Annotated in this window: 52 protein-coding genes (1 of these 52 cut by a window edge); 28 read left to right on the top strand and 24 right to left on the bottom strand. The window is 71.7% G+C overall.

Going from position 1 to position 56,011, the window contains the following annotated elements:
* The coding region (locus ACLQ29_RS13480; RefSeq protein WP_425771915.1) for a hypothetical protein at positions 1 to 281 on the bottom strand (281 nt) is incomplete at its 3' end.
* Between the two features lie 92 nt (positions 282 to 373).
* On the opposite strand from ACLQ29_RS13480, the gene ACLQ29_RS13485 reads away from it, so the two are divergent.
* A complete protein-coding gene (locus tag ACLQ29_RS13485; protein WP_425771916.1) occupies positions 374 to 952 on the top strand; it encodes a TetR/AcrR family transcriptional regulator in 579 nt (192 codons plus the stop codon).
* Positions 953 to 1,018: 66 nt separating this feature from the next.
* Here the strand turns inward: ACLQ29_RS13485 and ACLQ29_RS13490 are convergent, their stop codons facing one another.
* Positions 1,019 to 1,816: a hypothetical protein gene (locus ACLQ29_RS13490; RefSeq protein WP_425772042.1), complete on the bottom strand. Its 798-nt coding sequence runs from the start codon at positions 1,814 to 1,816 to the stop codon at positions 1,019 to 1,021.
* Between the two features lie 80 nt (positions 1,817 to 1,896).
* On the opposite strand from ACLQ29_RS13490, the gene ACLQ29_RS13495 reads away from it, so the two are divergent.
* Both ACLQ29_RS13495 and ACLQ29_RS13500 read left to right on the top strand, forming a co-directional pair.
* Entirely contained in the window at positions 1,897 to 2,841 is a 945-nt protein-coding gene (locus ACLQ29_RS13495) for a Ppx/GppA phosphatase family protein (RefSeq protein WP_425771917.1), read from the top strand.
* 75 nt (positions 2,842 to 2,916) lie between these two features.
* Positions 2,917 to 3,723: a sugar phosphate isomerase/epimerase family protein gene (locus tag ACLQ29_RS13500; protein WP_425771918.1), complete on the top strand. Its 807-nt coding sequence runs from the start codon at positions 2,917 to 2,919 to the stop codon at positions 3,721 to 3,723.
* A gap of 28 nt (positions 3,724 to 3,751) precedes the next feature.
* On the opposite strand, the gene ACLQ29_RS13505 is transcribed toward ACLQ29_RS13500, so the two are convergent.
* The 3 genes from ACLQ29_RS13505 to ACLQ29_RS13515 are packed head-to-tail and all read right to left on the bottom strand — an operon-like array spanning position 3,752 to position 5,798.
* Positions 3,752 to 4,339, bottom strand: coding sequence for a CGNR zinc finger domain-containing protein (locus ACLQ29_RS13505; RefSeq protein WP_425771919.1), 588 nt, complete (start codon positions 4,337 to 4,339; stop codon positions 3,752 to 3,754).
* An 18-nt stretch (positions 4,340 to 4,357) separates the two neighbouring features.
* A complete protein-coding gene (locus ACLQ29_RS13510) occupies positions 4,358 to 5,524 on the bottom strand; it encodes a glutathionylspermidine synthase family protein (RefSeq protein ID WP_425771920.1) in 1,167 nt (388 codons plus the stop codon).
* Between the two features lies 1 nt (position 5,525).
* Positions 5,526 to 5,798, bottom strand: coding sequence for a hypothetical protein (locus ACLQ29_RS13515; protein WP_425771921.1), 273 nt, complete (start codon positions 5,796 to 5,798; stop codon positions 5,526 to 5,528).
* Between the two features lie 107 nt (positions 5,799 to 5,905).
* Here ACLQ29_RS13515 and ACLQ29_RS13520 point away from each other — a divergent pair, with 107 nt between their 5' ends.
* From ACLQ29_RS13520 to ACLQ29_RS13560, 9 genes are all read left to right on the top strand, one after another.
* Complete coding sequence (locus ACLQ29_RS13520) at positions 5,906 to 6,826, top strand: proline dehydrogenase family protein (protein ID WP_425771922.1); 921 nt, start codon at positions 5,906 to 5,908, stop codon at positions 6,824 to 6,826.
* Positions 6,827 to 6,908: 82 nt separating this feature from the next.
* On the top strand, positions 6,909 to 8,198 hold the full coding sequence (locus ACLQ29_RS13525; protein WP_425771923.1) for a hypothetical protein: 1,290 nt from the start codon (positions 6,909 to 6,911) through the stop codon (positions 8,196 to 8,198).
* A gap of 42 nt (positions 8,199 to 8,240) precedes the next feature.
* Positions 8,241 to 9,632, top strand: coding sequence for an efflux RND transporter periplasmic adaptor subunit (locus ACLQ29_RS13530; RefSeq protein ID WP_425771924.1), 1,392 nt, complete (start codon positions 8,241 to 8,243; stop codon positions 9,630 to 9,632).
* A complete protein-coding gene (locus ACLQ29_RS13535) occupies positions 9,629 to 10,555 on the top strand; it encodes an ABC transporter ATP-binding protein (RefSeq protein ID WP_425771925.1) in 927 nt (308 codons plus the stop codon). Before ACLQ29_RS13530 ends, ACLQ29_RS13535 begins: the two co-directional genes overlap by 4 nt.
* Positions 10,552 to 11,736: an ABC transporter permease gene (locus ACLQ29_RS13540; RefSeq protein WP_393369913.1), complete on the top strand. Its 1,185-nt coding sequence runs from the start codon at positions 10,552 to 10,554 to the stop codon at positions 11,734 to 11,736. The genes ACLQ29_RS13535 and ACLQ29_RS13540 overlap by 4 nt, the downstream gene beginning before the upstream one ends.
* A 228-nt stretch (positions 11,737 to 11,964) precedes the next feature.
* A complete protein-coding gene (locus ACLQ29_RS13545) occupies positions 11,965 to 12,174 on the top strand; it encodes a helix-turn-helix domain-containing protein (protein ID WP_425771926.1) in 210 nt (69 codons plus the stop codon).
* 214 nt (positions 12,175 to 12,388) lie between these two features.
* Positions 12,389 to 12,490: a 30S ribosomal protein bS22 gene (locus ACLQ29_RS13550; RefSeq protein ID WP_007465623.1), complete on the top strand. Its 102-nt coding sequence runs from the start codon at positions 12,389 to 12,391 to the stop codon at positions 12,488 to 12,490.
* 122 nt (positions 12,491 to 12,612) lie between these two features.
* Positions 12,613 to 13,689 (top strand): NAD-dependent epimerase/dehydratase family protein, encoded by a 1,077-nt coding sequence (locus ACLQ29_RS13555; RefSeq protein ID WP_425771927.1) that lies wholly within the window; start codon positions 12,613 to 12,615, stop codon positions 13,687 to 13,689.
* A 244-nt stretch (positions 13,690 to 13,933) separates the two neighbouring features.
* Positions 13,934 to 14,791 (top strand): lysophospholipid acyltransferase family protein, encoded by an 858-nt coding sequence (locus ACLQ29_RS13560; RefSeq protein ID WP_425772043.1) that lies wholly within the window; start codon positions 13,934 to 13,936, stop codon positions 14,789 to 14,791.
* Between the two features lie 6 nt (positions 14,792 to 14,797).
* Here ACLQ29_RS13560 and ACLQ29_RS13565 read toward each other — a convergent pair whose 3' ends face one another.
* From ACLQ29_RS13565 to ACLQ29_RS13575, 3 genes are all read right to left on the bottom strand, one after another.
* Positions 14,798 to 15,673: an HAD family hydrolase gene (locus tag ACLQ29_RS13565; protein WP_425771928.1), complete on the bottom strand. Its 876-nt coding sequence runs from the start codon at positions 15,671 to 15,673 to the stop codon at positions 14,798 to 14,800.
* A gap of 172 nt (positions 15,674 to 15,845) precedes the next feature.
* Positions 15,846 to 16,733 (bottom strand): DUF5667 domain-containing protein, encoded by an 888-nt coding sequence (locus ACLQ29_RS13570; RefSeq protein ID WP_425771929.1) that lies wholly within the window; start codon positions 16,731 to 16,733, stop codon positions 15,846 to 15,848.
* Positions 16,734 to 17,012: 279 nt separating this feature from the next.
* Positions 17,013 to 17,969, bottom strand: a complete 957-nt coding sequence (locus tag ACLQ29_RS13575; RefSeq protein WP_425771930.1) for an ECF subfamily RNA polymerase sigma factor, BldN family — start codon at positions 17,967 to 17,969, stop codon at positions 17,013 to 17,015.
* A 732-nt stretch (positions 17,970 to 18,701) separates the two neighbouring features.
* On the opposite strand from ACLQ29_RS13575, the gene ACLQ29_RS13580 reads away from it, so the two are divergent.
* Both ACLQ29_RS13580 and ACLQ29_RS13585 read left to right on the top strand, forming a co-directional pair.
* Positions 18,702 to 18,956: a glutaredoxin family protein gene (locus ACLQ29_RS13580; protein ID WP_357253871.1), complete on the top strand. Its 255-nt coding sequence runs from the start codon at positions 18,702 to 18,704 to the stop codon at positions 18,954 to 18,956.
* A 20-nt stretch (positions 18,957 to 18,976) separates the two neighbouring features.
* On the top strand, positions 18,977 to 19,639 hold the full coding sequence (locus tag ACLQ29_RS13585) for an HAD family hydrolase (protein WP_425771931.1): 663 nt from the start codon (positions 18,977 to 18,979) through the stop codon (positions 19,637 to 19,639).
* Here ACLQ29_RS13585 and ACLQ29_RS13590 read toward each other — a convergent pair.
* Both ACLQ29_RS13590 and ACLQ29_RS13595 read right to left on the bottom strand, forming a co-directional pair.
* Positions 19,620 to 20,273, bottom strand: a complete 654-nt coding sequence (locus ACLQ29_RS13590) for a response regulator transcription factor (RefSeq protein WP_425771932.1) — start codon at positions 20,271 to 20,273, stop codon at positions 19,620 to 19,622. The two genes, ACLQ29_RS13585 and ACLQ29_RS13590, sit on opposite strands and share 20 nt — an antisense overlap.
* 53 nt (positions 20,274 to 20,326) lie before the next feature.
* On the bottom strand, positions 20,327 to 21,628 hold the full coding sequence (locus tag ACLQ29_RS13595; protein WP_425771933.1) for a sensor histidine kinase: 1,302 nt from the start codon (positions 21,626 to 21,628) through the stop codon (positions 20,327 to 20,329).
* Positions 21,629 to 21,996: 368 nt separating this feature from the next.
* Between ACLQ29_RS13595 and ACLQ29_RS13600 the strand changes: the two genes are divergently transcribed.
* Genes ACLQ29_RS13600 through hemB form a run of 5 tightly spaced genes read left to right on the top strand, consistent with a single transcriptional unit; the run spans position 21,997 to position 27,707 of the window.
* Positions 21,997 to 22,767, top strand: a complete 771-nt coding sequence (locus ACLQ29_RS13600; protein ID WP_425771934.1) for a redox-sensing transcriptional repressor Rex — start codon at positions 21,997 to 21,999, stop codon at positions 22,765 to 22,767.
* A complete protein-coding gene (locus ACLQ29_RS13605; RefSeq protein ID WP_425771935.1) occupies positions 22,764 to 24,161 on the top strand; it encodes a glutamyl-tRNA reductase in 1,398 nt (465 codons plus the stop codon). The genes ACLQ29_RS13600 and ACLQ29_RS13605 overlap by 4 nt, the downstream gene beginning before the upstream one ends.
* Positions 24,158 to 25,126: a hydroxymethylbilane synthase gene (gene hemC, locus ACLQ29_RS13610; protein WP_425771936.1), complete on the top strand. Its 969-nt coding sequence runs from the start codon at positions 24,158 to 24,160 to the stop codon at positions 25,124 to 25,126. Before ACLQ29_RS13605 ends, hemC begins: the two co-directional genes overlap by 4 nt.
* A complete protein-coding gene (locus ACLQ29_RS13615; RefSeq protein ID WP_393369944.1) occupies positions 25,123 to 26,703 on the top strand; it encodes a uroporphyrinogen-III synthase in 1,581 nt (526 codons plus the stop codon). The genes hemC and ACLQ29_RS13615 overlap by 4 nt, the downstream gene beginning before the upstream one ends.
* Before the next feature lie 20 nt (positions 26,704 to 26,723).
* Positions 26,724 to 27,707 carry a porphobilinogen synthase gene (hemB, locus tag ACLQ29_RS13620; RefSeq protein WP_393369947.1) on the top strand — a complete coding sequence of 328 codons (984 nt, stop codon included), beginning with the start codon at positions 26,724 to 26,726 and terminating at the stop codon, positions 27,705 to 27,707.
* 282 nt (positions 27,708 to 27,989) lie between these two features.
* On the opposite strand, the gene ACLQ29_RS13625 is transcribed toward hemB, so the two are convergent.
* Positions 27,990 to 28,565, bottom strand: coding sequence for an NADPH-dependent FMN reductase (locus tag ACLQ29_RS13625; protein ID WP_425771937.1), 576 nt, complete (start codon positions 28,563 to 28,565; stop codon positions 27,990 to 27,992).
* A gap of 57 nt (positions 28,566 to 28,622) precedes the next feature.
* Between ACLQ29_RS13625 and ACLQ29_RS13630 the strand changes: the two genes are divergently transcribed.
* The gene (locus ACLQ29_RS13630) at positions 28,623 to 28,970 is read left to right on the top strand and encodes a MerR family transcriptional regulator (RefSeq protein WP_425771938.1); all 348 of its coding nucleotides are present in this window, start codon (positions 28,623 to 28,625) and stop codon (positions 28,968 to 28,970) included.
* 343 nt (positions 28,971 to 29,313) lie between these two features.
* On the top strand, positions 29,314 to 29,853 hold the full coding sequence (locus tag ACLQ29_RS13635; protein ID WP_425771939.1) for a helix-turn-helix transcriptional regulator: 540 nt from the start codon (positions 29,314 to 29,316) through the stop codon (positions 29,851 to 29,853).
* A gap of 68 nt (positions 29,854 to 29,921) precedes the next feature.
* On the opposite strand, the gene ACLQ29_RS13640 is transcribed toward ACLQ29_RS13635, so the two are convergent.
* From ACLQ29_RS13640 to ACLQ29_RS13650, 3 genes are all read right to left on the bottom strand, one after another.
* Positions 29,922 to 33,224 carry a lamin tail domain-containing protein gene (locus tag ACLQ29_RS13640; protein ID WP_425771940.1) on the bottom strand — a complete coding sequence of 1,101 codons (3,303 nt, stop codon included), beginning with the start codon at positions 33,222 to 33,224 and terminating at the stop codon, positions 29,922 to 29,924.
* A 93-nt stretch (positions 33,225 to 33,317) separates the two neighbouring features.
* Entirely contained in the window at positions 33,318 to 34,334 is a 1,017-nt protein-coding gene (locus ACLQ29_RS13645; protein ID WP_393370458.1) for a GNAT family N-acetyltransferase, read from the bottom strand.
* Between the two features lie 72 nt (positions 34,335 to 34,406).
* Entirely contained in the window at positions 34,407 to 36,050 is a 1,644-nt protein-coding gene (locus ACLQ29_RS13650) for a lytic murein transglycosylase (RefSeq protein WP_425771941.1), read from the bottom strand.
* A 54-nt stretch (positions 36,051 to 36,104) separates the two neighbouring features.
* Here ACLQ29_RS13650 and ACLQ29_RS13655 point away from each other — a divergent pair, with 54 nt between their 5' ends.
* From ACLQ29_RS13655 to ACLQ29_RS13665, 3 genes are all read left to right on the top strand, one after another.
* Positions 36,105 to 36,320, top strand: a complete 216-nt coding sequence (locus ACLQ29_RS13655; RefSeq protein ID WP_425760316.1) for an FmdB family zinc ribbon protein — start codon at positions 36,105 to 36,107, stop codon at positions 36,318 to 36,320.
* A gap of 152 nt (positions 36,321 to 36,472) precedes the next feature.
* On the top strand, positions 36,473 to 39,313 hold the full coding sequence (locus ACLQ29_RS13660; RefSeq protein ID WP_425771942.1) for an ATP-binding protein: 2,841 nt from the start codon (positions 36,473 to 36,475) through the stop codon (positions 39,311 to 39,313).
* A gap of 200 nt (positions 39,314 to 39,513) precedes the next feature.
* A complete protein-coding gene (locus tag ACLQ29_RS13665; protein WP_425771943.1) occupies positions 39,514 to 40,800 on the top strand; it encodes an IS256 family transposase in 1,287 nt (428 codons plus the stop codon).
* Between the two features lie 108 nt (positions 40,801 to 40,908).
* Here ACLQ29_RS13665 and ACLQ29_RS13670 read toward each other — a convergent pair whose 3' ends face one another.
* On the bottom strand, positions 40,909 to 41,445 hold the full coding sequence (locus tag ACLQ29_RS13670; RefSeq protein WP_425771944.1) for a phospholipase: 537 nt from the start codon (positions 41,443 to 41,445) through the stop codon (positions 40,909 to 40,911).
* A gap of 180 nt (positions 41,446 to 41,625) precedes the next feature.
* Positions 41,626 to 43,278, bottom strand: coding sequence for a glycoside hydrolase family 10 protein (locus ACLQ29_RS13675; protein ID WP_425771945.1), 1,653 nt, complete (start codon positions 43,276 to 43,278; stop codon positions 41,626 to 41,628).
* Between the two features lie 233 nt (positions 43,279 to 43,511).
* Between ACLQ29_RS13675 and ACLQ29_RS13680 the strand changes: the two genes are divergently transcribed.
* Positions 43,512 to 44,960, top strand: coding sequence for an amino acid permease (locus ACLQ29_RS13680; RefSeq protein ID WP_425771946.1), 1,449 nt, complete (start codon positions 43,512 to 43,514; stop codon positions 44,958 to 44,960).
* 49 nt (positions 44,961 to 45,009) lie between these two features.
* Here the strand turns inward: ACLQ29_RS13680 and ACLQ29_RS13685 are convergent, their stop codons facing one another.
* From ACLQ29_RS13685 to ACLQ29_RS13705, 5 genes are read right to left on the bottom strand one after another with little or no spacing between them, the layout of a single operon-like run.
* The gene (locus tag ACLQ29_RS13685; protein WP_425771947.1) at positions 45,010 to 46,038 is read right to left on the bottom strand and encodes a glycoside hydrolase family 43 protein; all 1,029 of its coding nucleotides are present in this window, start codon (positions 46,036 to 46,038) and stop codon (positions 45,010 to 45,012) included.
* Positions 46,035 to 46,892, bottom strand: a complete 858-nt coding sequence (locus tag ACLQ29_RS13690) for a carbohydrate ABC transporter permease (protein ID WP_425771948.1) — start codon at positions 46,890 to 46,892, stop codon at positions 46,035 to 46,037. Before ACLQ29_RS13690 ends, ACLQ29_RS13685 begins: the two co-directional genes overlap by 4 nt.
* A 10-nt stretch (positions 46,893 to 46,902) precedes the next feature.
* Complete coding sequence (locus ACLQ29_RS13695) at positions 46,903 to 47,868, bottom strand: carbohydrate ABC transporter permease (protein ID WP_425771949.1); 966 nt, start codon at positions 47,866 to 47,868, stop codon at positions 46,903 to 46,905.
* Between the two features lie 6 nt (positions 47,869 to 47,874).
* Positions 47,875 to 49,206 (bottom strand): ABC transporter substrate-binding protein, encoded by a 1,332-nt coding sequence (locus ACLQ29_RS13700; protein ID WP_425771950.1) that lies wholly within the window; start codon positions 49,204 to 49,206, stop codon positions 47,875 to 47,877.
* 60 nt (positions 49,207 to 49,266) lie between these two features.
* Positions 49,267 to 50,781, bottom strand: a complete 1,515-nt coding sequence (locus ACLQ29_RS13705; RefSeq protein ID WP_425771951.1) for an alpha-N-arabinofuranosidase — start codon at positions 50,779 to 50,781, stop codon at positions 49,267 to 49,269.
* A gap of 147 nt (positions 50,782 to 50,928) precedes the next feature.
* Here ACLQ29_RS13705 and ACLQ29_RS13710 point away from each other — a divergent pair, with 147 nt between their 5' ends.
* On the top strand, positions 50,929 to 51,936 hold the full coding sequence (locus ACLQ29_RS13710) for a LacI family DNA-binding transcriptional regulator (RefSeq protein WP_425771952.1): 1,008 nt from the start codon (positions 50,929 to 50,931) through the stop codon (positions 51,934 to 51,936).
* 161 nt (positions 51,937 to 52,097) lie between these two features.
* Here the strand turns inward: ACLQ29_RS13710 and ACLQ29_RS13715 are convergent, their stop codons facing one another.
* The 3 genes from ACLQ29_RS13715 to ACLQ29_RS13725 form a co-directional block, all read right to left on the bottom strand.
* The gene (locus ACLQ29_RS13715) at positions 52,098 to 52,823 is read right to left on the bottom strand and encodes a methyltransferase domain-containing protein (RefSeq protein WP_425771953.1); all 726 of its coding nucleotides are present in this window, start codon (positions 52,821 to 52,823) and stop codon (positions 52,098 to 52,100) included.
* Between the two features lie 136 nt (positions 52,824 to 52,959).
* A complete protein-coding gene (locus ACLQ29_RS13720) occupies positions 52,960 to 53,268 on the bottom strand; it encodes a hypothetical protein (protein ID WP_347664392.1) in 309 nt (102 codons plus the stop codon).
* 38 nt (positions 53,269 to 53,306) lie between these two features.
* Complete coding sequence (locus ACLQ29_RS13725; protein ID WP_425771954.1) at positions 53,307 to 54,944, bottom strand: ABC-F family ATP-binding cassette domain-containing protein; 1,638 nt, start codon at positions 54,942 to 54,944, stop codon at positions 53,307 to 53,309.
* Between the two features lie 62 nt (positions 54,945 to 55,006).
* Here ACLQ29_RS13725 and ACLQ29_RS13730 point away from each other — a divergent pair, with 62 nt between their 5' ends.
* Both ACLQ29_RS13730 and ACLQ29_RS13735 read left to right on the top strand, forming a co-directional pair.
* Entirely contained in the window at positions 55,007 to 55,777 is a 771-nt protein-coding gene (locus tag ACLQ29_RS13730) for an ROK family protein (protein ID WP_425771955.1), read from the top strand.
* Positions 55,778 to 55,908: 131 nt separating this feature from the next.
* On the top strand, positions 55,909 to 56,011 hold the start of the coding sequence (locus tag ACLQ29_RS13735) for a tetratricopeptide repeat protein (RefSeq protein ID WP_425771956.1). Its footprint extends 266 nt past the window's final position; the window shows 103 of its 369 coding nt (coding positions 1-103); its start codon is at positions 55,909 to 55,911; its stop codon lies beyond the right edge, outside the window.

Raw genomic sequence — 56,011 nt, forward strand, 5'->3', positions numbered from 1 at the left:
CTGCCCGCGCTGCCCGCGCTGCCGGTGCTGCCGGTGCTGCCCGCGCTGCCGGTGCTGCCCGCGCTGCCGGTGCTGCCGGTGCTGCCGGTGCTGCCCGCGCTGCCGGTGCTGCCCGCGCTGCCGGTGCTGCCCGCGCTGCCCGCGCTGCCCGCGCTGCCTGCCCGCCCGCCTGCTTTGAAGGGTCCGCCCCATATCTGGGGCAGCTCTACAGGTGTCGCGGGGGGTGCACCCAGGACCGGACAGTGGACGCGCCAGAGGCGGTGGGACGCCAGGCGGGCCATGCCCAGGCGGTGCCGGCCGTTGACGCGGTGGGATTTGCAGACGGAACTGTCTGTAGGATCTGTGCCGCCACCAGCAGATCGAGGGAGTGTCGATGCCCGCGCCCCGCACCCCGGCCGGCTCGGCCCGGGACCGGATCCTGGACACCGCGTTCCGGCTGTTCTACGCGCACGGGCCGCGCGGCGTCGGCGTGGACACGGTGATCGCCGAGTCCGGCGTGGCGAAAGCGACGCTCTACAAGCACTTCCCGCGCAAGGACGATCTCGTGCTGGCGTACCTCGATCGGGTTGACCAGGCATGGTTCGGCGCGTTGCGGGCGGCGGCCCGGGACGCCGGCGACGAGCCGCGCGACCAGTTGGTCGGAATGTTCGACGCCCTGGTCGGTGCCTGTCGCCGGGACGGTTACCACGGCTGCGCGTTTCTCAACACCGCCGCCGAGTCACCTGCGGGCGGGCCGGTGCACGCCCGGACGGTCGAGCACAAGACAGTGGTTCGCGCCTGGGTGACCGAGCTGGCCCGGCAGGCCGGCGTAGCCGAACCGGAACTGCTCGCCCGGCAGCTCACCCTGTTGCTCGACGGCGGGCTCGCCAGCGGTGTGCTGGACGGCGACCCGGCGATCGCCGAGGCGGCTCGGCGCAGCGCCCGCACCCTGGTCGACGACGCCCTACGCTGACCCGCCGCCGAGCGCTCGACGAGGCCGGCGTCCCTGATCCCCACGCCGACTCTGCTACCAGATCTGCTAAATCTGGTCAGCGGGGTGTGGGGCGACCATGCCCTGCTTCGTCCGGGCCGCGCACAGCTCGGCCAGCCGCTCGTACGCGGCAGCGCCGACGAGCGCGGTCAACTCCGGGGCGTACGACAGGTACATCGGCTCGGCGCCGACGTGCGCGTCCGTCGAGGAGGTGCACCACCAGTCCAGGTCGTGCCCACCGGCGCCCCAACCGCGCCGATCGAACTCGGAGAGGGTGGAAACCAGCACCTTGGAGTTGTCCGGCCGCTTGACCCAGTCCTGATCCCGGCGGATCGGCAGCTGCCAGCAGACATCCGGCTTGTATTCCAACGGGTGCACGCCGTCGCGCAACGCCTGGCCGTGCAGAGCGCAGCCACCGCCGCCGGCGAAGTCGGCGTCGTTGAGGAACACGCAGGGACCGTCGGCGCCCTGGGTGGCGGTGCGGCGGGCCGGGTTCTTGCCGTCGATGGTGTCCTCGTCGGTCCAGTTCTTGAACCCGCGCCGAAAGTGCTGCCACGTCGCCGGGGTGAGCCGCTTGACGGCGTTGCGGACCCGCTTCTCGTCGTCCGAGTCGGTGAAGAACGCCCCGTGCGAGCAGCAGCCGTCGGCGGCCCGGCCGGCGATGATGCCGTGACAGCCCTTGCCGAAGATGCAGGTCCAGCGGGAGAGCAGCCAGGTCAGGTCGGCGCGGATCAGGTGCGTCTCGTCAGCGGGGTCGGTGAACTCGATCCACTCCCGCGGGAAGTCCAGTGGCACCTCACGGCTGCGCGGGTCGCCTGGGTCGTCCACCAGCACACGGAGCTCCATCGTCACCCGGCCCAGCGTACGCGCGGTGACGTCCGCAGGCCGGCGAGCCGCGCAAACCAGTTGCACCTAGGGTCTTCACCATGCGACTGGGTGTCCTCGACGTCGGATCCAACACGGTGCACCTCCTCGTGGTGGACGCGCACCACGGCGCGCACCCGTGGCCGGCGCACTCCGAGAAGGTGGTGCTCCGGCTGGCCGAGCAGATCGGCCCCGACGGCGCGCTGACCGAGGCGGGTGCGGACGGCCTGGTCAAGGCCGTGGGCATGGCCAAGGCGGCGGCCACCGGCCTGGCGGCGGACGACCTGATCGCCTTCGCCACGTCCGCGGTGCGCGACGCCACCAACGCCGCCGAGGTGCTGGCCCGGGTCCGGGACGAGACCGGCGTACGGCTCGCGGTGCTCTCCGGCGCGGACGAGGCGCGGTCGACGTTCCTGGCCGTCCGGCGGTGGTTCGGCTGGTCGGCGGGGCGGCTGCTGGTGCTGGACATCGGTGGCGGCTCGTTGGAGATCGCCGCCGGCATCGACGAGGACCCGGGCGTCGCGATCTCCCTGCCGCTCGGGGCCGGCCGGCTGACCCGGGAGCGGCTGGGGGTCGACCCGGCCAGCGCGGCCCCGCCGTCGGCGGAGGCCGTCGAGAAGCTCCGGGAGTACGTGGACGGCCGGCTGGACAAGGTGGTCGACCAGATCACCCAGGTCGGTTGGGACCGCGTGGTGGCCACCTCGAAGACGTTCCGGACCCTGGCCCGACTGGCCGGGGCGGCCCCCTCCGGCGCCGGGCTGTGGGTGCGGCGCAGCCTGACCCGGGCGGGCCTGCGGCAGGTCATCGGGTTCATCCGGCACATCCCGCCGGCCCAGTTGATGGAGCTGGAAGGGGTCAGCGCGGGTCGGGCGCACCAACTCCTGGCGGGTGCCGTGGTCGCCGAGGCGGTGATGCGTCGCCTGGATCTGGACTCGCTGGACATCTGTCCGTGGGCGCTGCGCGAGGGCGTCATCCTCCGTCGACTCGATCAACTCGAACCGATCTGACCCGGCGGCCGGTTTCGGGTGGTTTGCCGGTGCTCGTCGCAATGACGACAGCGCTGCCGGGCTACGCTGGCTGATGTGACTTCCCGCGTTCCCGTGCTCCTGTCCAGCTCGTCGGTCTTTCCCGAGCCGACCGCGGCGGCCTTCCAACTGGCCGCGGCACTCGGCTACGACGGGGTCGAGGTGATGGTCTGGACCGACGTGGTCAGCCAGGACGCGGGCGCGCTGCGCGGCCTCTCCGCGCACTACGGCACGCCCGTGCTCTCGGTGCACGCGCCCTGCCTGCTCGTCACCCAGCGGGTGTGGAGCCCGGACCCGTGGGAGCGGCTGCGCCGGGCCGCCGAGCTGGCCGAGACGCTCGAGGCGCCGACGGTGGTGGTGCACCCGCCGTTCACCTGGCAGCGGGACTACGCGCGCAACTTCACCGAGGGGTTGGCCACGGTCGCGGACCGGTTCAGTGGGCTGCGGTTCGCGGTGGAGAACATGTACCCGGTGCGGATGGCGGGTCGGCAGTTCGTCCCGTACGTGCCCGGATGGGATCCCACCGACACCGGCTACCCGTCGTACACCCTGGATCTGTCGCACTGCGCGGCCTCGCACAGCGACCCCCTGGAGATGGCCGACCGGATGGGCGCCGGGCTGGCGCACGTGCACCTGGGCGACGGCACCGGCGAGGGCCGCGACGAGCACCTGGTGCCCGGGCGCGGCACCCAGCCCTGCGGTGAGCTGCTCTCCTCGCTGGCCGGGCGTGGCTTCACCGGGGCCGTGGCGGTGGAGGTCGCCACCCGGGGCGCGAAGAGCCGCGCGGTACGCGAGGCGGACCTGCGTGCCGCGCTGGAGTTCGCCCGTCAGCACCTGACCGCGGCGTCCCCGGTCGACGCCTGACCACGTCCGCCCGCGACGGGCGGCGGTGTCAGCTGACCGGTGAGAGCGAGTCCACGGCGCTCGTCGGCTGCGCGGCGACCGGCACCTGTTCACCGACCGCCGCCCGTTTGCGGGCCCGGTGCGCCGCCACGTGCGAGCGGGTGGCGCAGCGCTCCGAGCAGAACCGCCGGCAGCAGTTGGACGACGTGTCCAGGTAGACGTTGCCGCACCGCTCGTCGGCGCAGACCCCGAACCGGGCACTGCCGTACTCGCAGAGCCAGACCGACAACCCCCAGACCGCGCCGGCCAGGTATTCGGCACTGACCGAGGCGCCCCGGCTGGTCACGTGCATGTGCCAGTCGCTGGAGTCGTGCCCGGAGATGCGCGGCTGCACCGGGAAGGCCTCGAGCAGCGCGTTCAGCTCGGTGACAGCCTGGCCGTCCCGCCCCGAGGTGCCGTACTCGAAGACGTCGCGCAACCGTTTCTGGGCTCGCCGGAAGATCGCGACGTCCCGGTCCGCGACCTCGTCGCGCATCCAGGCGTTCTCGTCGGGGAAGAGGGCCCGCAGGTCGTCGAGGTCGTCCAGGCGGGCGTTGACCAGGTCAACGCCGGTCCGGGCGTACGCGTCGAAGTTCACGCCCCAACGGTAGACGACTCATGGGGTGCGTGCCGCGTCGATGTAGTGCGGCAGGAACCTCGCGTAGCCGTCGGTGATCAGACTCGCGCTCTCCCGCACGCCCACGCCGGCCGACTCACCGTCGACGATCCAGCTGCCCAGCACCATCCGGTTGCCGTCGAACTGCGGCAACGCCCGGAACTCCTGGTAGCACCAGCCCTCGTCCCCGTAGATCCCCGGATTGGTGATCTCCTCGTCGGCGGTGACGATGCGTACCGAGCCGCCCTCCCGGCCGAGCAGCGGCTTGGCCACGTACTCCGTCATGCCGCGCGGCGAGTCGAGGTAGGCCGGAAGGAGCAGTTCGTGGTCGGGGTACAGCTCCCAGAGGACCGCGAGCAGTGCCTTGTTGGACAGCAGTAGCTTCCACGCCGGCTCGATCCAGGTGGTCGGGGTGCCCGGGGCCAGCGCCGCCGGCCCGTACGGCTCGGCCAGCATCCACTCCCACGGGTAGAGCTTGAAGCACGTGGTCACCGGACGGTCGTCGGCGTCGACGAAACGCCTGCCGTCCCAGCCGATCTTCTGGATCGGGAGCAGCTCGACGTCCAGGCCGGCCTGGCGGGCGGTCTCGGCGAGGTAGCCGGCGGTCACCTGGTCCTCGCCCGACTCCTCCTCGTTCGACCAGAGCACGTGCACCCGTCGGTCGTGCAGCCCGGCCCCGATCTTGGCCCAGGCGCCGACCAGTCGTTCGTGCAGGCTGTTCCACTGGTCCAGCTCCGGCCGGGTCTGCTCCAGCCAGAACCACTGGATGATGCTCGCCTCGACGAGCGCGGTGGGGGTGTCCGCGTTGTATTCCAGCATCTTCGGTGGCCAGGTGCCGTCGTACGCCAGGTCGAAGCGCCCGTAGAGGGTGGGTGGGGCCTCCCGCAGCGACCGGGCCACGGCGTCGGCCGCCCACTCCGGGATGCCGAACTCGGCGTACCGGCGGGTGGCCACCACGTGCTCGGCGGCGGCCACCGACATCCGGTGCAGCTCCTCGGTGGCCTCCTCCAGCCGCAGCACCTCGTCGAGGTCGAAGGCGTACGCGCCGGTCTCGTCCCAGTACGACATGATCCCGCCGTCGGGCAGCTCGGTGTCGACGTAGACCAGACCCTGCGCCCGGATGGTGGCGTCCCAGTCGGGTCGGGGCGTGACCTTCTCGCGGCGCACCTCAGCCGCCGCAGGACGCGAGGTGGGTGCCGAACCCACCACGATCGGGCAGGGTCGCCGTGGTCGGCTCCGGGGTGGCGCGGCCGGCGGCCGGGTCGGGGACCCGCATCGCCAACGCGACCGTGTCGCCGCCGCCGACCGGCCCGAGGGCGCAGTCGTCGTCATCGTCGTCGTCAGAGGTCATGTTGCAGCCGGAGAGGGCGAGCGCGAGAGCGGTGAGCGCGCCGAGCTGCACGGAGGCCGACCGTAGCCGGCGGCGGGGGCGTTGGTCCACTGCATCGTTGTAGCCGATGGGCGCCACCGCCGCCGCCCCGCCCCCGGGTCCGGGCGACCCTCCCCGCCCCTCGGCGGGGGTCCTGGCAGGGGCGATACGCTCGGTTCATGCTCCGTTCCGTCATCCTCGCCGCCTCCCGGTCATCCCAGGTCGAGCGGCTCGTCGCGACCGCCCCGTACACCCGGGACGTCGTTCGCCGGTTCGTCGCCGGCGCCACCACCGACGACGCGTTGCGTGCGACCCGCGAGCTCGTCGACAACGGTCTCGCGGTCACCCTCGACCACCTCGGTGAGGACACCGTCACCCCCGAGCAGGCCATCGCCACCCGGGACGAATACCTGAAGTTGCTGAAGATGCTCGGCGACGCCGGGCTCACCCCGCCCGCCGAGGTGAGCGTGAAGCTCTCCGCTCTCGGACAGATGTTCGACGAGCAGTTGGCGTACGACAACGCGCGGGCGATCTGCACGGCGGCGGACGCGGCGGGCACCACCGTCACCCTGGACATGGAGGACCACACCACCACCGACTCGACGCTTGAGGTCCTCAGCCGGCTGCGCAAGGACTTCCCGTCGACCGGGGCCGTGCTCCAGGCGTACCTGCGCCGGACCGAGTCGGACTGCCGGGAGCTGTCCTCGGCCGGGTCGCGGGTGCGGTTGTGCAAGGGCGCGTACAAGGAGCCGGAGTCGGTGGCGTACCAGTCGGCCCGGGAGGTCGACAAGTCGTACGTCCGCTGCCTGAACATCCTGATGTCCGGCGACGGCTACCCGATGCTCGCCACCCACGACCCTCGGATGATCGCGATCGGCGAGGACCGGGCCCGCTGGTTCGACCGGGGCCCGGAGCGCTTCGAGTTCCAGATGCTCTACGGCATCCGCCCGGAGGAGCAGACCCGCCTGGCCGGCGAGGGCTACACGGTGCGCACCTACGTCCCGTACGGCGACGAGTGGTACGGCTACCTGATGCGCCGGCTCGCCGAGCGCCCCGCCAACCTGGTCTTCTTCGGCCGCGCCCTGATCTCCAAGAAGTAGTCCCCCCGGTTCGGCCGACGGACCGGACCGATCGGCCGGGGCGGCTTCGCCCCGGCCGGCGGATGGTCGTACCCTTCGGCGGGTGACTGACGGGGTGCAGCAGCCAGCACCACGGCGGCTCTGGCCGCTGTGGACGGTGCTCGTGGTGGTCGTCCTGCTGCTGGGCTGCGGCCTGCCGGCGCTGCTCGTCGTCGGCGTGATCCGAGAGGGTGGCGCCCGGTCCACGATCAGCCGGGCCGGGGCCTCGACGGCCGACGACCCCGCCACCGCCGCGGCCCGCGAGCTGACCGACCGGATGACCGCCCAGCTCGACAGGCAGTCCGCGGCGCTGCTCGGCGGCGACCGCGCCGGCTTCCTCGCGATCGCCGAGCCCGCCGTGCACACCGAGCTGCGCCGACGCTTCTCAGCACTCCGCGAGCTGAAGGTGACCGTCTGGCGGGCCGAACCGAGCGGCCTGCCCGCGCCGATCGTCGGCAAGCCGGGGGAGTGGCGGCTCCTGGTGCGCTTCCAGTACTGCTTCGTCGCGCCGAACTGCCGGCCCAGCCCGGTGCTGATCGGCACCCGCTGGCGGGAGAACGGCGACCAGCCCCGGTTGGTGGCCATGGAGGAATCCAAGTCGGTGGAGACCGGCACCCGGCCGTGGGAGGTCAGCGACCTGGCCGTGGCGATCGGCACGCGGACCATCGTCGCCACCACTCCGGCGCTGCGCGGCAAGCTGCCCGGCCTGCTGGCCCAGGCCGAGGCGGCGGCCAAGGTCGCCGACGGGTACGTGGTCGCCGGCCCGCCGCCGGACCGCTACCGGATCTTCTACGCCGGCCGCGCCGAGTGGAAGCGCTGGTACGGCGGTGACCGGCCGGGGTGGACCGGCGGTTACGCGGTGACCGTGGGCGGCGGTCACCACGAGGTGGTGCTCAACGCCGACGGGCTTCCCAGCAGCGGCACCGACGACCTGCTCCGACACGAGTTGACTCACGCGGCCTCACTGCCGGAACGCGGCTACCCCGGCAAGACCACCTGGTGGCTGGTGGAGGGGCTGGCCGAGTTCGCCGGTGCCGGGGGCCAGGCGGTCGACAGGTACGAAGGGCTCGCCGAGGTGCGCAAACTGGTCCGGGCCAGGTGGGACGGCAAGTTGGCGGGCGTCAACCCCGCCGACGACGCCTCCGCCGAGCAGGTCGCCGGCAGCTACGGTGTCGGCTACCTGGCCGTCCGGCACCTCGTCGACAGGTACGGGCCGCAGCGGTTGCTCGCCTTCTTCAAGGCTGTGGTGCACGAGCGCAAGACCCTCGACGTGGCCGCCGAGGAGGCGTTCGGCGAGCAGTGGTCGACGCTGCACGACGAGTGCGTCGCCTATGTCCGCGCCGCCACCGCCTGACGTGCTCGCGGGTGGCGCGACGGTGCGCCGTACCATCGATGGGTGCGCCGCCCTCAGTCACCTCGGCCGGGCAGCACCATCCGGCCTCGCCTGCTCGTCGCCCTGACCGCCGTCGCCGTCCTCACCTTCACCACCGCCGCCTCGTGCGGCGACGACGACCACGACCTCGCGCTGGCGTCGGCGGCCCGCAACCCGGTCAGCGAGCTGATCGATGCCCCGGCGACGGTGACCGCCCGCGCCGCCGCGACCCTCACCGCTCCCGCCGACGGCACGCTGAGGAGCCTGCGCGTCCAACCCGGACAGCGGGTGAAGAGTGGTCAGGTCCTCGCCGTCGTCGACTCGCCCACGGCCCAGCAGCGGCTGCGTCAGGCGAAGGAGGCGTTGGACGCGGCGAAGCGCGCCGGTCGGGGTGTCTCCACCGGCAACCTGACCAGCAGTCGACGTGGCACCGACAGGGCGGCGGACGAGGCGTTCGACGCCACCCGCAAGGCCGCCGAGAAGATCGCCGACCCGCAGGTGCGGGACGCCCTGCTGACCCAGGTGACGTCCGCGCAGCGGCAGTACGCCGCCGCGGCGCGCAGCGCCGACCAGGCCGTCCGCGCGGTGCAGCGGGGGATCAACGGGCTGAGCTCGGCCGTCGGGGCGCTCTCCGCGGCGCAACGGCTACAGGCCCAGCAGGCGTACGACCTGGCGAAGGCGACAGTCGACGCGCTGACCCTGCGCGCGCCGATCGCCGGCATCGTGCAACCGGGCGGCACCCGGGCCGGCGGTGGCCCGAGCGGTGGCCTCGCGGGGCTGTTGGAGCAGGCCGGTGGCGCCCAGGCGGGCGGCATCGACCCGTCCGTGTTGACGCCCGGCCAGGGCGGGCCGCCCGCCGGGGTGGACGACGCGGTCGCGGTCGGCGGCCAGGTCACCGCCGGCACACCCGTGCTGACGGTTGTGGACACCGGGCAGTTGGGGTTGCTCGCCGAGGTGGACGAGACCGACGTGCTGCTGGTCCGGGCCGGCGTGACCGCCACCGTCGAGTTGGACGCGGTAAGCGGCGCCAGTTACGACGCGACGGTCCGCTCGGTGGACGTGCTGCCCACCAACTCCGCCCAGGGCGGGGTGACCTACCGGGTGCGCCTCGCGCTGGGCGCCGGAAAGCTGGCCGAGGGCGCGCCGGCTCCGACGCCCCGCCCGGGCATGAACGCGATAGTGCACCTGCGGGTCCGTGAGGCCGCTGACGCGGTGACCGTACCCGCGTCGGCGGTGTTCTCCGCCGACGGCCGGGACGCGGTCTGGGTGGTCCGGGACGGCCGGGCCGGTCGGGCGGCGGTCACCGTGGGCGTCCAGGGGTCGGATCTGGTGCAGATCCTCAACGGCGTGCAGCCTGGCGACCGGATCGTGGTGCGCGGCACCGACCAGGTGCGTGACGGCCAGGAGGTGCGGTGACCGACGCCCCGCGCGCGATCGAGGCGGTGGAGGTGTCCCGGACGTACCAACTGGACGGGGTGTCCGTCGAGGCGTTGCGCGGGGTGTCGCTCGTCGTGCGAGCGGGCGACTACGTGGCCCTGGTCGGTCCGTCCGGCTCGGGCAAGTCCACGCTCATGCATCTCCTCGGCGGGCTGGACCGGCCGACCGGTGGCCGGTTGGTGATCGGCGGTCGGGACGTCAACGCTCTCGCGCCGCCGGAGATGGCCGCCCTGCGCAACGAGACGATCGGTTTCGTCTTCCAGGCGTTCCACCTGCTGCCGCGTACCTCGGCGGTGGAGAACGTGGCCCTTCCGCTTGTCTACCGGGGTGTGCCGGCGCGGCAGCGTCGGGAGCGGGCGGCGGCGATGCTCGGCCGGGTCGGCCTCGGGCACCGCCTGGACCACCGGCCCAACCAGATGTCCGGCGGGGAGCAGCAACGGGTGGCGATCGCCCGCGCGCTTGTCACCGAGCCGACGGTGCTGCTGGCCGACGAACCGACGGGCAACCTGGACAGCGTCACGGGCACGGCGGTGCTGGAGCTGTTGGAGCAGTTGAACGTGGAGTCCGGGGTGGCGCTGGTGATGGTCACCCACGACCAGGAGGTGGCGGCCCGAGCCCACCGGCGGATCACGATGCGCGACGGAGTGGTCGTGGCGGACAGCGACACCCCTCATGATCGACCGCCGTCCGTCGACACCTGTCGACCTGCGACACTGGTCTCCGCTCCCAGCGCGGAGCCCCGGTCCGCGTCCGGAAGCGGCCCGGGGCACCCGTCCGGTGGCTCCGGTGGCGCCGCCGGAGCCACCGGGCGCCTTCCGCGGGAGGCCGACCCGGACCGGCCCGAGGTCGAGCGGCCCGAGGTCGAGCGGCCCGAGGTCGAGAGGCCGGGAGGCGCGGCGTGAGGGTCGCCGAGGCGTGGCGGGTGGCGCTGGACGCCCTGCGGGCAAACCGGTTGCGCAGCGCGCTGACCATGCTCGGGGTGATCATCGGGGTCGCCTCGGTGGTCCTGCTGGTGGCCATCGGCACCGGCACCAAACAGAAGGTCGAACAGCAGGTCGAGGGCCTCGGCTCCAACCTGCTGCTGGTGGTCCCCGGCCGGATCGAGGTGGGCAACGCGCCGGTCGTCTCGCCGTTGACCCTCAAGGACGTCGACGCCGTCAGCCGGGTGGTTGGCGACCCCGACCTGGTGGCGGTCACCGTCGCCTCCGGAGCGACCGCGCGGGCCGGTGCCCGTTCCGATTTCACCACCGTGCAGGGGGTGCTGGAGACCACCCCGACGGTGTTCACGCGGTCGCTGGCCCGGGGCCGCTATCTCACCCGCACCGACGTGGACACCAGCCGGCGGGTGGCGGTGCTCGGCGACGCGGTGGCCCGCACGCTCTTCCCCGACCGGGATCCGCTCGGCCAGCAGGTGACGCTGGCCGGGGTGCGGTTTCGGGTGATCGGCACCTTCGCGCCCCTCGGGCAGAGCCTCGGCGTGGACCGGGACGACGAGGTGCACGTGCCGGTGACCGCCGCGCAGCGGCTCTGGGGCACCCAGCGGGTGGACGGCATCGCCGTGAAGGCCCCGGACCGGGAACGGATCGACGAGCTGGGCGAACGGATCGTCGCGGAGCTGAACCGCCGCCACCCGGACACCGAGTTCAGCGCGGTCACCCAGCAGCAGATCCTCGGTGTGCTCGGCGACATCCTCGGCATTCTCACCGGCGTACTCGCGGCTATCGCCGGCATCTCCCTGCTCGTCGGCGGTGTCGGGGTCTCCAACATCATGCTGGTGAGCGTGCGGGAGCGGACCCGGGAGATCGGGCTGCGCAAGGCCGTCGGGGCCCGCCCCCGCGACATCGGTGTGCAGTTCCTGCTGGAGGCGGTGCTGCTCACCACGATCGGTGGGGTGACCGGGATGGCGCTGGGCGTGGGCACCGCCCTGCTGATCGACGGGCTGTCGCCGATCCCGGCCGCGATCACCTGGTGGTCGTTGGCGCTCGCCTTCGGGGTGTCCGCGGTGGTGGGCATCGTCTTCGGGGTCGTCCCCGCGCAGCGCGCCGGCCGACTCGACCCGGTGGTCGCGCTGCGCGCCGAGTGAACAGCGTCGGAGCAACGGCGGCGTCGGAGCAACCGGACGCCGGGCGCGGGTGGGGAGATTCCGGGAGTGTGGATCGGGTGAACGGCGAGAAGAAACATGATCAGTTGTACGAAGGGATCGCGCCGGTCACAGCCGCCCCGCTACCGTACTGGTAACACGCGCGTCGCCGCCCGGCCCGGAGCATCCGTCGGGTTGGCACGCGCCGGGCATGGGATGGGTTGGTGAGCCATGGCCGGGTCACAGTCCGAGGGGCGGCTGTCGGAGGTCAGGTTCCTGACCGTCGCGGAGGTGGCGACGGTCATGCGGGTCTCGAAGATGACTGTCTATCGCCTGGTGCACAGCGGTGAGCTCACCGCCGTCCGGGTCGGCAGGTCGTTCCGGGTGCCCGAGCACGCGGTGCACGAATATCTCCGGGGCGCTTTCCAAGAGACCGCCTGAGTCGTCGTTCGGCTTCCCAGGTGCCGTCCAACCGGCATCGACGGGGGCGCGTTGGTCCGGCTGAGGCGCTCCGGCTACCCTGGAGCCCGACCGAGACCCCACCGGTGCGCCCCGCCGCCCAGACTGGTCCGGTCCGTTGTCCGCAAGCGGTCGCCGTCGCCACCTGCGTGGTGTCATCCGGTCCGCCCCGCACGTTGTATCGAAAGGCTGTCGTATGGGCTCGGTGGTCAAGAAGCGCCGTAAGCGCATGGCTAAGAAGAAGCACCGCAAGCTGCTGCGTAAGACCCGCGTCCAGCGTCGCCGTCTCGGCAAGTGATCGCCGCCGGGCTCCGTGCCCGGCGTTCGGCGGCACTTGCCAAACTGTCGACCCCCGGAGGCTCAGGTGATCAGGCCGTGGTCGTCCCGGCTCGGTCCATCCTGCCGGGGTAGGTGCGTCAGATGACCCCCGGTGGCACCTCAGGTGCTCCGGGGGTCGTCCTCGTCACCGGGGTAGGCCGCTACCTCGGTGCACACGTGGCGGCCCGACTGGCCGCCGACCCGCGTATCGAGCGGGTCATCGGCGTCGACGCACCGGACTCCGGCACCGAGTTCAGCGACCTGCTGGACCGGGTCGAGCGGATCCGCGTCGACCCGGGCTCGCTCGGTGGCCTCCTCGCCGACCTGGACGTCGACGCCGTCGTGCACCTCGCCCTGGTCAGCTCTCCCGACCCGCAGCACGGTGGCCGGTCCGCGATGAAGGACCAGAACGTCATCGGCACCATGCAGCTCCTCGCCGCCTGCCAACGGGCACCCCGGCTGCGCAAGCTCGTGGTCCGCTCGTCGACGGCCGCGTACGGGGTGTCGTTCCGGGATCCGGCGGTCTTCACCGAGGAGACCGAGCCCCGCGAGGTGCCGCGCGGCGGTTTCGGCCGCGACATTCTCGACCTTGAGGGGTACGTCCGTGGCTTCCGGCGCCGCCGGTCCGACGTCACCGCGACGGTGCTGCGCTTCGCCCCGTTCATCGGCTCGACCGCCGACACCACGTTGACCCGCTACTTCGCTCAGCCGTTCGTGCCGACCGTCTTCGGCCGTGATCCTCGGTTGCAGTTCCTGCACTTCGACGACGCGTTGGAGGTGCTGCACCTGTCGATCGTGGAGGACCATCCCGGCACCTACAACGTCGCCGGTCCGGGGGTGCTGTCGCTGTCGCAGGCGATCCGGCGGGCCGGTCGGGTTGCCGTACCGGTGTTGGAACCGGGTCTCTCCGGTGCCGCCGCGCTGGCCCGCAGCATGGGCTTCGGCCGTTACGGCCTGGACCAGGTCGACCTCTTCGTGCACGGCCGGGTGGTCGACACCAGCCGGCTTGAGCAGGAGTACGGCTTCACGCCCCGCTCCACCGCCAAGGCGTTCGAGGACTTCATCCGCGCCCACCAGGGCGGGGTGGTCGTCACCCGAGGTCAGTTGGCCGTCGCCGAGCAACTCGTCCTGGACGGCATCCGGCAGGTCCGCTCCGCGGTTCGGGAGCGGTCGTCGTGAGCGCGAGGAGTGAGCCGGTTTTGCGAGCCCCGCAGTCGCGAACCAGGGTGGCGTCGTGAGCGCGAGGAGTGGGCCGGGGGAGGGGCGCGAGCCGCAGGGGATCGGGCGTTTCGACGTACCGCGGCCGCCCGCGATGGACGTGGAGCCGGCGCGGCGTAACGGACATCGACCGGCCGCCCAGGTCGCGCCGACCCCAACCCCGACGCCGGCCGACTCTCCGGCTTCGGGCGGCACCGAGCCGGCGGTGCGGGACCGGCCGGGGGACCACTGGGACCGCAAGGTCGCGAACGGCCTGGCCTTCCTGCGGCGGCGCCTCTCCGGCGACTACGAGGTCGACGAGTTCGGCTTCGACTCGGAGTTGACCGACGCGGTCTTCCACCCCCTGCTGCGGCTGCTCTACCGGGACTGGTTCCGCACCGAGGTCAGTGGCATCGAGCACGTGCCCGTCGACGGACCCGCCCTGGTGGTCGGCAACCACTCGGGGACTGTGGCGCTGGACGCGTTGATCCTCTCGGCGGCGCTGCACGACAAGCATCCGGCCCACCGCTACCTTCGGCTGCTCGGCGCCGACCTGGTCTTCCGGATGCCTGTGGTGTCCGAGTTGGCCCGCAAGACCGGTGGCACGGTGGCCTGCAACCCGGACGCCGAGCGGCTGCTCGGCGGCGGCGACCTGGTCGGGGTGTTCCCCGAGGGTTTCAAGGGGATCGGCAAGCTCTACGCCGACAGGTACAAGCTGCAACGGTTCGGTCGGGGCGGTTTCGTCTCGGCGGCGCTGCGCACCGGCACCCCGATCGTGCCGGTCGCCATCGTCGGCGGCGAGGAGATCTACCCGATGCTCGCCGACATCAAGCCCCTGGCGCGGCTGCTCAAGCTGCCCTACTTCCCGGTCACGCCGACCTTCCCGTGGCTCGGGCCGCTGGGCATGGTGCCGCTGCCGAGCAAGTGGCTGATCGAGTTCTGTCCGCCGATCCCGACCGCGCACCTGACCGACTCGGCGGACGACCCGCTTGTGGTCTTCAACCTCGCCGACCAGGTGCGGGAGACCATCCAGCAGACCCTGCACACACTGCTGGAGCGACGGCCGGACCCGTTCGGTCCCTGAGGTTTCTCAGCCTGCGCGGCGGCGGCGCTGCAGGGCCAGGCCGGCGGTGACCGCGCCGACGACCAGTCCGGCCGCCGCCGTCGACGGTACGGCGATCTTGACCGCCCGGCGTCCGGTGCGGAAGTCCCGTACCTCCCAGCCGTGCTGGCGTGCCTGCCGCAGCAGGGCGCCGTCCGGGTTGACCGCCACCGCCCGGCCCACGGCGGAGAGTAGCGGCAGGTCGTTGGCCGAGTCGCTGTACGCCGCGCAGCGGATCAGGTCGAGCCCTTCCACGGCGGCGAGCTGGGTGACCGCCTCGGCCTTCGCCGGCCCGTGCATCAGGTCACCCACCAACCGCCCGGTGTACGCCCCGTCCACCACCTCGGCCACCGTGCCGATGGCACCGGTCAGGCCGAGCCGGGCGGCGATCACCCGGCCGATCTCCACCGGGGCGGCGCTGACCAGCCAGACCCGCTGGCCGGCCGCCAGGTGCCGTTGCGCGAGTTGGTGGGTGCCGGCCCAGATCCGGGGAGCCATCGTCTCGTCGAAGATCTCCTCCGCGAGGTGCTCCACGTCGTCGACCCGCCAGCCCTCGACGAAGGCCAGCGCGGCCTCCTTGGCCAGGGACATGTCGCCGGCGTGCTCCCTGGCCAACAGCCGGAACCGCAGTTGCTGCCAGGCGAAGCGGGCCAGGTCGGCGGTGGTGAAGTAGTTGCGGGAGGCGAGCCCACGGGCGAACCAGTAGATCGACGCGCCCTGCATCATCGTGTTGTCCACGTCGAAGAAGGCCGCAGCGGTCGGGTCCGGTGCGGGGGTGATGGCCGGGGTCAGGTCGGTCTCGGCCCAGCCCGCGGTGTGCCCGTGGGCGTCGGTGCTGACCGTCACCTTACGGCTGCGCGCCACTCGACTCCCTTCCTCACCAGTAACGACGGATGCCCCAGGGCGTGTCACAACCCCTGGCCGGGGCTTCTGACAGACGCCCTAGCGAGGGTAGCCGCCGCGCACGGCCGACCGGCCGGGCACAGAACGAACTGTGGCGAGGCCGGTCGGATGTGCGGTATAGGGGGTGGGGAGGTCAGCGAGCCCCGGGGCAGGCGCTCGGGTGCGGGCCGAGGGTGTCGCTTGCGGTCGGGGCCGGCAGGCCGCAGGCGATCGCCGCGCGCAGCGTGTCGGAGCGTTCCCGGATGCTGTCCAGTAGGCGCAAGGACCGCTGGGTCCGTTCCCGGTCGACGCGGGTGCTCCCGTCGAGCAGACCGCTGACCGCCCGGCGTTGGCTGGTGACGAACGTGTTGAGCGTGTCCAGGCTGCCCGGCTCCGCCCGCTGCGCCGCCGCGGTGGTCAGCAGGCGGACACCCTGCCGGGTGTCCGCGTCCATGTCGTCGAGGACGGCGCTGTAGCCGATCCGGTCGCCGCGCAGCTTGGAGGCCTCGCCGAGTCTGGTCCGGGCGAAGTCCAGGAAGAGTTGACCGCGGCTGATGTCGGAGCTGGCCAGGGCGAGCTGGGCCCGTTCGGTCGAGCGCTTCATGCCGTACAGCGCGTCGCCGGGTACCGCGTTCTCGCTGGCGGCGGAGATGCCGGAGACGGCGATGGCACCGGCGGCGATGCCGACCAGGATCGCGCCCCGGGCTCGGGCTCGCCGGGCGGTGACCGCCGGCAGCAGCCGCCCCCGGACGGTCGTGGCCGGACGCGTGGCGGCAGGTTCGCCGGTCGCCGGCGCGGTGCCGAGCCCTTCCCGTTCGGCGGTGGCGAGCAGCATCGCCCGTAGACCGGTCCGGAAGTCCTGGTCCACCTCGACAGCCGGGGGGTCGGTCCTGATCCGTTGGCCCACCGCGACGAGGGGCGCGAGCTGACTGTCCACCCGGGCTCGCACGTGGTGTCGCCGAGCGCCGTTGGCCTCGTCGAGAAGCTGCGCGAAGCGCTCGGCGCGCCGGCGGGAGAAGAGGATGTCGTCCACCGCAGGCACCTCCTCTCCCTGGTCACGGCCGGTCGGCCGCCGTCATTGCCGGGGACCGGGCGGCAGTGTGACACCACGGAGGTGAGGCGCCGCCGGCTTGCCGGTCGGACCTCGGTGCCCCGGCCTGCCGGGACAACCACCGGTCGCACCCGGAGAAACGCGGCGGACCGGGCACGGGTTACGGGCCTGGCGGGGCGGAAATTACAGAAAGTGATCGTCGTCACCGGGCGGGACCGACCCTGAGCTGCACGGACGTCGATCGACGTCCATCGGTCCCGCCGCCACAATCTACGGCTGAAAGCCGTCCGGAAGCAGCCGGGCCAGGGCGCGTACGGCGCGGTACTGGAGGGCCTTGATGGCACCCTCGTTCTTGCCCATCGCGCGGGCCGTCTCGGCGACCGAGAAGCCCTGGAGGAAGCGGAGCACTATGCACTCCTGCTGCTCCGGGTTGAGCTGCTTGACGGCCGTGAGGAGCGCGACGTTCGTGATGTGTTCCACCACCGCCGCCTCCGGGCTGCCCTCCGGCCCCCGGTCCTCCCGATCGGCGTCGAGCACGTCACCCGTGGTGACCTCCAGCCGGTACCGGCCCGACTTGAAGTGGTCCGCGACCAGGTTGCGGGCGATCGTCACCAGCCAGGCGCCGAGGTCGCGGCCCTGCCAGGTGAAGCTGCCGATCCGCTTGAGCGCACGCAGGAAGGTGTCCGAGGTGAGATCCTCGGCGAGTTGGCGGTTGCCGACCCGGAAGTAGATGAACCGGAACACGGTGTCCACGTACCGGTCGTAGATCAGACCGAACGCCTCGGACTCGCCGGCCTGGGCACGCTCGATGAGCGTCCAGACCTCGGTGGCCGGGTCGGACGGGTCCGGGCGGCTCGGGAAGCCGGTCGGGGTGGTGGCGGTGGTGGCCGGCACCACCGGGATCACCGCCGTCTCGCCCGCCGCCGGATCGGTGGTCACCGTCGGTGTGTCGCTGACCCGTCGACCCTGCGCCGGCATTGTCGGTCGGGGTGGCACGGCGACCCGGCCGCCGGTTGGCCGCGCGTTTCCGCCGGGCACCACGGGCCGCGGCGGCGGCTCGTTGTGGTGTGGCCGGCTGCGGGTGCGTTGGGTCGAGCCGTCGCCCCGCACGGCGGCGCCGTGTGGTTCGTCCAGCGGGGCACGGGCCGTCGGTCTCTCGTTGACGTGTGAGCGTGCCGGCTGGCCGGTCAGGCCGACCGGGCGTTCCGCGTAACCGAAGGTGGTCATCGAGTTGCCCCCGTCCCGTCGGTCGCCGGATGGGCCGGTCTGTGCGTTGTCGGGGCGGACCGACCGGGCAGCCGGTCGGGCAGGACGGTCGCGGGGGTTGCCGATGGGCGGCAAATCCCCTGGAGGTGCTGGTCCAATGCGCTAACAGGCACGGGGGCCTCCTCGGGCTGAGGGGTGTCGACTCACGGCAAAAGGGGTGAGCCGACCCGAGTGATAATAGGGCCAACGTCACCCGCGCGTGGCAAGTCCGTTACACAAGGCGGAAGTATTTCCCGCTCCGTTCGACCACTGCCGGACCGGTTGTCCGTCGTGTGCGATTGACTTTCCGTCGACCCGGTGTTCCTCGGTGGATGCCCTGGTCGCGGCCGGTCGCCCGTTCGGTTGACCCGATCGCCGCGGGTGGCCGTGCGAGCGTGGCCGAAACGTCTGCGGACGACGCCGCCCATCCCATCGGCGGGACTTGATCGGATCGCCGATGGCACATCGGACAGTCCCGTAGACGGGACGCTGCGGTCGCGCGGTCCGAGCACCTGTCCCGACCGCCGGTCGTGGCCGGTCGCCGGCCGCTGTGCCAGACTTGATCACCGCGCAGACCGAGTCGGCGGTACCGGGTGTGCCGCATCCGCGAACCGGCGAGACTGTGCGGGCGTACGTGGTGGCGGCGTCGGCGCGACCGGTGCCCATGCCGACCGACCTGCCGGCGAGCGCCGAAACCCCAGACGGAGGTAAGCGATGTCCAGTGACGCCCGGCTCGCCCTGATCACCCGACCCGGCTGCCACCTGTGCGACGACGCCAAGGCGGCACTCGACCGGGTGGTGGCGGTCACCGGCGACAAGTGGGTCGAGTGGGACGTCACCGACGACGAGGGGCTGGAGAGGGAGTACGGAGACCGACTGCCGGTGGTGCTGCTCGACGGCAAGGAGCACGGCTACTGGCGAGTCGAGGAGGACCGGTTGCTGCGGGACCTGACCACGCCACAGCTCTGAGGAGTGCCTATGGTGCTCTGATGACCTCCGCGCCGCCGCACCTCGTCTGGGACTGGAACGGCACCCTGCTCAACGACCTCAGCCTGGTGGTGTCCGCCACGAACGTCGTGTTCACGAGCCTTGGTGGGCCGACGGTCAGCCTGGCTGAGCACCGGGTGCGGTTCCGTCGGCCGATCGCCGAGTACTACGCCGAGGTGCTCGGGCAGGCCGTCGACGACGACGAGTTCGGCCGACTGGACAAGATCTTCCACGACGCGTACCGCACCGGTTTGACCACCTGTGAGCTGGCGGCCGACGCGCGCGCCGCGATGGCCGCCTGGCCGGGCAGCCAGAGTCTGCTCTCCATGTGGTTCCACGAGGAGCTGGTGCCGACCGTGCACACGTACGGGTTGACCGGCCACTTCACCCGGGTCGACGGGCTGCGGGCCACGGTCGGCGGCGGCCGCAAGGCCGAGTCGCTCCGGTCGCACCTGGCGGAGCTGGGCGTGGACGGCGCCTCGGTGGTGCTGATCGGGGACTCCATCGACGACGCGGACGCCGCGCTCGCGGTGGGCGGCCGTGCGGTGCTCTACACCGGCGGGTTCACCGACCCGGCCCGGTTGCGCGCTTCCGGTCACCCGGTGGCCGACACCCTCACCGACGCGGTCGACCTGGCGCGGGAGGTCAGTTCCGCAGGTAGGTGAGGACGGCCAGCACCCGCCGGTGCTGCTCGGTGTCCGGCGGGAGGGTGAGCTTGGTGAAGATGTTGCGCACGTGCTTCTCGACCGCGCCGTCGCTGACCACCAGGGCACGGGCGATGGCCGTGTTCGAGCGTCCCTCGGCCATCAGGGCGAGCACCTCACGCTCGCGGGGGGTCAGCTCGCGCAGCGGGTCGTCGCGGCGGCGTCGGGCGAAGAGCTGGCCGACCACCTCCGGGTCGAGCACCGTGCCGCCGGCCGCCACCCGGCGCAGCGCGTCCAGGAACTCCTCGATCGCGGCGACCCGGTCCTTGAGCAGGTAGCCGATGCCGCCGCCGGCGCCGCCGGTGGTAGCCAACAGATCATCGGCGTACGAGACCTCGACGTACTGGGAGAGCACCAGGATCGGGGTACGCGGCACCAGCCGGCGTGCCTCCACCGCCGCCCGGAGTCCCTCGTCGGTGTGCGACGGCGGCATCCGGACGTCGACGATCGACACGTCCGGTTGGTGCTCCACCACCGCCTTGACGAGCGCGTCGCCGTCCCCGACGGCGGCCACCACCTGGTGCCCACTCTCGGTCAGCAGCCGGACCAGCCCCTCCCGGAGCAGGACGGCGTCGTCGGCGATCACGATGCGCATGGCTGTGTTGTCTACCACGTCCGGCCGGTCATGTGTGCGCGGCGCGGGACTGATCACAGCGGTAGCTCGGCGCGGATCTCGGTGGGGCCGCCGACCGGGCTGATCACCGCCAGCTCGCCGCCGGCGGCCCGGACCCGGTCGGCGATGCCGGCGAGTCCGTGCCCCTTGGCCAGGTGTGCGCCGCCCTGCCCGTCGTCGCCCACCCGCACCTGGAGGTGGGCGCCCTGCCGGGCGACGGCCACCACGGCCTCGGTGGCCCGTGCGTGTTTGGCGACGTTCGTCAACGCCTCGGACACCACGAAGTACGCGGTGTTCTCCACCGCCGGGTCGAGCCGCCCGCCCGGGGTGCCGAGCTGCGGGTCCACCTGGAGTTCGATCGGGATCAGCCCGCGCCCGGCGATCGCGGCCAGGGCGCTGGGCAGACCCCGGTCGACGAGGATCGGCGGGGCGATGCCCCGGGACAGCGCCCGCAGCTCGGCCAGCGTGTCCCGGGTCTGGGTGACGGCCTCGTCGATGGTCAGGCCGGCGGCCTCCGGGTCGGAGGCGAGCTGCATCCGGGCCCGGCTGAGGTCCATGGCCAGGCGGACCAGGCGCTGCTGGGGGCCGTCGTGGATGTCGCGTTCCAGTCGGCGCAGCGCGGACGCCTCGGCGGACACGGCGGCCCGTTTCTGCTCCTCCAGCACCGTGATCCGGTCGCGCATCTCGGCCACCCCGGTCAGCATGGCCTTGGCGAAGCTGGCCTGCAGCAGCGCGCAGCCCCGGACCACGATCGGGAGGGTGATCAGGAAGAACACCCCGAGCGCGGTGTTCAGACCGATCCGGGCGGTGGTCGAGTCGCCGAGGCCGAGCAACTGCGCCAGGTCCTGGTCCTCGCCTGCCGGTCGGGGCAGCGCCCAGTCGTACACCCAGTAGAGCGAGCCGGCGATCGCGGCGGCCCACCAGATCACGGTCACCAGGAAGGTGGCCGCCGCCGCGACCAGCCGCAGGATGCCGTGTGCCAGGTCGAGCCAGGACTGGGCGTCCCGCATCGGCACGAAGATCCGCCGCCAGGCGTTCGCGCCCGCCTCGGGCAGCCGGTAGTGCGGCCGGATCCGGGGTTGCCGGAGCACCGCGGGCAGCCGCAGCCGTTCGATGTCGGCCAGCCCTCGGGCGGTGTACAGGGTGCCGCTGAGGATCGGCAGACCGATAACCGTCACCACCAGGCCGATGCCGACCGCGGTGCCGACGATGAGGACGACGAAACTGGCCACCGCCAGGGGTAGACCGAGTAGCACGTAGCCGGAGTCGACAAAGAGTTGGCGGGGAATGCTCGGTGCCAGCGTGGGTTGGTCGCTGGTGGCGGCAACGGCGGTCATGGGAAAAGGCTAGGCATTGCGGCTTCCGATCCCCATCCCGAAGCCCTGCCTCTCCCCCGTAGTGCTGCCCCTACCACCTGCGGAGCGACACTGTGAGGCTCGGCGCGGGATTGGTCAGAGAAGTCGGGATTGAGCAATAATTGGCCGGGCGGCGCGGGCGAAAGTCGCTAAATCGATCTTGCGGAATGGGGGTGCTGGTGGAGTCGCGGCGCGCAGCGACAAGATCGCGATTTGTGCACGTCTTCACAAGCGCCTACTCTGTGACTCCGACGCGCCCTGCTAGCACAGCCGGCAATCTCGGTCGCCAGCGGGAGTCCATAAGCGGCCGACCAGCGGAGTTGGCCGAGGATCGCACCGCACGGAGTCTCATGAGTCAGCACCGTCACCCAGGCGCGCCCGGCCGCGCCGGTGCCGTACCAGCGCTCCCGGATCTGCCCGAGGCCACCGTCGCTCGGCTTCCGGAATATCTGCGCGCGCTGCACAACCTCGCCGACACCGGGCACGAGACGGTCTCCAGCGAGGAGCTCTCTGCCGCCGCCGGCGTCAACTCCGCCAAGCTCCGCAAGGACCTCTCCCACCTCGGCTCGTACGGCACCCGGGGCGTCGGCTACGACGTCACCCTGCTGATCGAGCAGATCGAGAATGTGCTCGGGCTCACTCACCGCCGGGCGGTCGCCCTGGTCGGGGTGGGTAATCTCGGTCACGCTCTGGCCGGTTACGACGGCTTCGCCGGCCGGGGCTTCCGGATCGCCGCACTGCTCGACGCCGATCCCTCCCGGGTCGGCGAAGAGATCAACGGCCTGGTAGTCCGGCATGTCGACGAGCTGGCGACGGTCGCCGCGGAGGAATCGCTCGCGATCGGCGTGATCGCCACCCCGGCCGCGGCCGCCCAGCAGGTCGCCGACCAGCTCGTCGCCGTCGGCGTGACGAGCATCCTCAACTTCGCGCCGTGCGTACTCTCGGTGCCGGAGGGGGTCGACGTGCGCAAGGTCGATCTCGCCATCGAGCTGCAGATTCTGTCCTTCCACGAGCACCGCAAGGCGTCGCTGACCGCGCTGCCCGCCACCGGCGGGTCCGCTCTCACGGCCCTGCCGGGCGGGTTCGCGGCCACCGACACCCAGGAGGCGATCGGCACGTGAAACTGCTCGTCGTCGGCGCGTCCTACCGGACCGCCCCGGTCGCCACGCTGGAACAACTGGCCGTGCCTCCCGCCGACCTCACCCGCACCCTTGATCGCCTGATCGCCCAGCCCTACGTGGCCGAGGCGGTGATCGTCTCCACCTGCAACCGGGTGGAGGTCTACGCCGCCGTGTCCGGTTTCCACGGCGGGCTCGGCGACGTGTGCGCCGTCCTGGCCGATCAGGCCGGCAGCTCGCCGGCGGCGCTCGCCAGCCACCTGTACGTGCACTACGACACCGCCGCCGTGGACCACGTGTTCCGGGTCGCCACCGGTCTGGACTCGATGGTGGTCGGCGAGGCGCAGATCCTCGGCCAGTTGCGCGACGCGTACCACTGGGCCACCGGTGCCGACTCGGCCGGCCGCCTGCTGCACGAGCTGATGCAGCAGGCGCTGCGGGTCGGCAAGCGGGCCCACGCCGAGACCGGCATCGACCGCGCCGGCCAGAGTGTCGTCACCGCCGCGCTGGAGCTGGCCGCCGGGCACCTCGACGGCGACCTCGCCGGCCACCCGGCCCTGGTGGTCGGCGCCGGCGCGATGGGCTCACTCGGGGTGGCCACGCTGTCCCGGCTGGGCGCCGGCCCGCTCACCGTGAGCAACCGGGGCGCCGACCGGGCCGTCCGGCTCGCCGAGTCGTACGGGGCGAGCGCCGCTCCGATGACCGAGCTGGCCGACACCCTCTCCACAGTGGACATCGTAGTGGCCGCCACCGCGTCCACCGAACCGGTCCTCACCCGAGCGGTGGTCGGCGCGGCGCTTGCCGAACGGGACCCGCTCCGGGGCCCGCTGGTCCTGCTCGACCTGGCCGTCCCGCGCGACGTGGAGGACGGTGTCGCCGAGCTCCCCGGCGTCGAGGTGATCGACATCGACCGGATGGCGGCGCTGCTCGCCGACGGTCCGGCCGCCGCGGACGCCGCCGCCGTCGAACGGATCGTGCTGGGCGAGGTGGAGAGCTTCCTCACCTGGCTGCGCGGCGCCGACGTGGCACCCACCGTGGCCGCGCTGCGTGGCCGGGCCGACGACGTGGTCACCGCCGAGCTGCGCCGGCTCGCCCAGCGTCGCCCCGACCTCGGCGACGACCTGCGCGCCGAGGTGGCCCGCACCGTGCACCGGGTCGTGCAGCGGCTGCTGCACCAGCCCACCGTCAAGGTCCGCCAGTTGGCCGCGGAGCCCGGCGGCGACCAGTACGCGGCCCTGCTGCGCGAGCTGTTCGACCTCGAGGTGCCGCAGACCTCTCCGGTGGACACCGTGCCGGACGTGCTGACCCCCGACCTCGGCATGGCACTGCCCGGCATCGACCCGGTGTCCGGAGCCGACGCCGCCGAGCCCACCCCACCCTTCGGAGGTGCGCGATGACCGCCCCCCTGCGCCTCGGCACCCGGGGCAGCACCCTGGCGATGGCCCAGTCCGGCCAGATCGCCGAGGCGCTGACCGCCGCCACCGGCCGCCCGGTCGAGCTGGTCGAGGTGGTCACCGCTGGCGACCGTTCCAACGCGCCGGTGCATCGGCTCGGCGTCGGGGTGTTCGTCTCCGCGCTGCGCGACGCGCTGACCGCCGGGACCATCGACTTCGCGGTGCACTCCTACAAGGATCTGCCCACAGCTGCCGCCGCCGGGCTGCACATCGCCGCGGTGCCGGCGCGGCTGGACCCGCGCGACGCGCTGATCGCCCAGGGCGGCCGGACGCTCGCCGAGCTGCCGCCCGGAGCCACCGTGGGCACCGGCGCGCTGCGCCGGATCGCCCAGTTGCACGCGCTCGGGCTGCAACTGGAGGTCACTCCGATCCGCGGCAACATCGACACCCGCCTCGCGCGGGTGCTCGGCCCCGAGGCCGACCTCGACGCCGTCGTCCTGGCCCGGGCCGGCCTGGCCCGAATCGGTCGGGCCGACGCGATCACCGAGACGCTGGACCCGATGCTGATGCTGCCCGCGCCCGCCCAGGGCGCGCTGGCCGTGGAGTGCCGGGTCGACGACAACGACCTGGTCGAGCTGCTCGCGACGCTCGACCACGCACCGTCGCGTTCCGCGGTCACCGCGGAACGCGCGTTTCTGGCAACCCTGGAGGCCGGGTGCTCCGCACCCGTCGCCGCCTACGCCGAACTCGCCGAGGGCGACGACGGCGATGAGATCTACCTGCGCGGGGCGGTGATCAGCCCGGACGGCACGCGTGACCTCCGGCTGTCGCGCACCGGAACGCCCGCCGACGCGGCGGAGATCGGTAAGGCACTCGCCGCCGAACTCCTCGACCTCGGCGCCGACTCGATCCTCGGCCACGAAGGACACACCGGCCCGGGGACCCAGCAATTTGGGAGCACAGAATGACCCGCACCCGTAAGCCCGTCGGCCGTATCGCGTTCGTCGGGGCTGGCCCCGGTGACCCAGGGCTGCTGACCCGTCGGGCCCACGACGCCCTGGTCGACGCCGACCAGGTGATCTACGACCGGGGAGTCCCGGAGTCGTTGCTCGCCGTCGTACGCGCCGAGGCCTCCGACGATGCCGAGTTCACCCCCGCCGAAGGCGCGCCGGGGGACGTGGCGAAGGTGCTGATCTCCGCAGCCCGCTCCGGGTTGAACGCGGTGCACCTGGTCGCCGGCGACCCGTTCGGCCACGACTCGGTGGTCAAGGAGGTGCAGGCCGTGGCCCGCACCGCCGCCCACTTCGAGGTGGTGCCAGGTGTCGGCCAGGCCGAGGGTGTGGCCACCTACGCGGGTGTTCCGCTGCCGGGTGTGCGTACCGCAGCCGACGTCGAGGACGTCAGCGCACTGGACTTCGAGGCGCTGGCCGCGGCCGTCGGGCGGGGTTCGCTCGCGCTCGCCGTGGACGCCGGCGACCTCGCCGCCGTCCGGGACGGGCTGCTCTCCGTCGGGGTCGACGGCACCACAGGCGTCGGCGTGACCGGCGACGGCACCGGTGAGACCCAGTACACGACCACGTCGACGGTGGACAGCTTCGTGGCCGCCGCGCTCGGCTTCACCGGCCGGGTGGTGCTCACCGTCGGTGTCGGGGTGGGTCAGCGCGACAAGCTGAGCTGGTGGGAAAACCGCCCGCTGTACGGCTGGAAGGTGCTCGTACCCCGGACGAAGGAGCAGGCCGGCGCGATGAGCGCACGGCTGCGGGCGTACGGGGCGATCCCGTGCGAGGTGCCGACGATCGCGGTCGAGCCGCCGCGAACCCCGGCGCAGATGGAGCGGGCGGTCAAGGGCCTGGTCGACGGCCGGTACGCCTGGGTGATCTTCACATCGGTCAACGCGGTCCGCGCGGTGTGGGAGAAGTTCGCCGAGCACGGCCTGGACGCTCGGCACTTCGGCGGCGTCAAGATCGCCTGCATCGGTGAGGCGACGGCGGACGCCGTGCGCGCGTTCGGCATCCAGCCGGAGCTGATCCCCGCCGGGGAGCAGTCCTCCGAGGGTCTGCTTGCCGAGTTCTCGCCGCACGACGAGATCCTCGACCCGGTGGGCCGGGTGCTGCTGCCGCGCGCCGACATCGCCACCGAGACGCTCGCCGCCGGGCTCACCGAGCGCGGCTGGGAGGTCGACGACGTGACCGCGTACCGGACGGTGCGGGCCGCGCCGCCGCCCGCCGAGATCCGGGACGCGATCAAGTCGGGCGGGTTCGACGCTGTCCTGTTCACGTCATCCTCCACCGTGCGGAACCTGGTCGGTATCGCCGGGAAGCCGCACGCGCGTACCGTTGTTGCCGTCATCGGGCCCAAGACGGCGGAGACCGCGACGGAGTTCGGCCTGCGGGTCGACGTGCAGCCGCCGCACGCCTCGGTGCCCGACCTGGTGGAGGCGCTCGCCGCCTACGCCGTCGAGCTGCGCGAGAAGCTGGCCGCCATGCCGGCGAAGCAGCGCCGCGGCTCGAAGGTGCAGGGCCCGACCGCCCTGCGCTTCCGGTAGTCGTTCGAGGAGGGCCAGCCATGTCGTACCCCGAGATCCGGCCCCGCCGGCTGCGCCGCACCCCGGCGATCCGCCGGCTGGTGTCCGAAACCCGGGTCGACCCGGCCGAGCTGGTCGTGCCGATGTTCGTCAAGGAGGGGCTGACCGAGCCCCGTGCCATCGGGTCGCTCCCGGGGGTGCTCCAGCACTCCCGGGACTCGCTGCGCAAGGCGGCGGCCGAGGCGGTCCAGGCCGGCGTCGGCGGGATCATGCTCTTCGGCGTGCCGGAACGGCGGGACCCGACCGGCTCCGGCGGCATCGACCCGAACGGCATCCTGAACGTCGCCATCCGCGACGTGGTGGCCGAGGTGGGCGACGCCGCGGTGGTGATGAGCGACCTCTGCCTGGACGAGTTCACCTCGCACGGGCATTGCGGGTTGCTCACCCCCGGCGGTGAGGTCGACAACGACTCCACCCTGGCCGCGTACGCCGAGATGGCGGTGGCCCAGGCCGCCGCCGGGGTCGGCATGGTCGGGCCGTCCGGGATGATGGACGGCCAGGTCGGCGTGGTACGCAAGGCGCTCGACGCCGCCGGGCACCAGGACGTGGCCGTGCTGGCGTACGCGGTGAAGTACGCCTCGGCGTTCTACGGCCCGTTCCGGGAGGCGGTGGAGTCGGCGCTGGAGGGCGATCGGCGCACCTACCAGCAGGACCCGGCCAACCTGCGCGAGTCGCTGCGTGAGGTGGCGTTGGACGTCGCCGAGGGCGCCGACCTGGTGATGGTCAAGCCGGCGCTGCCGTACCTCGACGTGGTGTCGGCGGTGCGGGCCGCGGTGGACGTCCCGGTCGCCGCCTACCAGGTCTCCGGCGAGTACGCGATGGTCGAGGCCGCCGCCGCGAACGGCTGGATCGACCGGGAGCGGGTCATGCTGGAGACGCTCACCTCGATCAAGCGGGCCGGCGCGCAGGTCATCCTCACCTACTGGGCGGTCGAGGCCGCCGGGCTGCTGCGTCAGCGTTACTGAACGACTCCGCGGGTTCCGCCGGGGTGGCCGCCTCGTCAGCGACCGGCGCGGCGGCCGGGAGTCGCCGGCTGGTCAGCCAGGCGAGCGCCAACAGCACGGCCGACACCGCTAGCGCGAGCCGGGTGGCTTGCGCCAGTTCCGGCGCGAGGTCGAGCCGGCTGGCCGGGTCGAGTCGGTTGGCGGCCGTTATGCCTCCGCCGTCCAGGCTGGGAGCGAGCCGGTCCGTCAGCCAGGACAGGGCGGCGGCGATGAGCGCCGTGCGACTGCGTCCATGTCGCCGGCTCAGGGCTGAGCCCGGCGGGCGACGCGCAGCGCCTCGGCCCACCAGGCCAGCTCGCTCAGCGTGGCGTCGGCGGCCTGTCGCAGTGGCTCGTCATCGACCAGCCGACCCGTGTCGTCGAGCCGTTCCCACGGTGCCCGCAGCACCACCCCGGAGCGGGTCGTGGCGGCCTGCACCTCGGCGAAGACCAGTCGGAGCTGCTCGACCGCCCGGATCCCGCCGGATCCGGCGCCGTACGACACGAAGGCCACCGGTTTGCGGGCCCACTCCTGGTAGTGCCAGTCGATGGCGTTCTTCAGGGCGGCCGGGAAGCTGTGGTTGTACTCGGGTGTCACCACCACGAACGCGTCGGCGGCGGCCAACCGGGCACTGATCGGGCTGGCCGCGTTGCCCCCGGGAGGGGTGTCGACGAGGGGCAGCGGCACCTCGGCGAGGTCGACGAGGTCCAGGTCGAGGTCCGCTCGGCGACCCGCGTGGGCGACGAACCAGTCGGCGATCGAGCGGCCCACCCGAGGTTGACGGACGCTCCCGACGAGCACGGCGACGGTCGGCGGAGCGGTGTCCTCTTGCGTAGTCATGCCTCGGACGCTAGGACTTGAAGTAATGGTGAAGTCAATGGTGGCGGGGGAGTGGCGATGAGCACGTTGACGGTCGGCGAGGTGGCCCGGGAGAGCGGGGTCAGCGGCTCCGCCGTGCGGTTCTACGAGCGGCAGGGCCTGATCGCGGCTGCCCGCACCAGCGGCAACCAGCGGCGCTTCGACTCCGACGCGGCCTGCCGGATCAGGGTGGCGCGAGTGGCCCAACGCGTCGGCCTGACCGTCAACGAGATCCGTGACCTGCTCGCCGTCCTGCCATCCGATCCCGAGCTGGCCGACTGGCAGGGCCTGCACGATCGGCTGACCGCCGAGGCCGAGCGGCGCATCCGCGAACTGCACGCGGCACTTGACGACATCCGCTCCGGCCGCCGTCTCTGCGACCTCTGACGTCGCCCAGTCGACTCGCCCGGCGGTGTCCGGCCGCGAGGAGGCGCATCGATCGTGGCGCGCTTAATGGAGCGTGCACAGGATGTGGCCTCGGCGGCTGGCTCCGGGTTTCGTCTGGCCGGCCCCTGGCCCCGACCCTCCATGCCTACCTTTGCTCTGCACCCGCGGATGCGACGGCTACGGTCCGCGACTGGCGCATATTGGGGTGCAGAGCAAAGGAGGGAAGGGTTGGGCTACCGTCCCTGCTCCTTGGCGACGAGGACGTTATCCACAGGTCCTTTCGTTGTCCACAGGCTCGGCAGACGGGGCTGCGAGAAACGGAGCGAGCCGGGACGGTGGCGGCATGGACGACTCACCGATACCTCCGGATGCGGGAGCATCCAGCACCGCGCGGCGGCAAGTGATACTCAGCGAGCCCTCCGACACGCCGTGGCCGGTCGTCGGCATTGTCCGGGCGATCCGTCGTCACGCCGACCTGAGCCAACGTGAGCTGGCCCGGTGGGCGGAAGTGCACCATGCGACAATCGGCCGCATCGAGGCCGGTCAGACTGTTCCCAGCATCGATCTGCTCCGCCGGATCATCGCGGTCGCCGGATGTCGGCTGGCCGTCGTCGACGAGTTCGGCCGGGTGCTCAGACCGATGCGGGACTGGGAAGACACGCGCGACGGTGCGGGGCGCCGCTACCCGTCGCACCTGGACACCATCCTCGACCCCGAGCCGGGGGAGTGGTGGGCGGACATCTACGGGCTGGCCCGCCCACCCGAGACGTTCTACCGCAACCGGGAGGTTCGGGACGCGATGCGTCGGCGCAGTCAGTGGGAGGTGCGGGTGGCCCAGCACCGGGGCGATCCGCCGCCGCCACAGCTCTGGCGATACCGCTGACGCGTGGATCGGCGACGGCCCGCCGACCCCACTCGGGGCGGCGGGCCGTCATCGCCCAGACCCCGCGATCAGTCGTCGTTGGTGATCGTGCCGACTGCCAGCGGGTCGGCCAGTCGCAGGCCCGGTACGCCCGCCACCAGCAGCGTCAGCTTCTCGTCCGACTCCCGCTTGCGGTCGCCGCGCACGGTCACCGGGAACGCCACCGACGTCTGCCCGGCGGCCAACACCTTGCAGCCGGCGTACGTGTCGAAGTCCGCACCCGACTGTGCGCTGAGGCCGACGGTGGTGGCGCAGAGCAGCGCCGGCTGGGACAACGGCCGTGACACGGTCGCGGTGAAGGTGAGCTGCCGGGTGCCCTGGTTGCCCTCGACCACGGCCGCGTCGGCGACGGTGAGCGAGGCACGGGACCGGAACCGGGCCACCTGCGGGTCGTGGTCGCTGGACCCCCGTGACCCGTCGCCGGTGAACTCCGCCGGCCAGTCGGCGTTGACGTGCGCCGCCCGCACCTGCACGAGATCGCCGTAGAACGCGTCGTTGACGAACAGGTGGTCGAGTGTCTGCGCCTGCCCCTCGAAGCTGTACGAGTACGCCGACGCCGGCACCTCCGCGACCAGGTTGTCCCACAGGTTGTGCAGACCCGCCTCGTACAGCGGCGCGAGCTGGTCCGACGGCGTGGGCTGCGCGCCGGTGGTGCTGAGTTCCTGGTGCCCAAAGGGCAACGGATCGTCCGGGCGGGGGAAGACGTTCAGGTCCCCGCCGTAGACCACCCGGGCGCTCTGGTCCGCCGCCTCGATCGCGGTGACGATCGCCGCGCCGTAGCGTGCCTGCTCCCGCCGCTGCCCGACCCGGCTGTCCGGGCCGGAGGAGTAGTGGTTGCTGAGCGCGTACAGGGTGAACCGCTCGGTCGAACCGGGCGAGGCTGCCACACTGAACTTGCCCAGCTGGGGAGCGCGGGTGAAGACGTTGTTACCGTCCCGACCGGTCGAGGTGTCCACGTCGGAGGGCAGCACCGCGTTGAGCGCCTTCGGGTTCTGCACGTCGGCGTTGGCCGGCAGCCCCGCGGCGCGGTACTGGACGGTCGGTGCCGAGCCGAGCAGCGGGTCGTTTGCCGTCGCGGCCGCCAACGACAACCGGTCCGTGCGGTACAGGAAGGCCGCGGTGATACCGCGGGCGTCCGCGCCGGTCCGGTCATAGGCAGCGGCGTACGCCGGCCCGCCGGCCGCCGCCACCCGGAGCGCCAACTCCTGGATGCTGTCCGGAGCGCCGTCCGCGTTGTTCGTGTCACCGCAGCTCAGCGCGGCACCGGAGACCGTGCAGATGTCCTGGTCCTCGGCCTCCTGCACCAGGATCAGGTCCGGTGCGTGCAGATCGGAGACGATCTGGTCGGCGAGCGCGGCCAACTGCTCGCGGTAGTCCGCCTCGCTGCTCGGCACGTAGTCGAACGGCGGGTCGACACCCGCGCAGCCGGCGTTACCGGTGAAGTCACAGCCGTCGAACGGGTCGTCGCGGTAGTCGTACAGGTTCTCCACGTTGTAGGTGGCGACGGCCACCTCCTGCGACCGGTCGGCCGGCTTCGGCGGGTTGTTCTTCGACGGGTCGGCCCCGGCGGCGAACTCGGCCCGCTCGACCTGGACGCCGTACTTCTCGAACGAGTAGTAGACCCCGCCCACCGCGTCGGCGCGCAGCGTGTCGAAAGTGTGCGCCGGCGGGAGCAACGCGGCGCTGTCCCCGGCGGTCGCCTTCACGCCCATGCTGCCGAGCAGCGTCCGCTGGCCGTTGCCGTCGTCGAAGCGGCGGGTCGGGTCGTTGTCGAGCGGGTGCGAGTCCCGGAAGACCCGCCGGGCGTACGCGTCGGCGCGGTCCAGCAGCGGGTCGTCGCGGTCGACCACCCACAGCTCGGCGTCGGCGGTGGAGGAGAAGACGTCCCGTCCGCTCACCGCGCCGCTGCCCGCGCGTACCCGCATCCGGGCGCCCTCGTGCCGCTCCCAGAAGCGCAGCGCGTCGGTCAGCTCGACCGGCGGCACCGCGTCGGTCACCGCGACAGTCGTGTCCACGGCCAGGCCGGTGGCGATCCGGCGGACCAGCGACGCGCCGGAGAGCTGGGTGAAGGTGTAGTACTCCGACACCCGGGCCCGCAGCACGACCTCGTCGCCGACCGTCGGCACGTAGCCGCCGATCAGCGATGTGAAGGCGCCCATGAACACGAAGACGCCGTCGGAACTGGTCGGGTCGCCGTCGGTGTCGCCGGTACGGCTCTGCAGGAAGAAGCCGTGCTGCTCCGCGCCGGCCGACGTGCGGGCCAGGGTCAACTGGGTGATCACGCCGCGTACGTCGTACATCGTGCTGCTGGTGCCGTTGCCGCTCGCCGGTGCGAGCGGCGACCGGTCGGTCGGACCGGATTCGGCGTCGGTGGTCGGGCCCTGCACCTCGCCGACGGTCAGCTCCCGGGTCACCTGCACGGCCAGCGCGCAGGTGGCGGTGCCACCGCCCGCGTCGGTCGCGGTCAGGGCGACGGTGTACGCCCCGGCGGCGAGGTCGGCGCTCACGCCGATCGTGGCACGGGCGGTGCCGCCGCTGCCCTCCGCGGGAGTGAACGCGGTACGGGTGATCGAGCCGGCGGACGGGGTCGGGCTGACCGAGGTCACCGCCAGGTCGACGATCGTGTCATCGGGGTCGGTGGCGGTGACCTCCCGGCTCGCCGCCGTGCCCGCGCTGGTGACCAACGGGCCGCCGCAGGTCAGCGTGGCCGGGACGTCGACCGGGCCGCCGCCGTCCACGGTGTGCGTGCCGAGGCCGTCGAAGGTGTCCACCGGGAAACCGGCCCACTGGGCCGCGGGGTCGAACGCGTCCGTCGGGTCGGTGTCGCCGCTGGTCACTGTCGGCAGCCGGCGCAGTGTGTCGTCCGCGGTGCTGGTGACGCCCGCACCCCACTCGGTGCCCGGGTCGACGCCCACCTGCCCGATCGAGTCGAGCACCGTGGCGCCCCGGAGCAGCACGATCGCGTCGTCGCCGTTGAACAGGCTGGCCCCGGTGGTCTGGTCGGCCTGGGCGAGGATGGCGGCCCCGGCCGAGGCGCTGGCGAACACGAACACGTCACCGGCGGACACGCTCCCGGTCAACGCGATTGTGGTGCCCGTTGTCGAACCGTTGAAATAGAGCTGGAGCCGGTAGCCGTCGGCGGCGAGGTCGACCGGGGCGCCGGTGCCGTTGAACAGCTCGATCGCCTTGTTGTTCGACGAACCTTCGACGTACTCCGAGATGAACAGATCGGTGGGCGCGGCGCTGGCCGCGGTGGGTGCGACGCCGAGCGCCGTGATGGTCACGGCGGCGGTGGCGGTCGCGAGCGCGGCGATTGAGCGGCGCGGGCGCATGGGGCCTCCACGATGGGTGGATGGGAGTCAACGCACGTTAAGGTGCGCGATGGTCCAGCGTCCATCTCCTAGTGGACAGTCGCGTGAATTCCCTCAGCGCGGCGGGTCGAGTCGGTGCACCAGCTCCGCGACGTCGACGCTGTATTCCCACCAGTCGCGGTCGGGCTGGTAGCCCAGCTCGGCGTTGACCTTCAACATCGCCTCGTTGGCCTGCGCGTTCCAGGTCTGCACCTCGATCAGCTCCGGCTCGGCGGAGCGCAGCTCCAGCAGCATCCGGGCCTTGATCGCCCGGTCGATGCCGTAGCCCCGATGGTCCTGCGCGACGATCGTGTCGTACTGGTCGGCCCGGGTCGGGTGCTGCGCGGGCACCACCACCTCGGTCAGGCCGGCCACCTCGCCGCTCTGCTCGTGCCGGGCAAGCACGATGTACGGTTTCATGCCCCGCCGGTGCAGGGTGTCGAGGCTGTCGCGCAGCCGCTCCGGCTCGTAGGAGCTGGGGCGCAGCTCACCGTCGTCGACGTCGCGCACCTCGGCCTTCGCCCGCGCGTACGCCTCGATCAGGTCGTCCGGTGGCCCGCCCGGGAAGAACTCCAGGTGGTAGCCCGCCGCGATGCCGTTGGCCATCTGCGTCAGCTCGGCCCAGTCGACCGCGGTCAGGTCGAGCACGCTGCGCGTCTCCACGTATTCCTTGGTGAAGCCGAGCGACTCGTAGAAGCCGACCGCGGGCGTGTCGCCGACCACCTCGACCCCGATCGAACGGAAGCCCTCCTGGTAGACCCGGCGGGCCGCACGCAGGACCAGGTCACGACCGAGGCCGCCGCGCCGCACGGACGGGTGCACCAGCACCTCGAGCACGCCGATGTCACCGAGGAGCAGCACGTGCACCTGGCCGAGCACCGCGCCCGGATCACCGGGGTCGGTCGGCTCCGCCTGGGCGATCCAGGAGATCCGCCGTTCGCCGGGCATCACCTCGGCGAGGTATTCGCGCAGTGAGGTCTCCCGCCACGGCGGATCCTGCGGCAGATCGGCCGCCAGCACCGCGTTCAGCGTGACCAGCAGCGACGCGATCTCGGCGGACGACGCGGTCCTAGGGTCCCACTCGCGCACCATCACCCGTCTAGCTTGCCGCTAACAGAGGCCGGGGGGAAGTGTCCAGTTCTCCAACGTATCGAGACGATCACTTCACCGGCGACTGGCCCGTCCGTACCGGTCGGCGGTGTCGTAGACCTCCTGGGCGTACCGCCGTACATCGTTGTAGGACAGGATCGCGTTCCACCAGTCGCCCGGGATGCTCAGGTTGCGACCGCCCTTGCAGAGGTAGTTCCCCGCTGCCAGGGCGGCGTCGTCCAGGTCGTGCGGGTCCTTGATCCCGTCCTTGTCGGCGTCCGCGCCGATCTCCTGCCAGGTGGTCGGGATGAACTGCATCGGCCCGATAGCCCGGTCGAGGGTCGTGTCCCCGTCGAGCACCCCACGGTCGGTGTCGATGATCCGCATCCGGCCGCCGTTGCCGTCCAACGGCAGCCCGATGATCTTCGGTAGCGCCTTGCCGTCCTGCCCCAACCGCGCGCCGTTGGCCGAGCCGTGCCCCGATTCGACCTGCCCGATCGCGGCCAGCGTGGTCCAGCTCAGCGCGCAGCTGCGGTTTGTCTGGGCGAGCATCAGCTCGGCGTAGCCGTACGCCTGCATGGCGACGGCCGGAATTTTCACCTCGGCCGCGATCTGCTGAGCCCAGCCAGCCAGGGCGTCCGACGGCCGCCCGCCGCCCCCCGGCCCGATGCCGGGTCCGCTGGGCAGTCCGCCGCTCGGCAGTCCGCTCGGCAGGCCAGCACTGGGCAACCCGCTGGGCAGTCCGCCGCCCGGTAGCCCGCCACTGGGCAGCGGGCCGGTGGGGACCAGCCCGGTGGGCAGTGGACCGGTGGGCAGGCGGGACGCCGCCCCTGGCGGCACGGTGGGCGTGCCGGAGGCGTCGGCCGAGACCGGGCGGGGTGCGCGGATCGTGGCCGGCACGAGCAGGGCGCCCGCCGCAGCGGTCGCGGCCACAAGCGCCAGCAGGAAGAGGCCGGGCAGGGTGAGCCGACCACTCGGTCGGCCAGCCCAGGCTCGGGTCGCACGGGCGGCCGAGGCGGCCACCTGGCGCGGCGGCAGCCGTACCGCGTGCGCGAACGGCACCCGCCGTCGCCGGGCGGGGCCGGACGCCGGTACGGGGGACAACTCGTCCACGCTTGTCTTCGCCGGATCCGTGGTGACCACGATGACGGTCTTCGCGTCGTCGGCGACCACGCCGGTCTTCGTGTCGTCGGGCGCGCCGCTCTTCGCGTCGTCGGCCGGTGTGCTGGCCTTCGCGTCGGCGGCGGGCGCGCCGCTCTTCGCGTCGTCGGCCGGCGTGTCGGCGTTCGGCCCGGTGGCGGACTTCGGCGCGGCCGGATCAGTGGCGCTGCCGGCCGCCTTCGGCTCGTCGGCCTTGGGGGCCGTTACCCGCGTGTCGGCGCTGCCGTCCGCGACCGGATCGGGCTTGGCCGGGTCCTTCGTGCCGCCGTCGGTCAGGCCCACGCCCGAACCCGGGCCGGACTTGGTGGTGTCGGCCGGGCCGGACTTGGTGGTGTCGGCCGGGCCGGACTTGGTGGTGTCGGCCGGGCCCGACTTGGCGGCGTCGGTCGAGCTGGGTGTGGTCGGCGTACTCGTGGTCCGGCCGCTCAGCCAGGGCCGGCGGGGGCGGGGCACCGCGCGGACCGGGTCGGGCGCGGCTCCCGAGCCTTCAAGTGGCCCGTCCAGCGGCGCGGCCGGTCGTAACGGTTGCACACGCGTGTCGTCCTCGCCGTCCACCACCCGTCGAGTATCACCCATCCTCCGCCGGACGTCAGATCCACGTACCCTGGGTGCATGCCCCGGTACGAGTTCCGCTGCCGCGCCTGCGGCGACACTTTCGAGGTCAACCGTCCAATGGCGGCGGCCGCTGACCCAGCCTCCTGCCCACAGGGACACGCCGACACGGTCAAGCTGCTCTCCGCGGTCGCGGTCACCGGCCGGGGTGGGGCTGTCGGTGGCGCCCCGGCACCCTCCGGTGGTGGGTGCTGCGGAGGCTCCTGCGGCTGCTGATCGGACCAATTCACCGCCACCTGGTGGGCTTTCCTTGCCGTGAGCGGGTCCGAGTGGCACTTTGAGGCGGCATCTGCCCGACCGTTCTTACGATGCGTTACCGCTCGGACTCAGGCAGCATGAACCCGACGTCACGGGCGGAGGTTCCACGCATGTCGCCACGGATCCAGCTCCCGAGCGGTTGGGTGACCTTCGTGTTCACCGATATCGAGGGCTCGACCCGGCTGGCCCAGTTGCTCGGCCCCGACTACCGCCCGGTGCTCGCCGAGCACCGCCGGCTGTTGCGCCGGACGCTGGCCACCACGGGTGGCGCGGAGCTGTTGACCGAGGGCGACTCGTTCTTCCTGGCCTTCCAGGACGCGACGGCGGCGGTGACCGCCTGCCTGACCGCCCAGCGGGCACTGTCCAGCCACGACTGGCCGACCGCCGAGGCCGCACCTCGGGTGCGAATGGGCCTGCACACCGGTTACGCCGAGCCGCGCGACGGCGACTACGCCAGCCCCGAGGTGCACCGGGCTGCCCGGGTGGCTGCCGCGGCGCACGGCGGGCAGGTGCTCTGTTCGGCGTCCACCGCCCGCCGGGCCGAGCCGCTGCCACCGGGTGCGACACTGCTCGACCTCGGTCTGCACCGGCTGCGCGGCTTCGACGACCGGGAACGACTCTTCCAACTGGTCGCGCCGGGCCTGGAGCGGCAGTTCCCCCGCCCGCGCACCGCCGACGCGGTGGCGCACAACCTGCCGACCCAGGTGACGTCGTTCGTCGGTCGGCAGGCCGAGCGCGTCGAGTTGGGCCTGCTGGTGGAGCAGCACCGCCTGATCACGGTGCTGGGCGCGGGCGGGGCCGGCAAGACCCGGCTCGCGGTGGAGTTGGCAAGCGGCGTCGTCGAGGCGTACCCGGACGGGGTGTGGTTTGTCGACATCGCCGCGGTGACCGACCCGGGGCTGGTGGCGTTCGCGATCGCCGCGGTGCTCGGCCTGCGACCCGAGCCGGGCCGGCCGATGCTGGACACCCTTGTCGAGTACGCGGCCGGTCGCCGCATGCTCGTCGTCCTGGACACCTGTGACACCCAGCCGGCGGCCTGCGCGGAGGTGATCGCCAGGTTGTTGTCCGGCGGTCGGGGCGTGCGGGTGCTGGCGACCAGCCGTGAGTCGTTCAGCCTGCCGGGCGAGGTGGTGTGGCGGATCCCGCCGCTGTCGGTCGACCCGCAGGCGGTCGGTGTGGAGAGCGACGCGGTGGCGCTCCTGCTGGACCGTACGGCGGCGGCGCGGGGCGGCCGGCGGCCGGACCCGGCCGAGTCGGCCGACCTCCGGCGGGTGGTGCAGCGGCTGGACGGGTTGCCGCTCGCCATCGAGTTGGCCGCCGCCCGGCTGCGGGTGCTCTCGGTGGGCCAGCTCGCGGAGCGCCTGGACGACGTTCTCGGCACGTTGGACGCCGGCCGGGAGGACCCGGATCCGCCACCTGTGGAGCGCGGCTGGTCCGGCAACCAGCAGGACACCGTGGACCTGGTCGCCGCGGCCTCCGGGGCGTCGCCGCCCACCCCGGCGAGCAGGGCGGTGCAGCGGTCGGCCACGGAACGGCACCTCACCATGCAGGCCACGGTCACCTGGTCGTACCGGACGCTGGGGCCTCGGGCCGCCCGCCTGCTGCGCTGGCTGTCGGTGTTCGCCGGCCCGGTGGACCTGGCGACTGTGGAGTGGCTGCTGGGTGACGACCCGCTGGATCCCCTCTCGGTGCTCGTGGACAAGTCGATGGTGCTGGCCGAGCCGCGAGCCACCGGCAGCACCTACCGGATGCTCGACCCGATCCGGGCGTACGCGGCGCGGCGGTTGGCCGAGGCGGGTGAGGAGCAGGCCGCCCGGAACCGGCATGTGGCCTGGTCGGCCCATGCCGTGGACCGGGCGCACCTGGGTCAGGACGGCCGTCCGGTGACGCTGTCGCTGTATGCCCTCGACCCGCTGGCCGGGGAGGTACGCGCCGCGTTGCGGTGGTGCGCCACCGGCGGCAGCGCCCGTGCCGGTCTCGGTCTGGCCGGCGGCCTGGACCAGTGGTGGCTCGAGCGGGGCCTGGCCCGGGAGGGGCGGCTGTGGCTGTTTCGGTTGTACGGGCGGCTCGCCGAGACGGGTGAGCGGATCCCGGAGGCGGAGCTGGCGGCGGTCTACCACATGCATTCGCTGCACGCCGGCGCGGACGGTGAGTTCGCCGAGGAGCTGCGTTACTCCCAGCGGGCGGAGGCCGCCGCCCGCCAGGCCGGTGATGCCGGGCTGCTGGCCCGGGTGCTCGCCGGCCGGGCCGCACCACTTGTCGACATGGGGCAGTTCGTCGAGGCCGAGCGGGTGTGCCGGGAGGTCATCGACTGGGCGCACGGGCAGGACGTGGTCGGCGAGGCGTTGCTGGCGGTGTTCAGCCTCGCCGAGCTGCTCTGGCGGCGAGGCGCCCTGGCGGAGTCGGCAGACCTGCTGGGCGCGGTCCGTCCGGTGGAGGCGGCCCGTCCGGTGGAGCGGGGCCGGCGGTCGGTGGACATGCTGCTCGGGATGGTCGCGCTGGCCCGGGGCGATGTGATCGCCGCTCACGAGCACCTGCTGGTGGCGCTGCGTTCGCGGATGGGTCATGGCTACCACGGTCGGGCGTGTGACACGTTGAACGCGGTCGCGGTGCGCTGCGCGATCGGCGGGGACCGGTTGACCGCTGCTCGCCTGTTCGGGGCGGCGCAGGCCACCCGGGCGAGCATGCGCGCGACCCCGGGCATCTACGGGGGTTACTGGGCCGAACAGCAGGCCGAACTGCGCGCGCAGTTGGGCGACGCGGTGTTCGACGACGCGTACGGCGAGGGCGCCGAGTTGGGGCTGGACGAGGCTGCGGCGCTGGCACTGGACGTGGAACATCCGGACCTGGCCGCGGATTCGACACGCTTCAGCACCGGCCTGTCCCAGCCCACCCCCCGCCACCCCGCCAACCCCGACCGCCACCCCGCAACCCGAACCGAACGCGCCTAACCCACCCCACCCCACCCCACCCCACCCCACCCCACCCCACCCCACCCCACCCCACCCCGTCGATCTTGCACTTTCTGTCGTCATAAAACGGTGCCAAAGCGGCAAACCGGCGACAGAAAGTGCAAGATCGGGGTCTGTGGATCTAAAGGTGTTTCCGGCCTGACCCATCGGGCGTTGTGCCTGGTGAGGAGGGTGCCGTGATGACCGCGACACTGAACGACCAGACCGGACGTAAGAAGCGGCCTGAGCCGTCGGCGGAGGCGAAGGCCGCCGCCGAGCTGGTCCGGGCGGCCAAGGAGCAAGGGCTGTCGCTGACCGGCCCGGACGGGCTGCTGCGGCAGTTGACCAAGACGGTCCTGGAGACCGCGCTGAACGAGGAGATGACCGAGCACCTCGGCTATGAGAAACATGAGTCGGCGGGGGTGGAGTCGGGCAACGTCCGCAACGGCACCCGACCGAAGACAGTGCTGACCGACAGCACCGGTCCGGTGCAGATCGACGTGCCACGGGACCGGGCTGGCACGTTCGAGCCGCAGATCGTCCGCAAGCGGCAGCGGCGCCTGTCGGGGGTCGACGAGGTGGTGTTGTCGTTGTATGCCAAAGGTTTGACGACCGGCGAGATCAGCGCTCACTTCGCCGAGATCTACGGCGCCTCGGTCAGCAAGGAGACGATCTCGCGGATCACCGACAAGGTGATCGAGGAGATGACCGACTGGTCACACCGGCCCCTGGATGAGATTTACGCGGCGGTGTTCATCGACGCGATCGTGGTCAAGGTTCGCGACGGGCAGGTCGCGAACCGGCCGTTCTACGCCGCGATCGGGGTCACCCTCGACGGTGAGAAGGACATCCTCGGGTTGTGGGCCGGCACCGGTGGTGAGGGCGCGAAGTTCTGGATGAGCGTGCTGACTGACCTGCGTAACCGGGGCGTGAAGGACGTGTTCTTCCTCGTCTGCGACGGCCTGAAAGGCCTGCCCGACGTGGTCACGAACGTGTGGCCCCGCACGATCGTGCAGACCTGCATCATCCACCTGATCCGCAACACGTTCCGGCTCACCTCCCGTAAGTACTGGGACGCGATCAAGCACGACATCAAGCCGATCTACACCGCCGTCAACGCCCAGGCGGCCAGGGCCGCGTTCGACGACCTGGCCGAGAAGTGGGGCGGCAGGTATCCGGCGGTGATCCGGTTGTGGGACAACGCCTGGGCTGAGTTCATCCCGTTCCTCGACTACGACGTGGAGATCCGCAAGGTGATCTGCTCGACCAACGCGATCGAGTCGTTGAACGCCCGCTACCGGCGGGCCGTGAAGGCCCGCGGCCACTTCCCCAACGAGCTGGCCGCGTTGAAGTGTCTGTATCTGGTGACCCGGTCCCTGGACCCCACCGGAGCAGGCAGAACCCGATGGACGATGCGCTGGAAACCCGCGTTGAACGCCTTCGCCATCACCTTCAGCGACCGCTTCCCAGCCGCTGAAACCTACTAACCAAGATCGCCGGAAACACCCTTAGCGAGACAGCCCCCAAGATCGCGTGGGCGTGGGCGTGGGCGTGGGCGTGGGCGTGGGCGTGGGCGTGGGCGTGGGCGTGGGCTGTTAGTGGGTTGCGGCGTTGGCTTCGGCTTGGGCCTTTATTTGGGCGGCGCGGTCGATGTCGGCCTGCTGGACGGCTGCCACCGAACCGAAGACGCTGACCGCCTGGTAGTAGGTCCAGGCCAGGCTGTAGCAGGCCGGTCGGACGACAGTGTTGTACGTGGTGCAGACGCGCTTCAGGTCCGCGTAGAAGGCGCTGTCCAGTCGGGACTTGTTGGCGGGGAACTGACCGACCGCCTTGTAGTTGCGGTAGCCGAAGTCGTGCCGGTAGCAGCCGAGGCTGAAGGTGAACCCGAGCGGGTTGTCCGGGCTCGACGAGCAGTAGTCGGTGGACCAGGTGAAGTTGTACTCGGCCCAGGGGGCCCGGTTGACCCGGGCGCTGTTCCAGGAGTTGTAGCTGGAGGCGCTGGTCTGCGTCCAACTGGACAGCACGGACAGCTTCTGTGCCGGGGTGACGGCGGCGGCGGGGGAGGCGATGGCGAGGGTGGCGAGCAGCGCGAGCGCGCCCGAGGCGAACAGGGTGGCGAGACGTCGGGGCACGGGTTACCTCCGCGGGGTGAGCGGGTGGGCCGGAAGTTACCGGCGGGTCACCGGATGTCGATAAGTTTCGATCAAGGGATCGATCAGCGGGAATGCGTCTCGCAAACTATTGGTGACATGCGTCGAAACAGGCGAATGCCCCGGTTGCCAGGGGCACCCGGGGCATTCGAGCAAAGCGGGTCAGCGCCCGACTAATGCCGGCGGGCTCGCCGGGCTCTCGTTGGCGGACCGGTCGAGCGCGGTCAGTTGGTAGGTGTAGCGCTTACCGGGCTCGGCCGAGGTGTCCACCCAGGACTGCGAGCCGCCGGGCGTGGCCCGGACGGTGTCGACCAGGTGCGCGGCGTCCGCCGTGGCGCACCGGCCGGGCAGCGTGAGGCCGTCGGACCGGTAGATCGCGTACGAGGTGGCGGTGCCGAGTGGCCCGACGCCGTCCGCCGGCTGACGCCAGGTGAGCCGAACCCCGTCGCTCTCCCGGGCCGCCCTGGTGACCACTGGGAAGAGCAGCGGCTTGGCCGGCAGGTGCGGCATGGTCGGCACCAGCGCCGGGCGCGAGTAGTGCTCGGCGGCGTAGATGTCGGTGGCGCCGAGCCGGTTGGCCCGCACCTGGACGGCGGAGAAGTGCACGTTGCCCCGCACCTCCGGGTACGACCGGTTGAGCGTCAGGTGGTCGGACAGCTCGCGCGGGTTCTGCCAGTACGACCCGTACGCCGGATCGCCGCTCTTGTAGTCGGCCTGACCGAGGTAGAGCTGTACGCGGGTGCCGCGCACCGTCTCGGCCCACCACGGCACGAGCCGCGCGTAGTCCGCGGCCGGGTACTGGCCGATGTACCAGTAGAGCTGCGGCACCACGTAGTCGATCCACTCCTGCTTGATCCACTTGCGGGTGTCGGCGGAGATGATGTCGTACGACTGGCTGCCGGTGGTGTCCGAGCCGAGCGGGTCGGCGGCCTTGTTGCGCCAGATGCCGAACGGGCTGACGCCGAACTTCACCCACGGCTTCGCCGCCTTGATCCTGCCGCTCATCTCCTGGACCAGCAGGTTGATGTTGTCCCGCCGCCAGTCGGCCCGGTCGGTGAAGCCCCTGTTGTAGGCGGCGAAGGTGGCGTCGTCGGGCACCTGGTATGTGCCGCTGGGATAGGGGTAGAAGTAGTCGTCGAAGTGGACGCCGTCGATGTCGTACCGCGTGACCGCGTCCATCATCGCGGTCTGCACGAACTCGCGTACCTCGGGAATGCCGGGGTTGTAGTAGAGCCGGCTGCCGGCCACGCCGGCCGGTGGGTAGGCGAAGGTCCAGTCCGGGTGCTGCCGGGCCGGGTGGCCGGGGGCGAGCTGGGTCAGGTCGGCGCCGGCGCCGCCGGGCGCCGGCATGGAGACGCGGTACGGGTTGAACCAGGCGTGGAACTCCAGGTTGCGCTTGTGCGACTTGTCGACGAGGAAGGCCAGCGGGTCCCAGCCGGGGTCCTGGCCGCGGACGCCGGTCAGGTACTCCGACCAGGGCTCGTACGCCGAGGGCCAGAGCGCGTCGGCGGTGGGCCGGACCTGCACCACGACGGCGTTGTGGTGCAGTCGTTCGGCGAGGTCGAGCAGTTCGGAGTATTCGGCCTGCTGGGCGGCGATCCGGTCCGGGCTGGTCTGGGACGCCTTGCTGGGCCAGTCGATGTTGACGACCGACGAGATCCACATCGCCCGGAACTGACGCTTCGGCGTGGCCGGGTCGGTGACGCAGGTGGTGGTGGTGGGTGTGGCGGCATCGGTCGCGGCGCTCGCGGGGGTGGCGGTGACAGTCGTGCCGAGCAGGGCTGCGACCAGCCCGGCGAATCGGGTGGCTCTCATGCGGTGTGTCCCTTCGTTGGGGCTCCCGGATGGTTCGCGGCGCTCGGCAAGATTCGCCGCCGATGTCCGCGTTGCTGGTAGAAAATTTTCACAATTTGGCAAGCGCCGCAAGGGTTCGTGGTTGACCAATCGCGCCGCTGGGTAGCAACGGCGGTCACCGGCCGCCACGGAGGTGGTCGCACGGTGGGAGGGGTGACCGGGTGTCCGTGCTGCGCACAAAACCAATCAAGGACGTGATAGCCCAAGGTGAGGCGGACGGCAGCGACGGCAAGCTCGGGCTGAAGAGACGGCTCGGCGCCATCGACCTCACCGGCTTCGGCATCGGCATCGTGATCGGCACCGGCATCTTCACGCTCACCGGAATCGAGGCCCGGGACAGCGCCGGACCGGGCGTGGTGATCTCCTTCGCCATCGCCGGCATGGTCGCCCTGCTCGCCGCCCTCTGCTACGCCGAACTGGCCTCCAGCGTGCCCACGGCCGGTAGCGCCTACACCTACGCGTACGCCACGATGGGCGAGATCGTCGCCTGGATCATCGGCTGGGACCTGCTGCTGGAGTTCGCGCTCGGCGCGGCGGTGGTGGCCCGCGGCTGGTCCGGCTACCTCGCCGAACTGCTCGACCTGCCGACCCGGTGGTTCGGTGAGGAGGGCAGCACCGTCAACATCGGCGCGATCGCGATCGTGCTGATCCTGGGCATCGTGGGGATCATCGGCATCCGGGAATCCGCCCGGGTCACCAACCTGCTGGTGCTGGTCAAGGTGGCGATCTGCGTGTTCGTGGTGGTTGCTGGCCTGTTCTTCGTCAAGGCCACGAACCTCAGCCCGTTCATCCCGGCGGCCGAGCCCGCCGGCAGCGGTGACGACGGCATCAAGCAGCCGGTCACGCAGGCGCTCTTCGGGTTGGAGCCGTCGGTCTTCGGTTTCGTCGGGGTGCTCAGCGCCGCCGCCGTGGTCTTCTTCGCGTACACCGGCTTCGAGGCCGTGGCCAACCTGGGCGAGGAGACGCGCAAGCCGAAGCGGGACCTCACGCTGGGTCTGCTCGGCACGTTGCTGATCTCCACCGTGCTCTACATCGGCGTCTCCCTCGTGGTGGTCGGGATGGTGCCGTACACCGAGATCGACCGGGGCGCCCCCATCGCCTCGGCGTTCGAGTCGGTGGGTGCCGGCTGGGCGGCGACGCTCGTCTCCATCGCCGCCGTCGCGGGCCTGACCAGCGTCATCCTGGTCGACCTGGTGGCCATGGGCCGGATCGGCTTCGCCATCGCCCGGGACGGGCTGATCCCGCCGTCGATCGCGGCGGTGCACCCGCGCTGGGGCACCCCGTACCGGATCTCGGCGATCATGACGGTGGCGGTCGCGCTGCTGGCCGGCTTCCTGCCGCTGTCCGCGCTTGCCGACCTGGTCAGCATCGGCGCGCTCTGCGCGTTCGTGCTGGTGTCGATCGCCGTGCCGATCCTGCGCCGCAAGCGGCCGGACCTGGAGCGGCCGTTCCGGGTGCCGTTCTCCCCGGTGCTGCCGATCGTCTCGGCGCTGGCCTGCTTCTACCTGATGCTCAACCTGTCGGTGGAGACCTGGCTGCGGTTCCTGGCCTGGATGCTGCTCGGTGCGATCATCTACTTCGGCTACGGCTACCGCCGCAACCGGCTGGCCCGGCACGAACCGGCGGTCGCCCCGGATGCGTGAGATCCGCTGAAGGGCCCCCGCGGGATCGCGAGGGCCCTTCAGCGACGGCTCAGGGGCGAGGCTGCGGCGTGGCGGTCGGGCCCTTGACCACGGGCTTGCCGTCGACCCAGGTCACCTCGTCGAGCCAGACCTGCCGGCCCGGGTCGGTGCTGCCCTCCTGGCCGGGTGGCCAGGCGTGGTACAGCAGCCAGGTTCGGCCGTCCTTGACGACGATCGAGGCGTGGCCGGGGCCCGACGCGGCCTCGGTGCTCTTCAGGATCGGGTTCTCGGCGGCCTTCACACACGGGCCGGTCGGGCTCTCGCAGACCGCGTAGCCCTCGGCGTACTCGGCCCGGTCGTAGGCGTTGGCCGCGAAGAAGAGCAGCAGCCGACCGTCCTGGCGGTGGAAGAACGGCCCCTCGATCAGGGTGCCCTCCCACGGCTCGGTCTGCTTGAGCAGCTTCGTCGGCTCGCCGACGAGGGTCAGGCCGTCGTCCGCGAGGCGCTGCGACCAGAGCCAGGTGTCCACCCCGATGGCATTGCCGTCGTTCTTCCACAGCAGCCAGAGACTGCCGTCGGTGTCCCGGAACGGGCTGGCGTCGATAGCGCCGCCCAGGTCGGCCTGGCAGATCAGTGGGCCGTCCGCGTCGTCGGAGTACGGCCCCTGCGGCGCGCGTGCCACCGCCCGCCCGACACACTGCCGGCCCGACTCCCGGCCGGCGACCGTGTAGTAGAGCGCGAACACCTCCGGCGCCAACTGGATGACCTCCGGCGCCCAGGTCTTACCCGGGTCGGCCCACTCCGGCAGCGTCGGCAGGGCGTCCCCGGCCTCGGCCCAGTCGACCAGGTCCGTCGAGGTCAGCACCGGGACGTTGCGGCCGCCGGAGTTGGTGTGGAACAGGTACCAGGTGTCGCCCACCTGGATCGCCTGCGGATCCGGAGCGTCGGTCTTCACGACCGGGTTGGTGAACATGCTGGGGTCGCTCCCGCTGCTCGGGGTGGGGGTGGGCTCGGTGTCGTCGGCGCAGCCCGGAACGAGCAGCGCGGCGGCGAGAACGATCGCCGCCGCGCCACGTCGTCGGGCGGTCGTACGCGTCATCCCTTCAGGCCGCTGCGGGAGACGCCCTGGATGATGTGCCGCTGGGCCAGCACGAAGAGGATCAGCACGGGCACGCTGGCCAGCACCGCGCCCGCCATGATCACCGGGTAGTCGGTGACGTACGAGCCCTGGAGCAGGCCCAGACCCGGCGGCAGGGTGAGCTTCTCCGGGCTGAACAGCACGAAGATCGGCCAGAGGAAGTCGTTCCAGTTGGTGAGGAACGACAGCACGGCCAGGGTGGCCAGCGCCGGCTTGGACAGTGGCAGCACCACCTTGTAGAAGATCTGCCACTGGTTGGCGCCGTCGAGCGTGGCGGCCTCCTCCAGCTCGTTCGGCAGGGAGAGGAAGAACTGCCGCAGGAAGAAGACCCCGAACGCGCTCGCCGCGCCGGGCACGACCACCACGGCGACGGTGTCGATCCAGTTGAGCTGGTCGACGATCAGGAAGTTCGGAATGATCAACGAGGTCGGCGGGATGAACAGCGTCCCGACGATCAGGGCGAAGGTCACCCCACGCCCCCGGAACCGCAGCCGGGCCAGGGAGTACGCGGCCATCGAGGCGGTCACCAGCACCAGCAGCGAGTGCAGCGTGGCGGCCACCATGCTGTTGAGGAACCACCGCAGTACCGGGTTCGCCGAGTTGTTGAGGATCTGCTCGTAGCCGTAACCCGCGAGCGGGTTCGGCAGCCAACTCGGGGGGATCTCCTGCGCGGCCGTGTAGGTCTTCAGCGAGGTGATGACCATCCACACGAGCGGAACCAGGAAGACCAGGGTCAGCGCGACAAGGGTGGCGTAGAGCCCGACCCGGCGCAGCCCCGATCCGGAGCCGTTTGTGGTCGGCGTGGGCGTCGTCATGGCGATCCCCTCAGTCTTCCTTGTAGCGGAAGAGGCGGAAGTTGGCGATGCTCACGACCGCCAGCAGCAGGGCGAACACGATGCTCATCGCGGCGGCGCGACCGGCGTTGTTGTTCCGCAGGCCCTCCTCGACGATGAACCACACCACCGTGCGGGTCTCCGTGCCGGGCGTCCCCTGGGTGATCAGGAACGACTGGCCGAACATGTTCGCCGAGGCGAGCACCGTCGTCGTGATCACGAAGAGCAGCACCGGACGCAACCCGGGCAGGGTGACGTTGCGGAAGCGCTGCCACGCGCTGGCCCCGTCCATCCGGGCCGCCTCGTACAACTCCGGCGAGATGTCCTGCAGCCCGGCCAGGTAGATCACCGCGTTGAAACCGGAGGTCCACCACACGGTCACCCCGACCAGCGAGATCCACGCCCACGGCATGTTCGTCACCCAGGGCGTGTCCGACGGCAACCCGACCACGCCCAGGAGCCGGTTGACCAGGCCCAGGTTGGCGTCGAGCAGAAACCGCCAGAGCAGGCCGATCACCGCGACACCCAGCACGTACGGCGCGAAGTAGACCGCCCGGAAGAACGTCCGGCCCGGGAAGGAGCGGTTGAGCAGCAGGGCCAACCCCAGCGGTACGACCACCAGCAGCGGCACCGACAGCACCGTGAAGATCGCGGTGGCGCGGATGCTCTGCCACCAGTCGCCGTACACCGCGGAGTCGCTGGAGAAGAGCTGCTTGTAGTTGTCCAACCCGACGAACGGCCGGTTGGGCAGCTGGAAGTCCCACTGGTGCACGCTCAGCCAGAGCCCGAGGATGATCGGCAACAGGCCGAAGACCCCGAACAGGATCAGGTACGGGGCAAGGAACAGGTATGGCGTCGCCCGTCTGGTCCGACCCGCCGAAGCGGTCCGGCGGGCTTCGTTGGCCGCCGGGGGCGGCGCGTCACCGCGCGCCGCCCCGACCTCGATCACGTCCGCCACTGGTGATCAGCTCCCGTACTTCTTGCGGTTTTCCTCAAGCTGCTTGTTGGCCTTGGCCACACCCTCGTCGAGCGCCTGCTGGGGCGTCTTCTTGCCGAGCGCGGCCACGTTGAACGAGTCGTAGAAGGTCTTGATGACCTCGCCGAGGCCCGGAGTCGCCGGCGGGAACGCCGCGTACTCCAGCTCGGGGGCGAGCGCCGAGATCTCCGGCAGCGCCTTGAAGTCGGCGCTCTCCCGGACGTCCTTGCGGGCCGGGATCTGGCCGCCCTTGGCCCAGTCCAGCGAGTGCTGGCTCAGCCAGTTGATGAAGACCTTCGCGCCGGAGACCTTGTTGGCGTTCGCGGCCCGCTGCTTCACGATCGTGAAGTTGTGCGAGTTGGCCCAGGCCGCCGGCTTGCTGCCGAGCTGGGGGAGCGGGGCGACACCCCACTGCACCTCGGGGCTCTTCTTGAGATCGTTGATCTGCCAGATGCCGTTGAAGGTGAAGGCGTTCTTGCCGCTCTTGAACGCCAGGTACTCGGCGTCCTGACCGACGTTCGCCGGCGAGTGGCCCTGCTTGATCATGTCGACGAGCCAGGTGCACGCCTCGACCGCCGGGTCGGAGTTGAACGTGGCCTTGGCCACCTCGGCGTCGAAGAGGCTGCCACCCCACTGGTTGAGCAGGGAGTAGAACGTCATGCCGCCGGTGAACTGGAACGGGCTGATCCAGAAGCCCTGCACGCCCGACTTCTTGAACTCGGCGAGCGCCGCCGTGAAGTCGTCCTTGGTGGTCGGGGGCTTGTTCGGGTCCAGTCCGGCCTTCTGCATGGCGGCCTTGTTGTAGTAGAAGCCCAGCGGGTGCATGTCCAGCGGGATGCCGTACCGCTTGTTGTTGTAGAGCCCGCCCTGCCACACCGTGGGCGCGAAGTCCGCCTCGGAGAGTTCCAGGTTCTTGGCCACGTCGTCCAGCTCGCTGATCACGCCGCGGGCGGCGAAGGTGGCGAGCTGATCCATGTGCATGACCGCGATGTCCGGGCCGTTGCCGCTGGAGGCCGCACCGGGGAGCTTGTTGTAGTAGTCCTCCCACTGGTAGGTGGCCACCGACACGGCGATGTTCGGGTGCTCGGTGTTGAACTGGTTGACGAGCGCCTTGAAGATGTCCCCGTCGCCGCCGGTGAAGCCGTTCCACAGCTTCAGGTCCACCTTGGGGCCGGTGTACTCCTTACCGCCGTTGCCGGCGGCCGGCCCGGAGGCGTTGTCATCGCCGCCGCCGCAGCCCGCGAGGGTCAGCGAGGCCGCGGCGCCGAGTCCGAGACCGAGGCCGAGCAGGCGCCGCCGGCTCATGTCGTTCTGGATCATGCTTTATCTCTCCTTGAGGGGGGACGGTATGAATTGTGCCTGCTCAGCCCGGTACGACAGTTAGGCGCTGGCCGGGCCGAAGCGGAGCACGCTCCAGGACACGGCGGGCAGGAGCACGGAGCACCGGCCGCCGTCGGGGGTGGGGATCGGTAGGTTCCGAGGCGTCACCCGGTCGGGCTCGGCCTCGGTGTTCGTCGCCGACGGGTCAGAGCCGGCAGCGATGCACTCGAACGACAGGCCGGACATAACCGGCATGCCGCGCAGGTCGATCTCCAGCGGGAGATCGGTGGAGTCCCGGTTGACCGCGAACACGGTCAGCTCACCGGTCTCCTCGTCGTGCACGGCGACGGTGTCGAGCACCGGCACGTCCCCGTACTTCAACGTGTCGTAGCGCGGCGACACCGGCTCGGTACGCAGCACGGTGCCCCTTGCGTAGCGGGCGGTAAGCGCGAACGGGTGGAAGATGCTCTGCCGCCACGCCGGGCCCCCGTTGCGGGTGCGGATCGGCGCGATCACGTTCGCCAGTTGCGCCTGCGCGGCCACCCCGACCCGGTCGGCGTGCCGGAGCAGAGTGATCAGCAGGTCGCCGACGACCACCGCGTCGACGGCGGTGAAGTCGTCCTCGATCAGCGCCGGGGCCTCGACCCAGCCGCGCCGGTCCAGGTCGGCCTGGAGGCGGGACTCGTACCAGACGTTCCACTCGTCGAAGGAGATCTTCAGCTTGCGCTTGTGCCGCTGCCTGGCGGCCACGTGGTCGGCGGTCGCGACGACCTCGGTGATGAAGTTGTCCATGTCGACGGCCGAGGCCAGGATGCTTGCCTGGTCGCCGTCGGACGGGTCGTAGTAGGTGTGCGCCGAGATGTAGTCGACGTGTTCGTAGGTGTGCTCCAGCACCGTCGCCTCCCACGAGGCGAAGGTGGGCATCCGCCGGTTGGAGCTGCCGCAGGCGATCAGGCTGATCGACGGATCGATCATCTTCATCGCGCGGGCGGCCTCGGCGGCGACGCGACCGTACTCGTCGGCGGTCTTGTGGCCGACCTGCCACGGGCCGTCCATCTCGTTGCCGAGGCACCACAGTCGCACCCCGTACGGATCCTCGGCGCCGTGCTTGCGCCGCAGGTCGGAGAGCTCCGTGCCGCCCGGGTGGTTGGCGTACTCCAGCAGGTCCAGGGCCTCCTGCACCCCGCGGGTGCCGAGGTTGACCGCCATCATCGGCTCGACCCCGGCTTCGGCGGCCCAGGTCATGAACTCGTCCAGCCCGAACGCGTTGGTCTCGATCGTCTTCCAGGCCAGGTCGAGTCGGCGCGGCCGGTTGCCGACCGGGCCGACCCCGTCCTCCCAGCGGTAGCCGGAGACGAAGTTGCCGCCCGGGTAGCGGACCACCGAGACGCCCAGTTCGCGGGTCAGGTCCAGCACGTCGCGGCGCAGACCACGGGTGTCGGCGCTGGGGTGGCCGGGCTCGTAGATGCCGCCGTAGACGCACCGCCCCATGTGCTCGACGAAGGAGCCGAAGAGGCGTCGGTCGGCCGGGCCGATGGAGAAGGCCGGGTCGACCGTCAGCTGCGCGGTCCGCAAGGGGGTGCCACCTTTCCTCGTGCTGTCGCCCGGGTGAGCGCAGTCACCGTTCACCCGGTGTCCACCGTTTCTACAACGTTGTAGGCAACGTTGTAAAGAGCAGGTGACAAGGTATGGTGCGCTGGGTTACCTCGGGGAGGTTGCGGAGTGCGACACAGGCTCAAAGACGTGGCCGAACGGGCCGGGGTGTCGGTGAAGACCGTCTCCAACGTCGTCAACGGCTACGTACACGTTCGGCCGGACACCCGTGCCCGCGTCGAGGAGGCGATCGCCGAACTCAACTACCGGCCCAACCTCTCGGCCCGCCACCTGCGCAAGGGCCGCACCGGCGTGATCGCGCTTGCCGTTCCGGAACTGGACATCCCCTACTTCGCCGAGCTGGCCCGCTACGTGGTCACCGCCGCCGCCGCGTACGGCTGGACGGTGCTCATCGACCAGACCGGCGGTCGGCGCGAACAGGAACGGGTGGTCGCCTCCGGCATCACCGACCACCTGATCGACGGGCTCATCTTCAGCCCGCTGGCGCTCACCGCCGAGGACCTGGCCAGCCTGGACGGCACCCCGATGGTGCTGCTCGGTGAGCGGGTCGAGCACGGCCCCGCGGATCGCGTGGTGATCGACAACGTGGCCGCCGCCCGGGAGATCACCGAACACCTGATCACACTCGGCCGCCGCCGGATCGCGGCCATCGGCTCCCAGCGCACCGACGAGGGCGCCAGCGCCCGGCTGCGCCTGGCCGGCTACCGCGACGCGCTGCTCGCCGCCGGGCTCGACTACGACGAAACCCTTGTCGCGCCCGCGCCGGCCTGGCATCGCGCCGACGGCGCCGCCGCCATGCGGGGCCTGCTCACCTCCGGCGTACGCCCCGACGCCGTCTTCTGCTTCAACGACACGCTCGCCCTGGGTGCCCTGCGCGCTCTGCACGAGGCCGGCCTGCGGGCGCCCGAGGACGTGGCGGTGGTCGGCTTCGACGACATCGAGGACGGCAGGTTCTCCATCCCCACGCTCAGCACTGTCGCCCCGGACAAGGAGCGGATCGCCCAACTGGCCGTCGAACTCCTGGCCAACCGCCTGGACGGCGACCGAACCGCCCCCACCAGAGAACTCTCCGCCCCCTACCGCCTAGAACTCCGCGAATCAACCCAAACCCCCTAGCTCCCCTGCTCCCTCCCCTGCCCCTCCCCCTCCCTCCCCGCCCACCCCCTTGCCGCGTTGATCATGGAGTTATTGCCATCCATGCCGGCGTGTCGCCGCTATAACCTCATGATCAACGCGGGGCCCGTGGGGTGGGACCCGGTGGGGTGGGTGGGGTGGGGTTAGTCGAAGAAGCGGGCTAGGTGGGTTTGGGGGGCTGGGTCGGTGTTTGGGGGGAGGGGGGTCAGGTCGGCGAAGATCGAGGCGCCGTCGCAGCCCGCGTGTAGCGGGTACCACCGTGGCGCGCCCGGCGGTCGGAGCTGGCAGATCCCCTTGAACGTCTGGACGTCCATCAGCCGGACGTGAGTCGGGTCGGCCACCGCGTTCACATGCCCCCACCAGGGGCTCATCACGTGCAGCACGCCGCCCGGACGCAGTACCCGGTGGCACTCGTCGACGAGCGGCAGAAAGTCGATCAGGTGCTCCAGGATGTGCACCGCGAAGAGGACATCCACCGAGTCGTCGGCGAGCGGTAGCGAGCCGGACAGGTCCGCGACCGCGTCCACCCCCGGCGCGGGGTAGATGTCCAGCCCCAGGTTGCCCGACCACTGCTTGGTCGGACCGCACCCGAGGTCCACGACCACGGGTGCGCGCCCGCCGACGCCGACGCGGCACCAGACGCCGTAGACGCCGGCCAGCCGTCCCACCAGGTCGCGTACCAGCCGCAGCTCGGCGGGCTCGGCGACGTCCCCGCTGAGGTGGGCCACCCCCCGGTCGAACCGCACCTCGACGGCCAGGCCCCGCAGCCGGTCGTCGTGCCGAGCCTGGTCCGCCCATGCCTGGGCGAGGGATTCGTCGATTGCCCGCAGCCGGTCGGCCGAGGGTGGAGTCTGTGCCAAAGCGACCATTCGGGCCACCTCCCGCCGCGCGTTACCCGCATTCGCGCCCGGTATGCCCCGATCGTCGGCTCGGCTCGTCGGGGTCCGCGCGCCGCCGACGGGCGTGTCGCAGCCACGAAGGCCAGGTCGACCCCGCGCGGCGAGGTCAGCCCGAGAGGGTGCGCCGGCCTCCGCGCATCCGCTGGCGAGGCGGCGGGTCGGCGGGCTTCGGCCGCTTGAGGTGGTAGCGGTGCAACTCGTGGTGGCCGGGCAGGGACGGGTCCTCGCTCATCGCGACCAACTCCCAGCCCTGGTCACCGGCCCGGTTCAGGTGGGCCAGCGAGGTGTCGCCGTACGGCGTCACGTCGACCATCGAGCCGTCCGGGCCGTACCAGACGAAGACGACCTCCCAGCCGAGGTCGTTCGTCGCCGCCTGGCGGCGGCGAACCAGCAGGGCGTACTCCCACTTGAGCATGGCGTCATTCTCACCCCGCGCCGCCGCGCTGGCACGGATCAATCCTCGGCGATCCGCCCGTCGTCCACCCGCAGGCGCCGGTTGGTCTCGATGGCGGCCAGCATCCGTCGGTCGTGGGTGACGAGCAGCAGCGTTCCGGGGTAGCTGGCCAGCGCCGACTCAAGCTGCTCGATGGCGGGCAGGTCCAGGTGGTTCGTGGGCTCGTCGAGCACCAGCAGGTTGACCCCACGACCCTGGAGCAGCGCCAGCGCCGCCCGGGTCCGCTCACCGGGGGACAGGGTGGCAGCCGGTCGCGGCACGTGCGCCGACCGGAGCCCGAACTTGGCCAGCAGGGTCCGCGCGTCCGCCGGCGACATGTGCGGTACGGCCGCGTGGAACGCGTCGATCAGCGGCGCGTCACCGAGGAACAGCCCTCGTGCCTGGTCGACCTCACCCACCACCACCCCGGGTCCGAGCGAGGCGGTGCCGGCGTCCAACGGCAGCCGCCCGAGCAGCGCGGCCAGCAGGGTGGACTTGCCCGAGCCGTTCGCCCCGGTCACCGCCACCCGATCCGCCCAGTCGATCTGGAGGTCGATCGGGCCGAGGGTGAAACCTCCCCGGCGTACCACCGCACCTCGCAGCGTGGCCACGACGGCGCCGGCGCGGGGCGCGGCGGCGATCTCCATCCGCAGCTCCCACTCCTTGCGGGGCTCCTCGACGACGTCGAGCCGTTCGATCAGCCGATCGGTCTGCTTGGCCTTGGCGGCCTGCTTCTCGCTCGCCTCGGCGCGGAACTTGCGGCCGATCTTGTCATTGTCGGTGGCCTTGCGCCGGGCGTTCTTCACGCCCTTCTCCATCCACCCGCGCTGGGTGCGAGCCCGCGCCTCCAGCCCAGCCTTGGTGTCGGCGTACTCCTCGAAGTCCGCGCGGGCGTGCCGGCGGGCCACCTCGCGCTCCTCCAGGTAAGCCGCGTAGCCGCCGCCGTAGTGGTTGACCTGCTGCTGCGCCAGGTCCAACTCCAGCACCCGGGTCACCGTGCGGAGGAGGAACTCGCGGTCGTGGCTGACCAGCACCGTGCCGGCCCGCAGCCCGGTGACGAACTCCTCCAGCCGCTCCAGACCGGCCAGGTCCAGGTCGTTCGTCGGCTCGTCGAGCAGGAACACGTCGTACCGGCTGAGCAGCAACGACGCCAGCCCGGCGCGGGCCGCCTGGCCGCCGGAGAGCCCGGTCGTCGGGTGGTCCAGGTCGACCGCGAGCCCCAGGTCCGCGCTCACCTGCTCGGCGCGTTCGTCCAGGTCCGCGCCGCCGAGGGCGAGCCAGCGCTCCAGCGCGTCGCCGTAGGCGTCGTCGGCGCCCACCGCCCCGGCCGTCAGCGCCTCGGTCGCCGCGTCCAACGCCGCCTGCGCGGCGGTCACCCCGGTCCGCCGGGCCAGGAAGTCCCGCACGGTCTCGCCCGGCCGCCGTTCCGGCTCCTGCGGCAGGTGCCCGACGCTCGCCGTGGGCGGGCTGAGTCGCACGCTGCCGGCCTCGACCGGCAACAATCCGGCGAGGGTACGCAGCAGCGTCGACTTGCCGGCCCCGTTCGGCCCCACCAGGCCGACCACGTCACCGGGGGCCACCACCAGGTCCAACCCGGCGAAGAGGGGGCGGTCACCGTGCCCGGCGGCCAGGTCCTTCACGATCATCGTGGCGCTCATCAGTTCGGGAGCCTATCCGGCCGCCCGCATACGACCAGCCCCCAGCGGGCAGACTCAACGGCGTGGTGACCACACTGGCGATCGACTGCGGCGGCGGAGGCATCAAGGCGTCCGTGCTCGACGAGGCGGGGACGATGCGGGCCCGACCGCTGCGGGTGCCGACCCCGTACCCGTTGCCGCCCTCGCTCTTCGTCCGGACCCTGCTGGATCTGGGCGGGCGCCTGCCAGCGGCGGACCGGCTCACGGTCGGCGTACCCGGGATGATCCGGCACGGGGTGGTGGTGACCACGCCGCACTACGTGACCCGCAGCGGCCCGCGCAGCCGGGTCGACCCGGAACTGGTCGCCGAGTGGTCCGGCTGGGACGCGCGCGGCGCGCTGGCCGACGCGTTCGGGGTGCCGGCGCTGGTGCTCAACGACGCCGAGGTGCACGGCGCCGGGGTGGTCGCCGGCACCGGCTGCGAACTGGTGTTGACCCTGGGGACGGGGCTGGGCAGCGCGCTCTACGACGGCGGGGTGCTCGCACCGCACCTGGAGCTGTCGCACGCGCCGGTGCGGTGGGGCACCACCTACGACACGTATGTGGGTGAGCCGGAACGGCGGCGGCTCGGCGACGCCTTCTGGTCGCGGCGGATCCGGCAGGTGGTCGACGGGCTTCGCCCGGTGTTCCGCTGGGACCGGCTCTACCTGGGCGGGGGCAACTCCCGGCTGATCCGGCCCGAGCAGCTGGCCCGGATGGGCGACGACGTGGTGGTGGTGCCGAACACGGCGGGGATCGTCGGTGGCGTCCGCGCCTGGGAGCTGGCCGTCAGCCGCCGCGACGCGCGAACCTGACCCTGTTGCGGATCGCGCGCGGGCAGGGCGTCCAGCGCCCAGCGCAGTTTCGACAGCGGGAACAGTCGCCAACCGCCAGGCGTTGTGCCAGCGTCGGAACAGGTGACGGTGCGACCCGAGGAGGTGGGCAGATGGATCTTCTGGCGGACTACCGGCGGGCGACCATGTTCTTCGAAACCGGTGACCCGAGCGGCGCGGCCCGACTGCTGGAGCCGATCGTCGACGCCGAACCCG

Origin of the sequence: Micromonospora sp. DT228 (assembly GCF_049841595.1) — a bacterium.
Lineage (GTDB): Bacteria > Actinomycetota > Actinomycetes > Mycobacteriales > Micromonosporaceae > Micromonospora.

Excerpts from the sequence above, each read along its gene's own strand:
- ACLQ29_RS13635 (WP_425771939.1), top strand. The coding sequence starts at position 29,314 with ATGGACGACTCACCGATACCTCCGGATGCGGGAGCATCCAGCACCGCG.
- ACLQ29_RS13640 (WP_425771940.1), bottom strand. The coding sequence starts at position 33,224 with ATGCGCCCGCGCCGCTCAATCGCCGCGCTCGCGACCGCCACCGCCGCC.
- ACLQ29_RS13595 (WP_425771933.1), bottom strand. The coding sequence starts at position 21,628 with ATGACCGCCGTTGCCGCCACCAGCGACCAACCCACGCTGGCACCGAGC.
- ACLQ29_RS13520 (WP_425771922.1), top strand. The coding sequence starts at position 5,906 with ATGCTCCGTTCCGTCATCCTCGCCGCCTCCCGGTCATCCCAGGTCGAG.
- hemC (WP_425771936.1), top strand. The coding sequence starts at position 24,158 with ATGACCGCCCCCCTGCGCCTCGGCACCCGGGGCAGCACCCTGGCGATG.
- ACLQ29_RS13645 (WP_393370458.1), bottom strand. The coding sequence starts at position 34,334 with ATGGTGCGCGAGTGGGACCCTAGGACCGCGTCGTCCGCCGAGATCGCG.
- ACLQ29_RS13715 (WP_425771953.1), bottom strand. The coding sequence starts at position 52,823 with ATGGTCGCTTTGGCACAGACTCCACCCTCGGCCGACCGGCTGCGGGCA.
- ACLQ29_RS13485 (WP_425771916.1), top strand. The coding sequence starts at position 374 with ATGCCCGCGCCCCGCACCCCGGCCGGCTCGGCCCGGGACCGGATCCTG.
- hemB (WP_393369947.1), top strand. The coding sequence starts at position 26,724 with ATGTCGTACCCCGAGATCCGGCCCCGCCGGCTGCGCCGCACCCCGGCG.
- ACLQ29_RS13675 (WP_425771945.1), bottom strand. The coding sequence starts at position 43,278 with ATGAGAGCCACCCGATTCGCCGGGCTGGTCGCAGCCCTGCTCGGCACG.
- ACLQ29_RS13655 (WP_425760316.1), top strand. The coding sequence starts at position 36,105 with ATGCCCCGGTACGAGTTCCGCTGCCGCGCCTGCGGCGACACTTTCGAG.
- ACLQ29_RS13725 (WP_425771954.1), bottom strand. The coding sequence starts at position 54,944 with ATGAGCGCCACGATGATCGTGAAGGACCTGGCCGCCGGGCACGGTGAC.
- ACLQ29_RS13630 (WP_425771938.1), top strand. The coding sequence starts at position 28,623 with ATGAGCACGTTGACGGTCGGCGAGGTGGCCCGGGAGAGCGGGGTCAGC.
- ACLQ29_RS13575 (WP_425771930.1), bottom strand. The coding sequence starts at position 17,969 with ATGACCACCTTCGGTTACGCGGAACGCCCGGTCGGCCTGACCGGCCAG.
- ACLQ29_RS13545 (WP_425771926.1), top strand. The coding sequence starts at position 11,965 with ATGGCCGGGTCACAGTCCGAGGGGCGGCTGTCGGAGGTCAGGTTCCTG.
- ACLQ29_RS13600 (WP_425771934.1), top strand. The coding sequence starts at position 21,997 with ATGAGTCAGCACCGTCACCCAGGCGCGCCCGGCCGCGCCGGTGCCGTA.
- ACLQ29_RS13550 (WP_007465623.1), top strand. The coding sequence starts at position 12,389 with ATGGGCTCGGTGGTCAAGAAGCGCCGTAAGCGCATGGCTAAGAAGAAG.
- ACLQ29_RS13490 (WP_425772042.1), bottom strand. The coding sequence starts at position 1,816 with ATGGAGCTCCGTGTGCTGGTGGACGACCCAGGCGACCCGCGCAGCCGT.
- ACLQ29_RS13615 (WP_393369944.1), top strand. The coding sequence starts at position 25,123 with ATGACCCGCACCCGTAAGCCCGTCGGCCGTATCGCGTTCGTCGGGGCT.
- ACLQ29_RS13720 (WP_347664392.1), bottom strand. The coding sequence starts at position 53,268 with ATGCTCAAGTGGGAGTACGCCCTGCTGGTTCGCCGCCGCCAGGCGGCG.
- ACLQ29_RS13590 (WP_425771932.1), bottom strand. The coding sequence starts at position 20,273 with ATGCGCATCGTGATCGCCGACGACGCCGTCCTGCTCCGGGAGGGGCTG.
- ACLQ29_RS13555 (WP_425771927.1), top strand. The coding sequence starts at position 12,613 with ATGACCCCCGGTGGCACCTCAGGTGCTCCGGGGGTCGTCCTCGTCACC.
- ACLQ29_RS13665 (WP_425771943.1), top strand. The coding sequence starts at position 39,514 with ATGACCGCGACACTGAACGACCAGACCGGACGTAAGAAGCGGCCTGAG.
- ACLQ29_RS13690 (WP_425771948.1), bottom strand. The coding sequence starts at position 46,892 with ATGACGACGCCCACGCCGACCACAAACGGCTCCGGATCGGGGCTGCGC.
- ACLQ29_RS13700 (WP_425771950.1), bottom strand. The coding sequence starts at position 49,206 with ATGATCCAGAACGACATGAGCCGGCGGCGCCTGCTCGGCCTCGGTCTC.
- ACLQ29_RS13625 (WP_425771937.1), bottom strand. The coding sequence starts at position 28,565 with ATGACTACGCAAGAGGACACCGCTCCGCCGACCGTCGCCGTGCTCGTC.
- ACLQ29_RS13585 (WP_425771931.1), top strand. The coding sequence starts at position 18,977 with ATGACCTCCGCGCCGCCGCACCTCGTCTGGGACTGGAACGGCACCCTG.
- ACLQ29_RS13495 (WP_425771917.1), top strand. The coding sequence starts at position 1,897 with ATGCGACTGGGTGTCCTCGACGTCGGATCCAACACGGTGCACCTCCTC.
- ACLQ29_RS13685 (WP_425771947.1), bottom strand. The coding sequence starts at position 46,038 with ATGACGCGTACGACCGCCCGACGACGTGGCGCGGCGGCGATCGTTCTC.
- ACLQ29_RS13580 (WP_357253871.1), top strand. The coding sequence starts at position 18,702 with ATGTCCAGTGACGCCCGGCTCGCCCTGATCACCCGACCCGGCTGCCAC.
- ACLQ29_RS13660 (WP_425771942.1), top strand. The coding sequence starts at position 36,473 with ATGTCGCCACGGATCCAGCTCCCGAGCGGTTGGGTGACCTTCGTGTTC.